A 56,452-nucleotide genomic window follows, 5' to 3' on the forward strand; every position below is an offset into this window, starting at 1 on the left:
CGCGTGGAGAAAACACGCGGCAAGGATACCCGCGCGGCGCCAAAAGCGCGAGACGAGCCGTGCAGCCCGTCTCGTGTTCAATGCGTCGTTTCGGTTTCGGTCCGGGCTTCGGACGCCCGGTTCGCCGGCGGCGCCGGGCGCGGCCCGGCCGGCGGCGCGCCCAGACGGCGGCGCGTGCGCACCAGCTCGGCAAGCTGCCACGAGCCGAGCGCGAGGCAGCCGAACAGCACCTCGCGGCCGCGCTTGACCACCGCGAGCGACAGCGCCGTCTCGCGGTCGACGCCGAACATCTGCGCGAGCAGCACGACGGTCGCCTCCTGCACGCCGAGCCCGCCCGGCACCATGAACGCCGCATGCCGCACCGCCTGCGTCATCGCCTCGATCGCGATCGCGCCGCCGATCGACACCGGGTGGCCGAGCAGCGCGAGCGCCCAGTAGATCTCGAGCGCGCCGAGCACGTAACCGGCCAGTTGCCAGAAGAACGCGCTGAACAGCAGGCCCGTGCGCGACATCAGCGAATCGATGTCGGCGTCGAGCCGGCGGCCGTCGACGCCCTGCAGCAGCCGGTGCGAATCGCCGAGCAGGCGGCCCGCGAAACGCTCGATCGCGTGGAAGATGCCGCCGCGCCGCATCAGCACGACGCCGAGCACCGGCAACGGCAGCGTCAGCAGCAGCGCGAGACCGATCGTGCCGCCGCCCATGTTGTCGGTCGTCGCGAGCAGCAGCACGAGGCCGAGCGCCGCGAACGCATACTGGACGACGATCGTCACGAGCACCTCGACGATCACCGACGCGGTCACACGGCTCGCGTCGGGCACCTGCCAGCGCGCGAGCCGGATGCCGACGATCTCGCCGCCGATCCCGACCACGGGCAGCAGCCGGTTCACGGCCTCGCGCACGGTCGCGATCCACCACAGGAACGGCAGCGACGCGCGCCGGTCGAGCAACTGATGCCATGCGTATGCATCGAGCAGCAGCGGCAGCGCGTGGAACGGCACGAGCCACAGCAGCGCGTAGCCGGCGCGCGCGAGCATCTGCGACACGTCGCCGACGCCTTCGTGCAGCCCCAGCGCGAGCAGGATGCCGATGCCGATCGGCCAGCCGAGCCACTTGATCCACTTGCTCATGACGGCTGCGCTCCCGGTGCGCGCGACGCGTGCGCGCCGCGCCGTGCCGCGGGCCCGCCGAACACGTCGGCAAAGCCGCCAGTCGCGACGCCCGCCGCCTTCAGCGCGGCCGCGACGCGCGGCGACAGCAGCGCATGCAGTTCGTCGACCGGACGGTAGCCGGCCATCGTCGGCGTGATCGGGCCGTCGCCGGCTTCGGCCGGATGGCAGTAGATCTCGCCGACGCCCGGCGGCAGCTTCGCGAGCGCATCGAGCAGCACGGCCTCGTCCATCGCGCCCGTGTGCGCGATGCCGACCACGTAGTCGTTGTGCGCGAGCCCCGCGCGGTCGAGCCGCGCGCGCACCAGCGCGATCCACGGCTTGAGCAGCGCCGGCGCGCTCGTTTCGTACGGCAGCCGCACCGCGCGCAGCCCGTAGTCGCGGCCGATCTCGACGATCATCGACAGCACGGTCGGATGCAGGTGGAAATGCTTGTGCGCGTTCACATGATCGAGCGGCAGGCCGCTCGCCGCGAACGCGTCGAACTGCGCGCGGATTTCGCGGCGCAACTGCGCGCGCACGTGCGGCAGGAAGAAGAAGCGACAGCCATCCTTCGCCATCGCGTCGCCGAAGCGCCCGTCGCGGCCGACGAGCGCGGGAATCTCATGCGCGGGCAGCGTGGCCGGGCCATCCGCGAGCACCAGATGCAGGCCGACCGCGAGCGACGGCAGCCGCCGCGCGCGTTCGATCGCATCCTGCGCGGCGGGTGCGCCGACCATCAGGCTGGCGGCGTTCAGCACGCCGTCGCGGTGCGCGCGCTCGACCGCCGCGTTGACGCGCGGGTGCAGCCCGAAGTCGTCCGCGGTGAAGATCAGCGCCCGCGCCGCCCGCTGCGTCGCCACGGATCAGGCCTCGTGCGCGCGCAGGAAGCGGAAGAACTCGACGCCTTCGCGCAGGCGACGCTTCATCATGTCCCAGCTCGTCAGCATCTCGCGCACGATTTCCCAGATCTTCGACGGACGGAAGTAGAACTGGCGATAGAACTGCTCGAGATGGTGATAGATCTCGTCGCGCGACAGGTGCGCATAGCCGATCGCTGCGAGCTGCACGCCTTCCTTGCTCACCAGGTTGATGGTCTTGTTCTCTTCCATCCAGCCGTTTTCGACGGCCTGCTTGTACAGCGTCGTGCCCGGATACGGCGCGGCGAGCGAGACCTGGATCGTGTGCGGGTTGATTTCCTTCGCGTACTCGATCGTCTTCTTGATCGTCTCCTGCGTCTCGCCCGGCAGGCCGAGGATGAAGGTGCCGTGGATCTTGATGCCGAGCTTCTTGCAGTCCGCGCTGAAGCGGCGCGCGAAATCGGTGCGCACGCCCTTCTTGATGTTCACGAGGATCTGGTCGTCGCCCGATTCGAAGCCGACCAGCAGCAGGCGCAGGCCGTTTTCCTTCATGATCTTCAGCGACTTGTACGGCACGTTGGCCTTCGCGTTGCACGACCACGTGATGCCGAGCTTGCCGAGCCCGACGGCGATGGCTTCGGCGCGCGGCAGGTCGTCGGTGAAGGTATCGTCGTCGAACATCAGTTCCTTCACTTCCGGCATGTTGTCGCGGATCCACTTCGCTTCCGCGAGCACGTTCTCGACCGAGCGCGTGCGGTAGCGATGGCCGCTGACCGTCTGCGGCCACAGGCAGAACGTGCAGCGCGACTTGCAGCCGCGGCCCGTGTAGATCGACACGTACGGATAGTTCAGGTAGCCGATGAAGTAGTTGTCGATCTTCAGGTCGCGCTTGTAGACGGGCGCGACGAACGGCAGTTCGTCCATGTTCTCGAGGATCGGCCGCGCTTCGTTGTGCTCGATCGAGCCGTCCTTCGCGCGCCAGCTCAGGCCCTTGATCTCGGGGAACGGCTTGCCTTCGGCGATTTCCTTGCAGGTGTAGTCGAATTCCTCGCGGCACACGAAGTCGATCGCCTCGCTCGCCGTGAGCGAGTTGTGCGGATCGACCATCACCTTCGCGCCCACCATGCCGACGAGCATCGACGGCTTCATCTTCTTCAGATCCTGCGCGAACATCGCGTCGGTCGGGAACGACGGCGTGCTCGTGTGGATGATCACGAGATCGTAGTCGTTGGCGATCTTCAGCGTCTCCTCGACCGACAGGCCGTCGGCCGGCGCGTCGACGACGCGGCTGCCCGGCACGAGCGCGGCCGGCTGCGCGAGCCAGGTCGGATACCAGAAGGAACGGATTTCGCGCTTCGCCTGATAGCGCGAGCCGGCTCCGCCGTCGAAGCCGTCATACGAAGGGGCCTGCAAGAACAGCGTTTTCATGAATGCTCCGGTAGCCTGCATAGTTCGTTTCGTCACAACGATTCAGTCAAAAAACCGCGGGCCGCCGTGCCGGCGCCCGCCTCTCTGTCATGTCGCGCCGCGCGGCTTCGCCGTGCGACGCGTCTCGGCCCGCGGGCCGGGTTCGATCGACGGCCCTAGCGGCCGTCCACTGCTTCCACGGCCGCCGGCGCGCGTTCGCCGCCGACGACCGTCATCCTGGCGCCGCGCCACACGACGTGCGTGCCGAACGCGGCCGCGAGCCACTCGAGCGCGAGCAGCGTGTCGCGCACCGCGACGAGCGGCAGGTCGCGCCAGAACGCGCGCCAGCCGTCCTCGCCGCGCGCATGCAGCACGAGCCGCCCGAACGCGCCGACCGCGGCCGCCCCGCCCGCCAGCGTGCCGGCGAAGGTGCCGTCGAGGCGCAACGCGAGCGCCGCGCCGATCGCGAGCCACGGCACGGTAAACGTAATGAACAGGAACGCGAAACCGGCCGGATTCAGCGAACGGATCGTGCGCAGCCAGCGCGTCTCGCGGTGCCACAACGGCCCGAACGACGGTTCGATCACGTCGGTCGCGACCTCGACCTCGGACAGCACGGTGCGCCGCCCGAGGCGGCGCGGCAGCTCGGCCAGCCAGAAATCGTCGGCCAGCTCGTCCTTCAGCGCGAAGAGGCCGCCGATCCGGTCGAGCGTGTCGCGCGTGAGCGCGAGCGTCGCGCCGAAGCCGAAGCGGCTCGAGCGGCCGAGGTGCGTGATCCGCACCGACGGCGCGAACCACGCGTCGACGAACTGCGCGCCGATCCGCGTCCAGAAGCCGCCGACGCTGCGCGCATGATACAGGCACGTGACGACCCCGACCGACGCGTCGGCGAGCGGCGCCGTCACGCGCTCCAGATAGTCGGGCTGCACCGCGATGTCGCTGTCCGCGATCACGATGCGGCCGTATTTCGCGCGCGCGGCGAGATTGATCAGGTTGCTGACCTTCAGGTTCTTGCCGTGCACGCGCGCGTCGATCACGAGCGTGATGTCGCATTCCGGATGATCGGCGCGCAGCCGCTCGACGACGGCGATCGCCGGATCGGCCGACGATGCGACGCCGAACAGCACCTCATGGCGCGGGTGGCGCTGCACGCAGAAGGTCGCGAGGTTTTCGTACAGGTGCGGCTCCGCGCCGCACAGCGGCTTGAGCACGCTGACCGGCTCGAAGCCGTCGCGCGCGGCCGTGCGCGGCGTGCGCGGCCGCGGCGCGAAGGCCGCGACGAGCGCATAGCCGGCCGCGGCCAGCGTGAATGCGATCAGGAGCCAGTCGAGCAGCGTGGCGGTGGGCGTCATGCGCGACGTCTCCCGGCGACCTGGGCGCCATGGCCAACGCTTGAGCGTGATTGAGCGTGATGCGGTTTTCCGACAACGACGAACGCGGGCACGACCCGACTCCTTGTTCCAGCAGCGTCTGTAATGGGGGAGGCACGACCCGTCGTTCGGGTTCGGCCATGCCCGGCTTCGCGTGGCGTATCCCCGCGCAGCGCCCGGACGGCATGCGGGAAGACTCGAATGGCTCCATCGGCACAAGATGGGCAGGCGCCGGATTTTAGCAGTCCGCGGCCCCCCGCGCTCGGCGCTTCGAGAAACGGACTAGTGCAATTCCGGCAAAGCTGAGCGGTCGACGGACCCGATCGGCCCGGCCACGTTCACGTTAGCGTAAGTACTTTGCAGGCGTATTGCAGTCTTTAAAATCAAACGTTTCGTGCAAATTTGTACGTCGATGCGGTTTCACTTCCAATCGCCGTAAAGTTTCGTAATTAATCAGCGATTAGCTTGATTTTCGCAACGATCGTCGTAAGCAACCCTGCACCCCTGTAAGGCGCATGGGTATCCGCGCGCCGCCAGCACGTTCCGGAACCCTTTGGCAAAATTCGTGACGTTTGTTGCGTCAGCGCATCACCACGCCACCCCGTTCCGAAGGCCTTCCGATGACACCGTTTTCCGTACTCGATCTCGCCCCCATTCCGGCCGGCGCCGACGCCTCCCAGGCGTTCCGCAACACCGTCGATCTCGCGCAGCACGCGGAGCGCTGGGGCTACCGGCGTTACTGGCTGGCCGAGCATCACAACATGCCGGGGATCGCGAGTGCGGCCACCGCCGTCGTGATCGGCCACGTCGCGGGCGCCACGCAGACGATCCGGGTCGGCTCGGGCGGCATCATGCTGCCGAACCATGCGCCGCTCGTGATTGCCGAGCAGTTCGGCACGCTCGCGTCGCTGTATCCGGGGCGCATCGACTTGGGCCTCGGCCGCGCGCCCGGCACCGACCAGACCACGTCGCGCGCGCTGCGCCGCGACCTGATCGGCAGTGCCGATTCGTTTCCGGACGACGTCGCGGAGCTGCAGCGCTACTTCGCGGAGCCGGTACCGGGCCAGCGCGTGCGGGCGGTGCCCGGCGCCGGGCTCGACGTCCCGGTGTGGCTGCTCGGTTCGAGCCTGTTCAGCGCGCAGCTCGCGGCGATGCTGGGGCTGCCGTTCGCGTTCGCGTCGCACTTCGCGCCGGATTACCTGATGCGCGCGCTCGAGATCTATCGCGCGCAGTACCGGCCGTCGGCCGCGTGGCCGAAGCCGCATGCGATGGTCGGCGTCAACGTGTTCGCGGCCGAGACCGACGACGAGGCGCGGCGCCTGTTCACGTCGCTGCAGCAGCAGTTCATCAACCTGCGGCGCGGCACGCCGGGCAAGCTGCCGCCGCCCGTCGACGTGCTCGAGGCGAACGAGCTCGAACTGGCGACCGTCGCGCATTCGCTGTCGTTCGCGGCGGTCGGCTCGCGCGACACGGTGCGCGACAAGCTGCGCGACCGGATCGCGCAGACGGGCGCCGACGAGCTGATCATCACCGCGCAGATCTACGATCATGCGGCGCGGCTGCGCTCGTTCGAGCTGACCGCGCAGATTCGCGACGAGCTCGCGAACGAGGCAAGCTGACGGCACGACCGCGCGCGGCCGGCCGCCTGCCCAGCCTCACTGCGGGCGCACGGCCTCCAGTCCGTCGAGCAGCGCCTTGTGGAACGCGTCCGGGTCCTGGATCTGCGGCGCGTGTCCGAGCGCCGGGAATTCGACGAGCTGCGCGCCGGGAATCGCGGCCTGCGTGCGCTTCGCGAGCTCCGGATAGCGGCCGAGCTTCGCGTGCACGTCGGGCGGCGCGACGTCCTTGCCGATCGCGGTCGTGTCCTTGTCGCCGATCATCAGCAGCGTCGGCACGCGGATCGCGCCGAATTCGTAGACCACCGGCTGCGTGAGGATCATGTCGTAGATCAGCGCGGAGTTCCACGCGACCGCATCGCGGCCTGCGCCGCGATACATCCCGGCGAGCATCTGCACCCAGCGCTCGTACGACGGCGCCCACTTGCCCGCGTAGTAGGTCGCCTGCTCGTAGCGGCGGATGCCGTCGGCGTTGGTCTTCAGTTCGCGCGCATACCAGTAGTCGACCGACAGCGGCGGCACGCCGAGCGCCTTCCAGTCCTCGAGGCCGATCGGGTTCACGAGCACGAGCTGGTCGGTCGCCTTCGGATACATCAGCGCGTAGCGGACCGCGAGCATCCCGCCCGTCGAGTGGCCGATAATCGTCGCCGATTTCACGCCGACCGATTCGAGCAGCGCGTGCGTGTTGCGCGCGAGTTGCTGGAAGCTGTACTGGTAGCGCTCGGGCTTCGACGACTTGCAGAAGCCGATCTGGTCCGGCGCGATCACGCGATAGCCGGCGCGGCTCAGCACGCCGATCGTGTCCTCCCAGGTCGCCGCGCAGAAGTTCTTGCCGTGCAGCAGCACGACGGTGCGGCCGTTCGGGTGCGCGGGCTGCACGTCGAGGTACGCCATCTCGAGGGTTTCGCGCTGCGACACGAACGCATATTCGTGCACGGGCGCCGGATACGCGAACCCTTCGAGGCGCGGGCCGTACGCGGGCCCGTCGTTGGCCGCGGGCGTCGCGGCGGTGGCCGCAACCGGCATCGCGCACGCGGCGGCGATACCCGCGCCCAGTACGGCGGCACGTGCGACAGACAACATCTTGCAAATCGAAAGCATGGCGATCACGGTGATTGGAGACGCGCGCGGGCAGCCGGGCCGCAACGGGGCTGCATCGCGCCCCGCGATTCTACGCGCTCGCGTGACGACGGCGCGCAACACCCGGAGCCGCGCGACTTCCGCGCGGTTGACGAACTCGGGTATCGTGTGACGTGACCCTGAAACGCGTGCAGGCGAATTCCCATGAAAAACGTCCTCAGCATTCAGTCGCACGTCATCTACGGCCATGCCGGCAACAGTGCGGCCGTGTTCCCGATGCAGCGTCTCGGCATCAACGTCTGGCCGCTCAACACCGTCCAGTTGTCGAATCACATGCAGTACGGCCACTGGGCCGGCAGCGCGATCGATGCCGCGAAGATGGAACAGCTCATCGACGGCATCGCCGCCATCGGCGCGCTCAAGCGTTGCGACGCGGTGCTGTCCGGCTTCCTCGGCTCGCCGCCGCAGGCGCGCGCGGCGGTCGACATCGTGCGCTCGGTGAAAGCGATGAATCCGAACGCGTGGTATTTCTGCGATCCGGCGATGGGCCAGACGGGCGGCGTCCGGCCCGAGCCCGGCGTCGAGGAATTCATCGTCCAGGAGATGCCCGCGCTCGCGGACGGCATGTCGCCGAACCACACCGAACTGCAGAAGCTCGCCGGGCGGCGCATCGAGACCGTCGCGGAAGCCGTCGACGCGTGCCGCGCGCTGATCCGCCGCGGCCCGAAGATCATCCTCGTCAAGCACCTGCACGACCGCAACAGCCCGGCCGACCGCTTCAACATGCTCGCCGTCACCGAAACCGAGGCGTGGATCGGCCAGCGGCCGCTGTATGCGTTTCCGCGCCATCCGGTCGGCGTCGGCGACCTGACCAGCGCGATCTTCGTCGCGTGCCGGCTGCGCGGCGACTCGGTGCGCGCCGCGTTCGAGCACACGCTCGCGGCCGTGCACGCGGTCGTGAAGGCCACCTACGATGCGCGCCGCTACGAGCTCGAGCTCGTCGCCGCGCAGGACGAGATCGCGCGGCCGAGCGAATGGTTCGGCGCGTGGGTGACCGACGCCTGACGCGTGCGCATCGCCATCCTCGCCGCGGCTGCCCGTTGCCGCCACTCTGCTGCCCCGCGCTGTCCCGCAATTCCTTCGTTGCCTCCCGCTTTTCTCGCGCTGCCCCCCGCCGTTCCCGCTATTCCCGCTATTCCCGCCGTTCCCGCTGCCCCCGCCGTTCCCCGCTCCACCGTGCCTCCCGCCCCCCGCCTCACCCATCACCGCTTCCCCCCGGTCCGGGCGACGGCGCACCGCCCGCCGCAACCCGGCCCACGCGTGCAAACGTTTCCGGACTTCACATGAATGACACCGATTCCTCGCTATGCTCGCGGCGGCACGCACCGGCGCAGCCGCATCCTGCGACCCGGTGCGCGCCGTTCCCGCAGGTCCCGCCAATCGGCTCCCTCTTTACCCCACGATAACGACCATGACCCGATCGAACCGTCGTGACTTCCTGCGCGTCGCCGCCGGCACCGCCGGCGCCGCCGCGCTGAACCTGTTTCCGCCCGTGATCCGCGATGCGCTCGCGATTCCCGCGAACCGCCGTACCGGCACGATCCGCGACATCGAACACATCGTGATCCTGATGCAGGAGAACCGCTCGTTCGACCACTACTTCGGCACGATGCGCGGTGTCCGAGGCTTCGGCGACCCGCGCCCGCTGCGCCTCGCGAACGGCAAGTCGGTGTTTCACCAGCCGGTCGGCCCGGCCGAACTGCTGCCGTTCCACCCGGGCGCCGACAAGCTCGGGCTGCAGTTCCTGCAGGACCTGCCGCACGGCTGGCAGGACATGCACGCCGCCTGGAACAAGGGCCGCTACGACCAGTGGGTGCCGAACAAGGGCACCACGACGATGGCGTACCTGAAGCGCGACGACATCCCGTTCCACTACCAGCTCGCCGACGCGTTCACGATCTGCGACGCGTACCACTGCGCGATCCCCAGCTCGACCGACCCGAACCGCTACTACATGTGGACCGGCTACGTCGGCAACGACGGCACGGGCGGCGGCCCGGTGCTCGGCAACGAGGAAAAAGGCTACGCCTGGACGACCTATCCGGAAGTGCTCGAACAGGCCGGCGTGTCGTGGAAGATCTACCAGGACGTCGGCACGGGGCTCGACGCGAACGGCTCGTGGGGCTGGACGCAAAACCCGTACATCGGCAACTACGGCGACAACTCGCTGCTCTACTTCAACCAGTACCGCACCGCGCTGCCCGGCACGCCGCTGTACGACAAGGCGCGCACCGGCACCAACATCAGCGCCGGCGGCACGCTGTTCGACGTGCTGCAGCAGGACGTGAAGAACGGCACGCTGCCGCAGGTATCGTGGATCTGCGCGCCGGAAGCGTATTCCGAGCACCCGAACTGGCCCGCGAACTACGGCGCGTGGTACATCGAGCAGGTGCTGAAGGTGCTCGTGTCGAATCCGGACGTATGGAGCAAGACCGCGCTCTTCATCACGTATGACGAAAACGACGGCTTCTTCGATCATGTGCCGCCGCCGTTCGCGCCGCAGTCGCGCGAGAACGGGCTGTCGACGGTCGCGACGACCAACGAGGTGTTCGCCGGCGACGCATCGCACATGGCCGGCCCGTACGGGCTCGGGCCGCGCGTGCCGATGCTCGTCGTGTCGCCGTGGAGCAAGGGCGGCTGGGTCTGCTCGCAGACCTTCGATCACACGTCGCTGCTGCAGTTCATCGAGGCGCGCTTCGGCGCGCAGTATCCGGTCACGGCCGCCAACGTGTCGCCGTGGCGGCGCGCGGTGTGCGGCGACCTGACGTCGGCGTTCGAGTTCGCGACCGCGGACGCCGCGTGGCCGACGCTCCCCGACACGAGCGGCTACGCGCCGCCCGACCGCGTGCGCCATCCCGACTACATCCCGGTGCCGCCGGTGCTGCAGAAGCTGCCGAAACAGGAAGCCGGGCTGCGTCCGGCGCGCGCGCTGCCGTACGAGCTGTTCGTGCACGGCCGCGTCGAAGCCGCGAACGGCCAGTTCCGGCTGACCTTCGCGAACACGGGCCGGGCGGGCGCCGCGTTCCAGGTCCAGTCGCGCAACCGCGTCGACGGCCCGTGGGCGTACACGGTCGAAGCCGGCAAGCGCGTCGCCGATACGTGGAGCGCCGCCGCGTCGCTCGGCCTGTACGACCTCGACGTGTACGGCCCGAACGGCTTCTACTGCCATTTCCGCGGCCCGTTCGCGACCGGCGTCGGCAGTGCGAACGTGAACCCCGAGGTGATCTACGGCTACGACGTCGCGAACGGCAACATCACGCTGCGCCTGATGAACCGCGGCCACAAGGCCGTGCGGCTCAAGGTCACGAACGCGTACGGCCACGGTCACGCGCGCACGTTCGACCTCGCGCCGGGCGCGCACGTCGACGATTACTGGGACTTGCGCGGCAGCCACGGCTGGTATGACCTGACCGTCAGCGACGGCCGCCTGCTCGGCTTCCTGCGCCGCTTCGCGGGCCACGTCGAAACGGGCCGCCCGAGCACCAGCGACCCGCTGATCCGCACGACCGCGTCACACGACGACGCCGAAGCCGCGTCGGACGCCCTGTCCGACTGACGTCGCCCCACGCGCGGCGCGGCCCCGGCGGGCCGCGCCGCGTTTTTGCCCGCACCGCTCCCCTTTCTCTGCGCCCGTTCCGTTCGCGACGGGAAACTCCCGATACCGGCCGCCCGCGCTCGCGCGGAAGCTATGCGCAAATCCGCATCGAATGCGCGACAAATTTCCAAGACCCGCGCATATCGGCGACCTATATATCGAAGCAATCGGGGCTCTTCGCGGAGCCTGACGGGAGATGTTTCCGAGGATCACGATGCCGACCTCCCCGCCCGATTCCGAGAAGCGGTCGAACCGCCCGCCCGTCGCACGCGCCCGGCCCGCCCAGGCGCGCGCGCTACCCACTCGCCGGTGTCGAACAAGAGGAACAACATGAAATTCCGTCATTCCCTGCTGTCGGTGTCCATTGCATCCGCGCTTGCCCTCCTCTCGCAACAGGCCGCCCAGGCCGCCGACGCAACCGACGTGAAGGTCGGCTTCGCCGCGCCGCTCACGGGCGTGAACGCCGGCTACGGCAAGGATCTGCAAAACGGCGTCCAGCTCGCGCTCGACGACGCGGCCGCGCAGAAGGTGCAGATCGCCGGCAAGCCCGCCCACTTCAATCTCGTCGTGCAGGACGACCAGGCCGACCCGCGCATCGGCGTGCAGGCCGCGCAGGCGCTGGTCGACCAGAACGTGTCGGTCGTGGTCGGCCACTTCAACTCGGGGACGACGATCCCGGCGTCGGTGGTCTACGACAAGGCCGGCATTCCGGTGATCGACCCGGCCGCGACCAACTCGACGCTCACGTCGCGCGGGCTCGCGAACATGTTCATGGTGATCGCGACCGACGGCCAGAACGCCGGCAACGCGGGCAAGTACGCGGTCGACGTGACGAAGGCGAAGCGCATCGCGATCATCGACGACCGCACCGCGTTCGGCCAGGGCGAGGCCGACGAATTCGAGAAGGCCGTGAAGGCCGCGGGCGGCACGATCATCGGGCGCGAGTTCACCAACAACCAGGCGGTCGACTTCCGCGCGCAGATCACGAGCCTGAAGGGCAAGAACCCGGACCTGATCTTCTTCGGCGGCCTCGATTCGCTCGCCGCGAACTTCATCAAGCAGATGCGTCAGCTCGGGCTGAATGCGCAGTTCGTCGGCGGCGGCGGCGTGAAGGACAACGAGTTCATCAAGATCGCGGGCCCGGCCGCCGAAGGCGCGATGGCGTGGGAATACGGCCAGCCGCTCGACGAGTTGCCGCAGGGGAAGGATTTCGAGGCGCGCTTCAAGAAGCGCTTCGGCGTCGACGTGCTGTCGTATGCGCAGTTCGGCTATGACGCGGCGTGGGCGGCGATCAAGGCGATGCAGGCGGCCGGTTCGACCGACCCGAAGGCCTATCGCCCGGCGCTCAAGAAAATCGACTTCCAGGGCGTGACCGGCCGCATCTCGTTCGCGAACGACGGCTCGCTGAAGAGCGGGATGTCGACGCTGTACCAGGTGAAGAACGGCGCGTGGAAGACGATCGTGACGAAGGGAGGCTGATCGGCGGTGCAGACGGCCAGCGGCGGGAACGCCGCCTGGCCGCGGAAATCGACGCGCTTACGTCGATCTCGTATGACGACTGATGTTGAAGCGATTCGAGGGGGCCCGCCGCCGCGCGGGCGCCGCGACGCGGCGGTCAGCTGGCCTCGGCCTCGGCCGCCTCGTGCGCGCGGCGCAGCCGTTCGCGGCTGTTCGTGAGGTGCGTGCGCATCGCGGCGCGGGCCGCTTCCGGGTCGTGGCGCGCGATCGCCTCGTAGATGTCCTCGTGCTCGTGATTCAGCCGGCCGACGTAGCGCTCGAGGTCGTCGCCGGCAAAGCGCGCCGAATTCACGCGCGTGCGCGGGATGATCGACGTGCCGAGCTGCGTCATGATGTCGACGAAATAGCGGTTGCCGGTGGATTGCGCGATCTGCAGGTGGAACTGGAAGTCGAGCTGCGCGGTGTCGCGGCCGCCGCCCGCGCCCGTCGCGATCGCGTCGAGCGCGCGCCGCAGCGCGGCGAGGTCGGTGTCGTTCGCGCGCTGCGCGGCCAGGCTCGCGCACTCGCTTTCGAGGCTGATGCGCAGCTCCAGCACCGCGAGCACGTCGCGCAGCGTCGTGATCGTCGCGGGATCGATGCCGAGCGTCTGACGGCGCGACGGCTCCAGCACGAAGCTGCCGATGCCATGGCGCGTCTCGACGAGGCCGCTCGCCTGCATCCGCGAGATCGCCTCGCGCACGACCGTGCGGCTCACGCCCTGCGCCGCCATGACTTCGGTTTCGGTCGGCAGCTTGTCGCCGGGACGCAGCGTGCCGTTTTCGATCTGCGCGGTCAGCGCGTCGACGACATCTTGTGCGAGGCTGCGTGCGCGACGGCGCGGCGCTGCGGGAAGCGTAGGCACGGACATGTGGCCGGTTCCTTTTTGAATGATCGTAATGTGAGCCGAGGGTTTACGCGGGGTTTGAGCGAAAGCCGACGATTCATTATACTGCGTCACAAGTCATCCGACGACTGATGATCGGCGCACGGATCTCCTGTGACTCAGTCGGCTGTTCAGCACCGCCCGGTCCCGTGCGTGACGATCGACCCGCGTTCGCGTTCTGCGCTCCGCCGGCCCGGTTGTCGCTTTCACCCCATTCGGGTTGCGTCGACATGCGGGGCTTGCGCGCCGCGCACGTCGGTTGTCGAATGATCGCACCTCCCGCCGCGCGCGGCAAAGCTTTTGCCGCACGGCATCGCCCACTCTTTCGCCATCGCCGCCCATGAACGCCGTCACTGCCTCGCCCTCCCACGACACGCCGCGCATCGTCGACCTGCAAGCGATTCCGGTCGCCGGCCACGACAGCATGCTGCTCAACCTGAGCGGCGCGCACGGCCCGTTCTTCACCCGCAACCTCGTGATCCTGAAGGACAGCGCGGGCCGCACGGGCGTCGGCGAAGTGCCCGGCGGCGAAAGCATCCGCCGCACGCTCGACGACGCGCGCGCGCTCGTCGTCGGCCAGCCGGTCGGCAACTATCATGCGGTGCTCAACGACGTGCGGCGCACCTTCGCCGACCGCGACGCGAGCGGCCGCGGGCTGCAGACCTTCGACCTGCGCACGACGATCCACGCGGTCACCGCGCTCGAAGCCGCGCTGCTCGACCTGCTCGGCCAGCACCTCGGCGTGCCGGTCGCCGCGCTGCTCGGCGAAGGCCAGCAGCGCGAGCGCGTCGAGATGCTCGGCTACCTGTTCTACGTCGGCGATCGCACGAAGACCGCGCTCCCCTATCGCGACGGCCGCGGCGCGACCGACGACTGGACCCGCGTGCGCGACGAAGCCGCGCTGACGCCCGAAGCCGTCGTGCGGCTCGCCGAAGCCGCGCATGCGCGCTACGGCTTCAACGACTTCAAGCTGAAGGGCGGCGTGTTCGACGGGGCCAGCGAGATCGAAGCCGTGACGGCGCTCGCCGAGCGCTTCCCCGACGCGCGCGTGACGCTCGATCCGAACGGCGCATGGTCGCTCGACGAAGCCGTGCGGCTGTGCCGCGATCAGCATCACGTGCTCGCGTATGCGGAAGATCCGTGCGGCGCGGAGAACGGTTATTCGGGCCGCGAGGTGATGGCCGAATTCCGCCGCGCGACGGGGCTGCCGACGGCGACCAACATGATCGCGACCGACTGGCGGCAGATGGGCCACGCCGTGCAGTTGCACGCCGTCGACATCCCGCTCGCCGATCCGCACTTCTGGACGATGCAGGGATCGGTGCGGGTCGCGCAGATGTGCCGCGACTGGGGCCTCACGTGGGGTTCGCATTCGAACAACCACTTCGACGTGTCGCTCGCGATGTTCACGCACGTCGCGGCCGCGGCGCCCGGTCAGGTCACCGCGATCGACACGCACTGGATCTGGCAGGACGGCGAACGGCTGACGCGCGAGCCGCTGAAGATCGAGAACGGGCTGGTGGAAGTGCCGAAGCGGCCGGGGCTCGGTATCGACATCGACATGGATGCGGTCGCGCTCGCGCACGAGTTGTACAAGCAGCACGGCCTCGGCGCGCGCGACGACGCGGCGGCGATGCAGTATCTGATTCCGGGCTGGACGTTCAACAACAAGCGCCCGTGCCTCGTGCGCTGAGGTCGGGACGAACCGGGCGGCGGGTCCGCCCGGCCGGAAGGGAATGATGCGGTTCGCCCGTGTCTCGGCGATCGCCTGCCGGGAAAGACCGGCGCAGCAAAAGCGGGATTCGCGAGCGCGCGGCTGGCCGGTCGCCCGCGCCCCGTGCGCGAGCCTCGTCAGACGATCTGCTTGAGCGCCGCGTCGAGCGCGAGCACCGCGACGCGGTCGCCTTCGGTCGCGAGCGGCGCACGCATCACGATCTGCCGGTTGTGGCCGACCGCCGCCGGCGAATCCCACAGCAGCTCCACCTTCGGCCGATTGAACAGGCTGCCGCGCCGCGGCGGCACGCCCCCCGGCTGCGCGCCCTGCTCGCCCGCGGCGGGCGCGGCGGGTGCGACCCGGCCGGGCCAGCGCACCGACAGTTCGCGCGCGTCGTACTGGCCGACCTTGCGGCTTTCCATCCAGACGATCCCGGTGCGCGTCAGCACGTCGAGCGAGATCGCATACCGGCCGACCGCGAAGCGGCGCGCGGCCACGTTGGTCCGCCACAGCGGCCGCGGCCGGCAGATCCAGACGATCGCCGCGTACAGCGTCGGCGCGGCGACGAGCCAGCCGTTGGTCGCCGTCACCGCGTGCAGCGCGCGGCGCCAGCCGGCCGCCCACGTGAACGCGCCGATCGACCACACGGCGAACAGGAAACCGATCAGCGCGAACGCGCGCAGCGCCTGACGCAGCCACTGCGGCAGCGGATGGAACGGCCGCTCGGCCCGGGCGGCAGCGCCCGGCAGCGCGAGCAACAGGAAGATCAGGATCAGGTAGAGAAAGGCCCACGGCGACGACACCATCGCCGACAGCGACGAGCGATAGCCCATCTGGGACATCGAGAACAGCCAGCGCGCGAGCAGCACGAGACCGATCGCGCGCAACGCGAAGATCACACCGGCGCCGGGGGCCGGCGCTGCGCGCGTGGTTTTCGTTCTCGCCAAGACTGCTCTCCTCTGGATATTCATGCCGGGCCGGATTTCACGGCACGGCCATTATAGGGACATTACCGTCTGGACAGACGGCCGGATGGCGTGCGGGCCGCTTCGAAGGCCGTTCGCAGCGCCGGGCGCGGCGAGAATACAACACATCCGCGCCGCGGATGTGACAACGCCCCGCCGGAAGACCCGGACGGGGCGTCGTGACGGCCGCGCGCCGCTATGCGGCAGCGGCCCGCAATCAGCTTGCGTTGACTTCGCGGAGCACCGTGCGGCGCTTCTGGCGCAGCAGTTCCTCGTAGCCCTTCACGTAGTTCTGCGCCATCACCTTCGACGAGAACCGGGCCTCGAACGCAGCGCGGACCTTCTCGCGCGGCAGCGTATCGAGGCGCTTGAGCGCGGCGACGGCCGACAGTTCGTCTTCGACGACGAAGCCCGACACGCCGTTGTCGATCACTTCCGGCACCGAGCCGCGCTTGAACGCGATCACCGGCGTGCCGCAGGCCATCGCCTCGATCATCACCAGGCCGAACGGCTCCGGCCAGTCGATCGGGAACAGCAGCGCGTGCGCGTTGCCGAGGAATTCGGTCTTCTCCGACTCGCTGATTTCGCCGATGTACTCGACGTGCGGCAGCGCGAACAGCGGCTTGATCTTCTCTTCGTAGTACGCGCGGTCGGCCTTGTCGAGCTTCGCGGCGATCTTGATCGGCAGGCCGGCCTGCTCGGCGATGCGGATCGCGGTGTCGACGCGCTTCTCCGGCGAGATGCGGCCGAGGAACGCGAGGTAGCTCGGCTTCACGTTCGGGATCGGCGTCAGCAGGTTTTCCGGCAGGCCGTGGTAGACGGTCGACAGCCAGTTCGCCTGCGGTAGCGGGATGCGCTGGTTGTCGGAGATCGACACGACCGGCACGTCGCTGAATGCATTGAAGATCGGCTGCAGTTCCGGCAGGTCGAGACGGCCGTGCATCGTCGTCAGATGCGGGACCGGCTGGCGCGAGAACAGCGAGAACGGGTAGTAGTCGATGTGGCAGTGCAGGACATCGAACTCTTCCGCGCGGCGGCGCACCTGCTCGAGGAGCAGCATGTGCGGGGCCATCACGTCGCGGATCGTCGGGTCGAGGCGCAGCGCCTGCGGCCAGCACGCTTCGAGCTTCGCGGAGGTCTGCGAATCGCCGCTCGCGAAGAGCGTGACGTCATGCCCCATCTCGACGAGTGCTTCGGTGAGGTAGGACACCACTCGCTCGGTACCGCCGTACAGTTTCGGGGGTACCGCTTCATGCAACGGAGCGATTTGGGCGATTCGCATGCGTAACTCCTAAAAAATCGGCAAAAAACCAGGTATGGGTCGGCAACCTGCCGGTGGTCCGGGCTGGATACAGGTCGTCCGGACATCGGACGAATCAGCCTGCCGGGGGCGTCGAACCCGCGCTGCTCAAGGAGCGTCGGCGACGCGACAGGCATAGAACGTTTGAAACGAAGACCCGTTGACAGGGGTTCGTAAAAAAACCTGGAATCGAACCCGGAGCCGATTATCTAGGGTTAATCCTGATACGGCGCACGACATTTCAAACACTTTACTTTGTTACAAAGGCGCAACACTTTGCAACCCGCGGACTCGGGCGTCCGTTCTAGAGTGGAAGGCCGTTTTGGCGATCCTTGTTAACCCGCAGCTGCCGGCAGCGTGATTCCGGCACACGAGGCAGGACGGGATGCCGGATTTTATCTCAAAATCGAGCGCGAGCCCCCTGGCCAAGGCAAGATTCGCGCAGCGCGACGCGCGGCGTTGTTTACAATGCCGGATTATTCAGTCCGGGCGAACGCCGGCCTGCGACCCAGCCGCCACGCTCAATCACCGAATCACCGCACCCATATTTTGGAATCTCTCACCCCCGCCCAGCGCAACGCCCACAACGCGAAGCTGTCGAGCTACGCGCATCGGCCGATCGCGTTCCTGTTCCGCTACATCCGCCTCCACCCCGTCGCGCACCTGATCGTGCTCTGCAGCGTGCTGGCCGCCGTCGGCTGCGCGCTCGGCTCGCAATATGCGATCAAGCACCTGATCGACGTGCTGGCGACCGGACGCCATCACCCGGGCCCGCTGTGGAGCGCGTTCGCGCTGCTCGTCGGGCTGATCGCGGCCGACAACCTGCTGTGGCGCGTCGGCGGCTGGGTCGCCGCGCACACGTTCGTGGCGGTCACCGGCGACCTGCGGCGCGACCTGTTCCAGTACCTGATCGGCCATTCGCCGACGTATTACTCGGAGAAGCAGCCGGGCACGCTCGCCAGCCGCATCACGGCCACGTCGAATGCGGTCTACACGTCGGAGAACACGATGGCGTGGAACGTGCTGCCGCCGTGCATCGCGGTGATGGGCGCGATCCTGATGATCATCGTCGTCAACCCGCTGATGGCGGCCGGCCTGCTCGGCTGTTCGGCCGTGCTGTCCGTCATCCTGTTCAAGCTCGCCGGCCGCGGCTCCGCGCGTCACCACGCGTTCGCGGCGAAGGCCGCGGCGGTCGACGGCGAGCTCGTCGACGTGATCGGCAACATGGGCCTCGTGCGCGCGTTCGGGATGACGCTGCGCGAACAGAAGCGCTTCAGCGCGACGGTCAAGGCCGAGATGGATGCGCGCCAGCAGAGCCTGCTCTATCTCGAAAAGCTGCGCCTGCTGCATGCGGTGATCACCGCGATGCTGTCCGCCGGCCTGCTCGGCTGGGCGCTGTGGCTGTGGGATCAGGGTCGCGCGACGTCGGGCGACATCGTGCTCGTCAGCTCGCTCGGCTTCACGATCCTGCACGGCACGCGCGATCTCGCGGTCGCGCTCGTCGACGTCACGCAGCACGTCGCGCGCCTGTCCGAAGCGGTGAAGACGCTGCTCGAACCGCACGGCATGCCGGACCGCTCGGACGCGCAGCCGCTGTCGGCCAAGGGCGGGCGCGTCGACTTCGAGCGCGTGACGTTCGCGTACCCGCACCGCCGCGCGATCCTCGACCACTTCGACCTGCATATCGAGCCGGGCCAGCGCGTCGGCCTGATCGGCAAGTCGGGCGCCGGCAAGTCGACCGTGCTCGCGCTGCTGCAGCGCTTCTACGATACGCAGGACGGCGTCGTGAAGGTCGACGGCCAGGACGTGAAGGGCATCACGCAGGACAGCCTGCGCCACGCGATCGCGCTGGTGCCGCAGGACATCTCGCTGCTGCATCGGACGATCTACGACAACATCGCCTACGGCCGCCCCGACGCGACCCGCGACGAAGTGCTCGCCGCCGCGCGCGACGCGCGCTGCGCGGAATTCATCGAGGCGATGCCGGAAGGCTATGACACGATCGTCGGCGACCGCGGCGTCAAGCTGTCGGGCGGCCAGCGCCAGCGCATCGCGATCGCGCGCGCGATCCTGAAGAATGCGCCGATCCTGCTGCTCGACGAAGCGACGTCGGCGCTCGACAGCGCATCCGAGGAAGCGATCCAGAGCGCGCTCGACCGCCTGATGGTCGGCCGCACGGTGATCGCGATCGCGCACCGCCTGTCGACGCTGCGCAACTTCGACCGCATCATCGTGATGAGCAACGGCAAGGTGATCGACGACGGCTCGCCCGAGGTGCTGCGCAACCGCCCCGGCCTGTATCGCGACCTGCTCGCGAAGCAGCACGGCCGCCATCATGCGGCCCCCGACGGCAACACGCCGACCGGCGAACGCGTGGCCTGACGCGCCCGCGTCGCGCCGACAAAAAAGCCGCCGTGCGCTGAGCACGGCGGCTTTTTCAATTGCAGCGGCAGCAATGGATCGGATCAGACCTGCTGCAGATCGCGCAGGAAATTGTCCCGCCACACCGACACGTTGTTCTCGCGCAGTTGCGCGATCATGTCCGCGTAGCGCGCGCGCCGTTCGGCGAGCGGCATCGTCAGCGCCTGCGACAGCGCATCGGCCATCCCGTCGATGTCGATCGGATTGACGATCAGCGCGCCCGTCAGCTCACGCGCGGCGCCCGCGAAGCGCGACAGCACGAGCACGCCCGGATCGTCCGGGTTCTGCGCGGACACGTACTCCTTCGCGACGAGGTTCATCCCGTCGCGCAGCGGCGTGACGAAGCCCACGCGCGCGAGCCGGTACAGCGCGGCCAGCACCTGACGGTCGTACTGGCGGTGAATGTAGAGGATCGGCGCCCAGTCGAGCTCCGCGTAGCGCCCGTTGATGCGCCCCGACTCCGCTTCGAGCTGCAGGCGGATGTCCTGGTATGCGCGCAGGTCCGCGCGCGTCGACGGCGCGATCTGCAGGAACGACACGCGGTTGCGGATCGACGCCTGATGTTCGAGCAGCTTCTCGAACGCCCGGAAGCGCTCGACGAGCCCCTTCGAATAATCGAGCCGGTCGACGCTCATGATCAGTTGCCGCCCGCGCAGCGACGTCGCGAGCGTACGCACCGCCTTGCCGTGCTCGCCGGCCTGCGCGAGCGACGCGATCTCGTCCGGATACACGCCGATCGGATAGGCGGCCGCGCGCAGCGTCTGGCCGAACGCCCGTACGCGCGCCGTGTGCCCGTCGTGCTCGACCTCGCCGTCCGCCTCGAACGCGACGTAGTCGCAGAACGCGCGCAGATCGGGCTCGGTCTGGAAGCCGAGCAGATCGAACGCGCACAGCGACTCGACGAGTTCGCGGTGCGGCGGCACGTTGACGAGCACCTGCGCGGCCGGAAACGGAATGTGCAGGAAGAAGCCGATGCGGTTCTTCACGCCCGCGTCGCGCAGTGCGCGCGCGAACGGAATCAGGTGATAGTCGTGCACCCAGATCACGTCGTCGTCCTGCAGCAGCGGCACGAGCTGCTGCGCGAGCCAGACGTTGACGCGGCGATAGCCGTCGAATTCGTGGCGGTCGTACTGGATCAGGTCCGCGCGGTAATGGAACGCGGGCCATAGCGTCGCGTTCGAGAACCCGCGGTAATACTGGTCGTAATCGCGGCGCGACAGCCCGACGGTCGCGAACGTCACGGGCCCGCGCTCCTCGATGCGGATCTGCGGCTGCGGCGCGCCGGACGCGACCACCTCGCCGCTCCAGCCGAACCACATGCCGCCGGTTTCCTTCAGTGCGTCGTAGACGCCGATCGCGAGGCCGCCCGCCGCCGGTTCGCCTTCCGAAATCGGCGCGACGCGGTTTGAAACGATGATGAGCCGGCTCATGCGTGAGGCTGCCCCGCGCCGAGCCAGCATGCGATCTGCTCATGCAGTGCGTCGACCGAATCGAGCCGCATGCGCGCGGACGTCTCGCCCGCGCCGACCTTGATCGACAGGCCCCCGCGCGCGTTGACCACCGCGAAGCCCTTCTCGTCGGTCAGGTCGTCGCCCGCGAACAGCGGCACGCGGCCCGCAAACGGCGGCTCGTCGAGGAACGCGGCCAACGCGCGGCCCTTGTCGACGCCCTTCGGCTTGATCTCGAACACCATCTTGCCGGGTTGCAGCACGTACGCATCCGCATAGTCGGCGACGAGGCGCTCGGCCGCTTCGCGCGCCACCGCCTCGCGCTCGGGCGCATTGCGAAAGTGCAGCGCGACGGCCGCGCCCTTGATTTCGAGCAGCATGCCGGGATGGCGATCGACCACGTCCGCGAGCTCGCGCTCGATGCGCAGCAGGCGTGCGTCGTTGAAGCCGATGCGCTGCGTGTCGCCGTTCGCGTCGCGGCGCTCCGCGCCGTGCAGGCCGGCGATCGGCAGGCCGGGCATCTTCAGGAACGTGTCGAGGTTGTCGATCCCGCGCCCGGACACGATCGCGACCGCGCCGTGCGAGCGGCGCGACAATTCGTCGAGCAGCGTCAGCAGCGACGGCGGAACGTGAATGGCGTCTGGGGTCGGCGCCAGTTCGACGAGCGTGCCGTCGAAGTCGAAGAAGAACGCTGTATCGGTCAGGGACAGGGAAGCCGGAACGGATTGCATCGATTCGATAGTCTGAGGGCCGGCCGGCAAACGCAGGCCGCCACTGCGCGAATGGAGTTGTGCGCATCTTACCGCGCCTGCGCGCCCAGATGGGCGAAACCGGGGCAGCGCGGACAGCGCGCCGGCCGCCGCGTCAACTGCGACATATTGCCCCGCTCGCCCGCCGCGTACCGGTTTCAAAAGGACGCAGGTGCGCGAATTGCGCTACAGTCGCAACCGCCTGCCGCGCGACGCATGGCATCGCGCCGGCCGGCTATCCATATAGTCCGATCGAGCTTAGGGACTGTTTCCATATGGAACGCGCATGCGAATGTCCGAAATTGCTCGTAGGGCAAGGAGTAAGGAGCGCCGTTTGGCCGAGCCAAACAAGCGACGCGCGACGCCGCCATACGGGCAATTTCGGACATTCCCGTAGAATGTTTTTTAATTTGGGGTTGCCACGAGAACGGCCGCTCGCCGCGTTGCGCTCCTTGCGAATACGCCAGTATTCGCAGCGTCACGCGCCTCGCGAGCGGCCGTTCTCGTGGCAACGCATGCGCGTTCCATATGGAAACAGTCCCTAAGATGCCGTCTCGCCCCTCCCGCCTCATCCGCACGGCCGCGGCCCTCGCCGCCGCCGTGGCGCTCGCCGCGTGCACGCGCGACGAGCCGCGCTGGAACCTGACCAACGTCACCGGCCACCTGCCCGACCTGTCGTTCAAGCTGACGGGCGGCGATGGCCATCCTGTCGACGCCGATGCGTTCCGCGGCCGCGTCGCGCTCGTCTACTTCGGCTACACGCACTGCCCCGACGTCTGCCCCGAAACGCTGGCGCGGCTGATGGAAGTGCTCGCGAAGCTCGGCCCGCGGGCGGACGACGTGCGCATCCTGTTCGTCTCGGTCGACCCGGCGCGCGATACGCCGCAGGCGATGCAGTCCTACGTCGCCGCATTCGACGCCGCGCATGCGCGCGGCCTGACCGGCACCGACGGCCAGATCGAGTCGCTCGCGAAGCGCTATCGCGTCGCGTACCAGATGGAAAAACGCGATCCGTCCGGCGGCTACGAAGTGACGCACAGCTCGGCCGTCTACATCTTCGACGCGACCGGCCGCGCGCGGCTGCTCGCGACCGATCACGATTCGCCCGACGCCATCGCCGCCGATGTGCGCCGGATCATCGACACTGCCTCCACGACCTGAATTCCGCCATGAACAAGAAAACGACCCTCAAGACGTTCGCCCTCGTCGCCGCGCTGTGCGCCGGCGCCCACGCGTATGCCGCCGGCGCGATCAGCGTGCAGAACGCGTGGGTGCGCTGGCTGCCGAACAAGCTGCCCGCAGGCGGCTACGTGACGCTCGTGAACACCGGCGACAAGCCGATCGACCTCGTCGACGTCGACAGCCCCGACTACGGGATGGCGATGCTGCACCAGACGGTCTCCAACGGCTCGACGCAGAAGATGGAAATGGTCGACAAGCTGACGATCCCCGCGCGCGGCAAGGTCGACATCGCGCCGGGCGGCTATCACTTCATGCTCGAGGAGCCGAAGCACGCGATCAAGCCGGGCGACACCGTGCACCTGCGCCTGAAGTTCTCCGACGGCGAAACGGTCGATGCGCCGTTCGCCGTGAAATCGCCGGCCAAGACGAAGTGATGCGCGCGCGATGAACGTCCTGTACTGGCTCGATCCGTGGGAACCGTCGCCGACCGTGGTCATCGCGGTGCTGACGGCCGCCGTGCTGTTCGCGCGCGGCGTGAAGAAGGCGAAGGTGTCGCCGCTGCGGCAGTTCTCGTTCTGGTTCGGGCTGACGGCGCTCTACATCGCGCTGCACACGCGGCTCGACTACTTCTTCGAGCACGAATTCTTCCTGCACCGCGCGCAGCACCTCGTGCTGCACCATCTCGGGCCGTTCTTCATCGCGCTGTCCTATCCGGGCGCGGCGATCCGCGCGGGCATTCCGTTCGGCTGGCGGCAGCGCGTCGTGCGCCCCGCGCTCGCGTGGGCGCCGGTGCGCGCGACGCTCGACGTGGTGTTCCATCCGGTCGTCGCGGTCGTGCTGTTCGTCGGGCTGATCTACTTCTGGCTGCTGTCGCCGATCCACTTCATCGCGATGCTCGACTGGCGTCTGTATCGCGTGATGAACTGGAGCATGGTGATCGACGGGCTGCTGTTCTGGTGGCTCGTCGTCGATCCGCGTCCCGCGCCGCCCGCGCGGCTGTCGCCGGGCCGCCGGATCCTGATCGTCGTCGCGGCGATCCCGCCGCAGATCGCGCTCGGCGCGCTGATCTTCTTCACGCCGCACGAGCTGTATCCGATCTACTCGATCTGCGGCCGCGCGTTCACGTGGCTGAGCCCGCTGCGCGACCAGCAGATCGGCGGCCTGCTGCTGTGGATTCCCGGCTCGATGATGAGCGTGATCGGCGCGCTGATCGCGCTGCGGCACTGGCTGCGGCTGTCGGCACGCGGGCGCCTGATCGGCGAACGGGTCGCGCAGCGCGCGGACAAACCGCCGGTCGCACGCGCCGCGCACTGACCGCCGCGCGGCGCGGCGCGCGTCACGCGCGCGCGCTGCTCATCCACACGTGCGGGATGCCGTCCTCGTCGTGCACGTCCGAACTCGGCGTAAAGCCGAATGCCCCGTAGAAACGCTGCAAGTGAGCCTGCGCATGCAGGCTCACCGGCGTATCCGGCCATTGCGCGCGGATATGCTCGAGCGCGCGCGACAGCAGCCCGTTGCCGAGGCCCGCGCCGCGAAACGCGGCGGTCGTCAGCACGCGGCCGATGCGCACGTCGGTGTGCTGCGCGTCGGGCAGCAGCACGCGCAGATAGCCGGCCAGGCGGCCGGCCGGATCGAAGGCCGCCAGGTGCCACGCGGCCTGGTCCGCATCGTCGATGTCGCGATACACGCAGTTCTGCTCGACGACGAATACGGCGCTGCGCGCTTCGAGGATCGAATAGATTTCGCGCGCCGTCAGCGCGTCAAAGGATTTCCAGCGCCAGTCGAGATCGGCGGTGCTCGGGGATGCGGCGGGTGCGGAGGCGTTCATGTGCGGTCCTGATTCGGGCGCGCCGGCCGGCGCGCGGCAACCGTCGATTATGCCTCGAAGCGCACATCGCGCGCGACCGCCTGCCCGCGCGCGAAAAAAAGGCCCCGCATCGCGCGGGGCCTGCTCATCATGCCGTCATGCCGGCATCTGGCCGAAGCGGCCGCCGTTGAAGTCCTCGATCGCGGTACGGATTTCCGCTTGCGAGTTCATCACGAACGGGCCGTAACCGACGACCGGCTCGTCGATCGGCTCGCCACTCAGGATCAGCAGCTTCGCGTCGCCGTTCGCTTCGATCTCGACGTCGCTGCCATCGCGGCCGAGTTGCACGAACTGCGCTTCGCGGGCCACCGTCTCGCCGTTCACCAGCACGGTGCCGCTCAGCACGACCACCGCGAGCGTCCGCCCTTCGGCGACCGGGAACCGCGCATGGCCGCCTGCCACGAGCCGCACGTCCCACACGTCGATCGGCGTGTGCGTGCGGGCCGGGCCGCGCCGCCCGTCGAGCTCACCGGCGATGATCCGTGCCCGCCCCGCGCCGTCCGGCAGCTCGACCACCGGGATATCGGCGTTCAGCAGCGTCTGGTAGCCGGGCGCGCCCATCTTGTCCGCGGCGGGCAGGTTCACCCACAGCTGCACCATCTCGAGCGCGCCGCCCTGCTTCGTGAACGCCTCCGAGTGGAATTCCTCGTGCAGGATCCCGCTCGCGGCCGTCATCCACTGCACGTCGCCCGGGCCGATCGTGCCGCCCGCGCCGGTCGAGTCGCGGTGCGCGACTTCGCCGTCGTAGACGATCGTCACCGTTTCGAACCCGCGGTGCGGGTGCTGGCCGACACCGCGCGGCGCGCTCGTCGGTTCGAACGTCGCCGGGCCGGCGTAATCGAGCAACAGGAACGGGCTCAGGTGCGTGCCATGAGACTGGTAGCTGAACATCGAACGCACCGGGAAACCGTCGCCGACCCAATGGCCGCGCGGCGCACTGTACACACCCTGGATCTTCTTCATTTGCCTTCTCCGAATTGCGGCGAAACACCTGTTTCGCATCCTGAGTAGGAATATAGAGGCGGAACGATCGATCCGGTAGACTGCCGAAATCGCACTCAGCGTTCTATTTGATGAACGATAACGACCGGGATCTGAACGATCTCTATTACTTCGTGCAGGTCGTCGAACACGGCGGCTTCGCGCCCGCCGGACGCGCGCTGAACATGCCGAAATCGAAGCTGAGCCGCCGCATCGCGCTGCTCGAGGCGCGGCTCGGGATGCGGCTGATCCAGCGTTCGACGCGCCGCTTCACGGTCACCGACGTCGGCCAGACCTATTACGCGCATTGCCGCGCGATGCTCGTCGAGGCCGACGCCGCCGACGAGGCGATCGCGCTGCTGCACGAGGAGCCGCGCGGCATCGTGCGCGTCAGTTGCCCGATCGTGCTGCTCGATTCGCTGGTCGGCACGATGATCGCCGCGTTCATGGCCGCGTGCCCGCGCGTCGAGATCCACCTGGAAGCGACGAACCGGCGCGTCGACGTGGTCGGCGAAGGGATCGACGTCGCGATCCGCGTGCGTCCGCCGCCGCTCGAGGACAGCGATCTCGCGCTGCGCGTGCTCGCCGAGCGCGGCCAGTGCCTCGTCGCGAGCCCCGCGCTGCTGCGCGAGCAAGGCGTACCGGCCGTTCCAGCCGATCTGACACGCCTGCCGAGCCTCGATCACGGCGTGCCGCAATCCACGCACGTGTGGCGGCTGCGCGGGCCCGACGGCGCGCATGCTGAAATCCATCACCAGCCTCGCTACGTGACGGGCGGCATGCTCGCGCTGCGTGCGGCGGCCGTCGCGGGCGTCGGCGTCGTGCAGTTGCCGACGATGATGGTGCGCGACGAGGTGTCGCGCGGTGAACTGGTCACGGTGCTGCCCGACTGGGCGCCCCGACGCGAAATCGTGCACGCGGTGTTCGCGTCGCGCCGCGGGCTGCTGCCCGCGGTGCGGGCGCTGCTCGACTTTCTGGCCGAGCGGTTCGCCGAACTCGAACCCGACTGAACGCGCCGCATCACGCACCACCCTGCGCTGCAGACCGCGCGCGCGTGCCGTAGACTGCGGTACGCGCAGTGCGCCTTTTGACAACCCCTATCGCTTTCCCGCCATGTTCACGCTGTCCAACGACCCCACCGCCTCCAAGGCCGATCAATACGCGACGCTCGTCGAGCAGGCACGCGCGCTCGTCGAATCCGAACGCGACCTGACCGCGAACGCCGCGAATTTCTCCGCGCTCGTCTATCACTCGCTCGATCGCCTGAACTGGGCGGGCTTCTACTTCTTCGACGGCACCGAGCTCGTGGTCGGGCCGTTCCAGGGCAAGCCCGCGTGCGTGCGGATCGCGCTCGGCAAGGGCGTGTGCGGCACGGCCGCGCAGACGCGCGAGACGCAGGTCGTGCGCGACGTGCACGACTTCCCCGGCCATATCGCGTGCGATGCGGCGTCCGAATCGGAAATCGTCGTGCCGCTGGTGGCCGGCGACGGCACGCTGATCGGCGTGTGGGACGTCGACAGCCCGGTCGCCGCGCGCTTCGACGACGAAGACCGCAAAGGGATGGAAGCGCTGTGCCGCGTGTTCGTCGAACACGCGTGGCAGAAGGCGCGCGCTTAAGCGCCGCTGCGTCGCTGCGCCGGCCGCCGCGAACGACACGGGCCCCGCGAAGGGGCCCGTTTCATTGCAACGCCGCGCCGCCGTCTGCGGCGCACGGCCGGCGTCAGACCGCGTGCGTGCCCGAAAGCGCCGCGAACGCCTGCGGCTTCGCGTCCTCGGTCAGCACCTCGAAGCCCGTTTCCGTCACCACGACCATGTGCTCCCATTGCGCGGACAGCGAATGGTCCGCCGTGACGACCGTCCAGCCGTCGGCCAGCACGCGCGTATCGCGCTTGCCCGCGTTCAGCATCGGCTCGATCGTGAAGATCATCCCCGGCCGCAGCGGCAGGCCGGTGCCCGGCCGACCGTAATGCAGCACCTGCGGCTCGTCGTGATAGACGTCGCCGATGCCGTGCCCGCAATACTCGCGCACCACGCTGAACCCTTCGCGATGGGCGACCTGCTGGATCGCATAGCCGACGTCGCCGAGCGTCGCGCCGGGGCGCACCGCGCGGATCCCGGCGTGCATCGCCTCATAGGTCGCGGCGACGAGCCGCCGCGCGAGCTCGTTCGGTTCGCCGACGAAATACATGCGGCTCGTGTCGCCGAACCAGCCGTCCTTGATCACCGCGATGTCGAGGTTCACGATGTCGCCGTCGCGCATCGGCCGCGACGTCGGAATGCCGTGACAGACCACGTGGTTGACCGACGTGCACAGCGTCTTCGGATAGCCGTGGTAGCCGATGTTCGCGGGAATCGCGCCCAACTCGTCGACGATGTATTCGCGGCAGCGCGCGTCCAGCTCGTCGGTGGTGACGCCCGGCTTCACGTGCTCGGTGATCATCGTCAGCACCTGCGACGCAAGCTTCGCGGCTTCGCGCGACTTGGCGATTTCCGCGGCACCGCGGATCGGGATTTCGCGTTTCGCCATTACGCCACCTGCTCGATGCTTTGCGCGACCGTCTCGGCCGGCCCCACGTCGCCGCCCCGCGCCTCGGCCTCGATCAACATCTTGCAGATGTCGCCGTAGGACAGCGCCGGATTGAGTTCCGCCAGCATCCCGACGCGCAGCCAGTGTTCGGCCTGCGCGTTGATCGAACGGCTCAGCGCCGTGCTCGTCGAGCGCAGCCGCTCATGCATGTGCTCGGAAATCTTGATGATACCCATATATCCCCAATTAAACGAAACGTAGCTGTTTCGTATATTACGCCGCGCATGGCGACCGGGCAAGCCGTTCGCACCCACCCCCTCGTCGCCGTTGCGGCCGGAAATGCCGTTGACATCGAATTCCAGTTTGCTGGAAAATAAATCCATCATGAAAGAATCAGCGATTCCCGCGGCCGACGACACCGGCATCAACGAGCGCATTGCCCGCCGCGTGCGCGACCTGCGCACCGTCCGAGGCTACACGCTCGACGCACTGGCCGCGCGTTCCGGCGTCAGCCGCTCGATGATCTCGCTCATCGAACGCGCGTCGGCCAGCCCGACAGCCGTCGTCCTCGACAAGCTCGCGGCCGGCCTCGGCGTGTCGCTGGCCGGGCTGTTCGGCGCCGACCGGGACGACGCGCCCGCCCAGCCGCTCGTGCGGCGCGCGCAGCAGGCCGAATGGCGCGATCCGGCGTCCGGCTATGTGCGACGCAATCTGTCGCCGGCCGGCTGGCCGTCGCCGATCCAGCTCGTCGAGGTCGATTTCCCGCCCGGCGCGCGCGTCGCCTACGACAGCGGCGGGCGTGAAAGCGCGCTGCATCAGCAGGTGTGGATCATCAGCGGCCGCGTCGACGTCACGTTCGGCGATACGCTTCACGAACTTCGCGAAGGCGACTGCCTGGCGATGCGGCTCGACCAGCCGCTGATCTTCAGCAATCCGTCGTCGCATGCCGCCCGCTATGTCGTCGCGATCTGCGATGCATCCGCCGCTGGCGTGCGCAGCGCGTGATGCACGCGTCGCGTGCGCAACCGGTTTAGAACCAACAGGAAAGAACCCCTATGAATTCCCCGACCCAGCGCGACGACGTGCGCCTGATCGATTGCAGCGAGGCCGAGCATGCAGCGGCCATCCTCGAGATCCTGAACGACGCGATCGTGAATTCGACCGCGCTGTACGACTACCGGCCGCGCCCGCCGGAAGCGATGGTCGCGTGGTTCGCGACGAAGCGCGCGGGCGGCTTTCCGGTCTTCGGCGCGGTCGACGCAACGGGCACGCTGCTCGGCTTCGCGAGCTGGGGCACGTTCCGCGCGTTCCCGGCGTTCAAGTACACGGTCGAGCACAGCGTCTACGTCCGCAACGATCAGCGCGGGCGCGGGCTCGGCGAGCTGCTGCTGCGCGAAGTGGTGCGGCGTGCGCGCGACGCGCAGGTGCACGTGCTGGTCGGCTGCATCGACGCGACCAACGCCGGCAGCATCGCACTGCATACGAAACTGGGATTCGAGCACTCGGGCACGATCGCGGAGGCGGGATTCAAGTTCGGCCGCTGGCTCGATGCGGCGTTCTATCAATTGAAGCTCGAGACGCCGGTGCAGCCGGTGGATGGGTGATTGCTCTCCCCGGTCGGCACATCAGTTATTTGGGTACCCCGGGTTGCCGCCTTATTTTGCGTGGAAATATAACCGACGCAAGATGCGACGGTCGGCATTTACTGCAGTAACCATCTTTAAATGCGCAACGGGCGCCGGCCGCGCAAACACGCTGATGCAGATATCGTGACCGGCGCCCGGATTCGAAGCCGAAACTACAACCCTCAATGCTGACAAAAATATCCTCTATTTCAAAGAGAGAAACGTTTAATTTAATTGGGCATAAAAGTCAGAAAATTGGTGACTAGGGGTAAACGATAGAGAGTTTGCCATACCTTGTTCAAGGAAGTTTCCTAATATGATCTGACGGGGAGGCACAGTCTGATTATTGCCTGCCACATGAAAATCATTACGTCACCATTTTTAAAAAATTATCGAGAAATTTCACCAGAACCCCAGGCGGCCGCAAACAGGGGTGGAAAGACCTATTGCTGACGAAAAACATTTTCCGCGCACGAACGCCGGACACTCGCTAAAAGCATACAGCCCGAATCTAGGATGCCGTGCATTTTGCCTGCCAACCAGTATCGGACCGTCAATCTCAGATTGCGGAGGCGTTTATGTAAAAAATCAAGCCATCCATGACCCGAGCATGGCAAACACAAATATGGCCAGCAAGTGGCTGTCGAAAATAGTGTGGCGGACAGAATCATTGCTGCGCAACCGACGCGATCCGGGATTTTGCTCGAATACGGCAACTAAACGGCTACGCGCCCTTGTCATGCGAGAGACAGGCGCCGTTACGGCGTCTGCCTTGCTACTCAAAATTTCCGATCCGGACAATTGATATGCGAACCATTGCCAAGATTCTCTTTCCGACCTTGATGGCCTGCCTTGTGTTCAACGGAGAAGCCGGCGCCGCCGAAAAATCCTTTTGCTATTACCATCACAATTGCCCTGCCGACGGAAAGCTGCCGAAAGGTCAGTTGCCCGAGCAATATACCAAGCGCCAGTGCACGAACGGTGGAGGCAAGAGCTGGGGCGAAGGCCCGAAGAGCTGTGAGAACGTGAACGATTGACGGGCCGCGGTATCGAGGGGCGGCTTCAGACGTGATCGCACGAACTTCGACGATGCCGGCATTTTTCCGGACTGAACCGGTCGGCAGGGGAATCTTCCTGTGAATCGCCGTGGTTTTCCGGAGATTTTCTGTCGATACCGCCTACGTCGATTGACACGCAGCGATCCATCGCGACGAGGTCGATGATCAATCGCCCCTCAAGATCAGACTGCCTGCCCGGACGACGCAATAGCAGGAAGAATGGCGTAATTATTTAGCATCCCGGCGACTGCTTTTATATTTGTGGCGCACCTTTATCTCGTGCTAAACGGTGCGTTCGCAGCCCCCTGCCACTTCCCTCGTTGTGGCAGGGGTTTTTTAGTGTCTTCCGAGATTACGGTCGCACGGTCGGATCATGCCATCGAAAGACCTTCCAAACAGGTTGGCCGAGTTCCGCCAACGCTCGGCATGGGACGAGTTGCGCGGCGACTGGAGCGCCGTCACCTTCAAGACGCATCGCGGTCGTCCACGACGTCGGCTCCGGTAACGCGACGACTGGCGTCGCTACGTCCTTCCAGTAACGCTGAAACCCGATGCGTTGAGGAACGGTGCCCGTTCCTGACCATGCCCGAGCCAATGCTTCGCCTGCAGGCGTGGTTAGGCGATACGGATCTCGTCGATCGACGCCGCGCGGTAATCGAGCCGGACCTTGTCGACGAACCGCGAAACGGCCGACTGATCAAGGTCGAGATGGTCAGCGATCTGCTGAGTCGGCATGAATATGCCCTCCCTATGGGAACTCGCCAGTAGAGAAAAACACGGGTGCGAGCCCCCGCGTGTTGGCACCCTCGGTGGGTTCCCGCACCCAGAGGCCCGCGCGTGATGCACGCTATTTATCAGACGTAACGCCAATGCGACGAGAATGCAGTTCGGAACTTGAAAAACAGCAGATCATTGGCTATCAATCTCAGTAATAAACATCACACCACGGGGGACTTATGGGCCGCAAGACTGTGTACTTGCTTGGTTTCGCTTGTTTAACGGCTATCGGCCTTGTCGGTTGTAAGAGGCAAGACGTTGTATCAACCGCAAATAATCAAGCCGAGGTAATTGCTGTCGCGAACTATGACGTTCTGAATAGCATCTTGGCAAAACGCGCTCGAGAACAGCTCGGTGTTGCCGCCGCTAATTCAACGACACAGGTGTTGGTGACCAACGGCGGGGCGGCTATTGGCGCAGTCTATCGGACGGGCGGGCGTTGGATACCATACAACGATTCGTCCTGTACGTTCCCCGACCCACAGAGAACCGCTTTACCGAGCGCCTTCCCCTCGTATCAAATCAGCAAGACCTTGGCGTTGAGCATGGGTCTCGACAATGAGCTGATTCAAGCTCTGTCGAAGTTCGACATCAAACTCTCGGATGCGTCTTCCTTTTCTTTTTCCGTCGAAAAGCCGATGATGCAAGTTGTCTCCGATACTGCTCTTACAGACGGCCTCGAAAAATCGACTTGCAAATCCACTCTGCAGGCTGCAAACGGTGACCTCTACATCGTCCGCGGATACATCTCGGGAAAGCGTACGTTTCGGACGTCCGTCGATGCAACCCGTCTCGTCGAAGCCGGCATAAAGAAGGTTGCTAGCTTCGACATAAATGCCGGCGGAGGAAAGACGTTGCTCGAAATCGCAGATTCCGAGCCGTCCGCGTTCTTGCAAATTCTCGAACTTGAGAAGTATGCGGCACCCGTCCCCGTGGCCTATCCCCCTGCTCCTGCGGTCGTAGATTCCGCTTTGCCCGTCGCGGATACCGCGCATAGCGTTGACTTGCCGAGCATCGTTTACATTCAACAAAACTCGGCTGACCCGAAGAGTGTCGGTAGCACTGCACAATCACTGCTTGGCGCACGAGGTATTCGCGTGGCCAGTGATGTCGAGTCACTCGAAAATACGCCAAGTACATCGCAGGTCAGATACTTCCGCGATGCCGACCGTGGCGCAGCAGAGCAAGTTGCGTCTCAACTCAGTTCAAGGTTTAGAAACATCGAACCGATAAGAAGCAAAGTGCCAGGTGCAAAAGCCGGACAGCTGGAAGTATGGTTGTCGAAACAACCTTAATCTCTTCCATCGTCGTGCACGACACGAATTCCAGGGCCTTGGCGATCTTGTCTTCGTACACGTCGCCCTCGTAACGCTCCGCTTGCTCGATCTCGAACAGCGGGCGTTCATGCTCTTCGACGTGCCACGCGACGCCCGAGCGATACCGGAGTTTGGCGCGACGCAAATGCCTGCATCGATGTAACACAGCCACCGGCAGGCGCGCAGTTAGCAGGCCTGCCGCATCTACCCGGCTATCTTCGACGACCGAAGCCGACCGCACGATATCCGATTGTGTAGCCATTGATTGGCGATGCGGACATTGAATCCCAACCCAGAAAGGTTGTAGGCCAGTTGCGGGGGTCGCCCTCTTCGATAACGATAGGCAAGATCCGGAAGCCGCTGTTATCGTCCATCCCAAACTGGATGTGTCCTCCCACATCCTCGACAGCCTGACTTCGGAGCATCTCCTTCAAGACAGAGATCGGGTTTGCGACGCCGCTTGCGTTGGCAGCTCTAACGTAAAGTCGACCAAACTCCTCTCGACCACTCCCGATGGCATGGACGGTTCCGATATCAAGCGGCAACTCCGTCGCCTCGATTTGCACCATACCGTCCACCACCGAGGGACCAATTCTGAATGCCTTGTATCCCGCAGCCACCGGACAGTAACCGAACACAAGTCCATCGAAGAAATATTGCTGCGGCGAATCACGCATGCCAAGGCGGGACGCCATATCAACGATGTAGTGAGCAGCCACATCCCTAAACAGCCCTGCAATTGCCTCGACCGATACCGAACGCGGTGAATCTTGGGTCCCGCATAGGTTCTGAGTACAAGCTGCTGCGAGTGAGTATGTGGGACACCGTTCGCCGACCAACATCAAACTGGTCGACCTCCAGCGTGTACATTTCTCGCATCCGCATGGCGGATTCGATGCCGCGCTCGAAGAGGAACACCAGCGCCGGCCGGTACGGGAGATCGAACGCCCGCTCGCGGCCGTTCGGCTTCCCGCCGGCCATCAGTCGTCGAATCTCAGCCTGCTCCGCCTCGCTCGGCCGTCGGTCGCGGTGTACGTCCTCTTTCGCGTCGACATCCTGCGCCTCGACGGCCACCCGATCTTCATCGGTATAGGTTGCATATCACTTCGGGAGTAGGCGGAGGGGGTTGGTCGCCATCATCGGCGTGCCCGATCTCACCACTCAATCGAAGCAGCGAGCCAATGCACCGACGTAGTGCCGGATCGTTGACGGCGAAAGGTGGTCATGGCGCTTCATGGTGGTCACCCACTGCTCGACCCACTGGTAGTCGAGTGTCACAAGCGACTTTGCCTTGATGGTCGCTCGTCCAAGTAGCGCATTGAGCACCTGGACGTCGGAATCAGGGGACCGATACGCGGCGCAGGTACGCTCGAATGGTGTCGCCCGTTGTAGCGATCGCTTCGCGCTGCTCGACCAACTCGTCCGGCACAATGCGGGCGTCCAGCAACTGCTCCAATCGGGCAACGTATGCGTCGCCCTCTTCCTCGGTGTCAAAGGTCAGGGAAGTGGCTTTGGTAGCAGCTTCGCCCGTTTGATCGTGTATTCCCACGTGCCGGACGGCCGCAGTCGTTTGTTCGCCATGCCTAGATGAATTCGCCTCGACTGCCAATTAGCCGATTGACGAGTGGTTGGCGTCGGTTTTTAGTTGGTTACAGGCGACTTCTTACCACTCCAGGCAACTCTATTACAAGAACGAAAGCGCCGCAGAAAAAAGAAAAGCCCTGACGAATCAGGGCTTTATCTCGTTCTACTTGGAGGCGCGAGCCGGAGTCGAACCGGCCTAAACGGCTTTGCAGGCCGCTGCATAACCGCTTTGCTATCGCGCCAAAAGCGGACTGTCCGGATGCCGTGAGGCAAGCGACAGATTTTTATTCGAGGACCGGCGGTCCATCAAATAAAAAGGGAAGCGTGGCTTCCCCAATTACCTGGAGCGGGAGACGAGTCTCGAACTCGCGACCTCAACCTTGGCAAGGTTGCGCTCTACCAACTGAGCTACTCCCGCATTGTCCTGCACCTGCAGCGCTTCGCCGACCAACACGCTGCCAGAAAAATCTGGAGCGGGAGACGAGTCTCGAACTCGCGACCTCAACCTTGGCAAGGTTGCGCTCTACCAACTGAGCTACTCCCGCATGTGTCCTGCATCTGCAGCGCTTTGCCGACCAACACGCTGCCAGAAAAAATCTGGAGCGGGAGACGAGTCTCGAACTCGCGACCTCAACCTTGGCAAGGTTGCGCTCTACCAACTGAGCTACTCCCGCGTATTGCTGCGCTACTGCTTCCCCGTCACACACTTAATTCGTCGTGCAGCGGAGAAGCGAGATTATGTCGAAGGCACATTCGTGTGTCAAGGGCTTTTCCAGCCCTTTTTACAAAAACCGCCGCCGAACAGGCGCCGCGGGTCACGCGCCGCCGCGCTCGCGAATCTGCGGCCACGCGAGCTTCATGTAGTACAGCATCGACCAGATGGTCAGCACCGCGGCCAGATACATCAGCCACTCGCCCCACACCCGCGTATCGATCGTCACGATGCCGAGCGGCAGCGGCCCGTAGAACAGCAGCATCGGGATCGCGACCATCTGGCACGCGGTCTTGAACTTGCCGAGCTGGTTCACCGCGACGCTCTTCGACGCGCCGATCTGCGCCATCCATTCGCGCAGCGCCGAAATCGCGATCTCGCGACCGACGATCACGAGCGCGATCGCCGCGTCGACTCGCGAAATCTGCACGAGGATCAGCAGCGCGGCCGTCACCATCAGCTTGTCCGCCACCGGGTCGAGAAACGCGCCGAACGACGACGTCTGGTTCCACTTGCGCGCGAGAAAGCCGTCGAACCAGTCGGTCAGCGCGGCGAGGATGAAGATCGCCGCCGCCGCGAGATTGCGGTGCGCGCCGCCCATCACCGTGTCCGGCAGATAGAACACGCCGACGACGAGCGGAATCAGCACGATCCGTACCCACGTCAGGAAAATCGGGAAATTGAACGGCATGGCATGCGGGACAGTAAAGGATTCGCAATTGTGCCGTGTCGACCGGCCTGCCACAAGAACGCTGGCGAGGCAGCCGGCCGCACGGCCGCGTCAGTGAAGCTGCTTGTAGATCTGCTCGGCGAGCGCGTGCGAAATGCCTTCGACGCTCGCCAGTTCCTCGACACTCGCGGCCACCACGCCGCGCAACCCGCCGAAGCGCGCGAGCAGCCGCTGCCGGCGCTTCGCGCCGACGCCCTCGAGTTCCTCGAGCCGCGACGTCTGGCGCGCCTTCGCCCGCTTCGCCCGCATGCCGGTGATCGCGAAGCGGTGCGCCTCGTCGCGGATCTGCGCGACGAGCATCAGCGCGGCGCTCTCCTTGCCGAGTTCGAGCGGCGCGCGGCCGTCCGCGAACACCAGCGTCTCGAGGCCGACCTTGCGCCCCTCGCCTTTCGCGACGCCGACCAGCATCGACGTGTCGAGGCCAAGTTCGGTGAATACCTGGCGCGCGATCTCGACCTGACCCTTGCCGCCGTCGATCAGCACGATGTTCGGCAGCAGGCTCGACGCCTCGGCCTCGCGCGTCGATTCGCCGTCGATGCCGGCCGCTTCGTCGGCGGCCGCCGCCTGCGCGGCCTGCTCGACCATCTTCTCGTAGCGGCGCGTCAGCACCTGCCGCATCGCCGCGTAATCGTCGCCCGGCGTGATGCCCGTGATGTTGTAGCGGCGGTATTCGCTCGACTGCATCTTGTGATGGTGATAGACGACGCACGACGCCTGCGTCGCCTCGCCCATCGTATGGCTGATGTCGAAGCATTCGATCCGCAGCGTCGCGAGATCGTCGCTGTCGTAGCTGAGCGTGTCGGCCAGCGCGCGCGTGCGCGCCTGCTGCGAACCCTGCTCGGACAGCAGCCGCGCGAGCGCGAGCCGCGCGTTCTGCTCGGCCATCGACAGCCACGCGCGCCGCTGCCCCTGCGGCTGCCGCACCAGCGACACCTTGTGGCCGGCCTGCTCGGACAGCAGCGCCAGCAGGTCGCGGCTCGCGGGCGCATGGCTGACGACGAGCACCGGCGGCACGCGGTTGCCGAGATAGTGCTGCGCGATGAACGCATCGAGCACCTCGGCCTCGACCGATGCCGCCGCCGTGCCGCGCGCGCCGCCGGCCTCTTCCGCCGGCTGATCGGGCACCGCGTCGACCGGCGTGTCGAGCGTCGCATCGACCGCCTCCGCCGGCTCAGCTTCTTCGCCGAGACCGCCTTCCGCGAGCGTCAGCGCACTTTCGACGTGCGTCGGGAAATACGCCTTGTCGCCGAGGTGCCGGCCGCCGCGCACCATCGCGAGGTTCACGCACACGCGTCCGCCCAGCGCGACGACGGCCAGGATGTCGACGTCGCTGTCGCCGCCGACCTCGATCGCCTGCTGGTGCAGCACCGTCGCGAGCGAGCTCATCTGGTTGCGCACGGCCGCCGCCTGCTCGAATTTCAGCTCGGCCGCGAACGCGTGCATCTTCTGCTCGAGTTCCTTCATCACTTCGGACTGCCGGCCGAGCAGGAATCGCGCGGCGTTCGACACGTCGACCGCGTAATCCTCGGCGGAGATCGCGCCGACGCACGGCGCGGTGCAGCGCCCGATCTGATGCAGCAGGCATGGCCGCGTGCGGTTGTTGAAGACCGAATCCTCGCAGGTGCGCAACTGGAACACGCGCTGCAGGATCTGGATGCTCTCGCGCACGGCCCATGCACTGGGGAACGGCCCGAAGTACTGGTTCTGCTTGTCGACCGAGCCGCGGTAGTAGGCCATCCGCGGAAAGCGGTGCGCGGTGAGTTTCAGGTACGGATACGACTTGTCGTCGCGAAACAGGATGTTGTAACGCGGCGCGAGCGCCTTGATCAGGTTGTTCTCGAGCAGCAGCGCTTCGGCTTCCGAGCGCGTGACGGTCGTTTCGATGCGCGCGATGCGCGTGACCATCATCGCGATGCGCGGCGACAGTTGCGTCTTCGTGAAATAGCTCGACACGCGCTTTTTCAGGTCGCGCGCCTTGCCGACGTAGAGCACGGCGCCCGTCGTGTCGTAATAGCGATAGACACCCGGCATGTGCGGCAACTGCGCAAGGATCTTCTTCGGTTCGAACGGAGTAGCGGAGGCTTCTGGGGATGTCATGCGTGATCCGGGCGCCTTGTAACGCGGAACGGGTCTATTAGAATCGCCAGTTTAGAGCATTCACCCGTCCGCTTCGATGCCACGCCCCCCCGCTGCCCCCCTCTCCGCCGTGCCGCTCGCGCCGGGCGAACCGATCGCCTGCGACCTCTTCTGCACGGTGATCGACAATTTCGGCGACATCGGCGTGTGCTGGCGCGTCGCCCGGCAGCTCGCGCACGAGCACGGCTGGCAGGTCCGGCTGTTCGTCGACGACCTGCACACGTTCGCGCGCCTGCGGCCGGAAGTCGATCCCGACGCGGGGCGGCAGACGGTCGACGCGATCGTGATCGAGCACTGGCATGCGGAAGTCGGCGACGCGCTGGACATCGCCGATGTCGTGATCGAGGCGTTCGCATGCGAGCTGCCCGGCGCGTATCTCGCGGCGATGGCGCGGCGCGCGCGGCGCCCCGTGTGGATCAACCTCGAATACCTGAGCGCCGAGGACTGGGTCGCCGATTTCCATTTGCGGCCGTCGCCGCATCCGCGCTACCCGCTGCTGAAGACGTTCTTCTTCCCGGGTCTGTCGGCCGGCACCGGCGGCGTGCCGAAGGAGCGCGACCTCGACGCGCGCCGCGCGGCCTTCGACGCCGATCCGGCAGCCCGCGCCGCGTGGTGGCGACGCGCGACCGGCGGCGCGCCGCCCGCGCCCGGCACGACGGTCGTCAGCCTGTTCGCCTACGAGAATCCGGCCGTCGACGCGCTGCTCGCGCAGTGGCGCGACGGCCCGTCGCCGATCGTCGCGCTCGTGCCGACCGGCCGCCTGTCGCCCGCCGTCGCGCGTTTCTTCGGGGTCGAATCGTTCACGGCCGGCGCACAGGCGCATAGCGGCAACCTGACCGCCCATGGCCTCGCATTCGTTCCGCAGGCCGACTACGACCCGCTGCTGTGGGTCGCCGATCTCAATTTCGTGCGCGGCGAGGATTCGTTCGTCCGTGCGCAGTGGGCGCGCAAGCCGTTCGTGTGGCACATCTACCCGCAGGCCGACGACGTGCACCTGCCCAAGCTCGACGCCGCGCTCGCGCACCTGTCGGCCGGCCTCGCCGATGCGCCGCGCGCGGCGCTCGAGCGGTTCTGGCATGCGTGGAACGGCGCCGGCACGCCCGACTGGGCCGATTTCTGGCAGCACCGCGCCGCGCTGGACGCCAATGCGCTCCGCTGGGCCGACGCGCTGGCGGCCGTCGGCGATCTCGCCGGAAAGCTGGCGGAATACGCAAAATCTCAGTTAAAATAAGCGGTTATCCGACGGCTGACCACGCAAGCGCTCGCGTTTGGGCACTTGGCGCCCACCGGAACGCCCCGCCGCTTGCGCCGTCAGCCGTTGCGCAACGCTCAGGCACCTATTTATTTGATTGGATCAGGACAGTTTTTATGAAGACCGCACAGGAACTCCGCGTAGGCAACGTCGTGCAGATCGGCAGCGAAGCATGGGTCATCGCAAAGGCGGAATACAACAAGTCGGGTCGTAACTCGGCCGTCGTCAAGATGAAGATGAAGAACCTGCTGTCGAACGCAGGCCAGGAATCGGTCTACAAGGCTGACGACAAGTTCGAAGTCGTCGTGCTCGACCGCAAGGAAGTGACGTACTCGTACTTCGCCGACCCGATGTACGTGTTCATGGACGCCGACTACAACCAGTACGAAGTCGAAGCCGAAATGATGGGCGAAGCGCTGAACTACCTCGAAGACGGCATGGCTTGCGAAGTCGTGTTCTACAACGAGAAGGCGATCTCGGTCGAACTGCCGACGGTCCTCGTTCGCGAAATCACCTACACGGAACCGGCCGTCAAGGGCGACACGTCGTCGGGCAAGGTGCTGAAGAACGCGAAGCTGGCGACCGGCTTCGAGCTGCAAGTGCCGCTGTTCTGCAACACCGGCGACAAGATCGAAATCGATACGCGCACGAACGAATACCGCAGCCGCGCGTAATCGTCAGCAGCAGCCGCATCGAACAAAGCGCCCTTCGGGGCGCTTTTTGTTTGCCTGGCGCCAACAGCTGCCACAAGTCGGCGCGATAAGCAGCACAAAAGCCACCGGTAAAGATATTCAATTTGTATCATCGGTAACTGTTTTATAGCGCCGGAGAAATAATGCGCGTGACGCGTTCGGCGGGGCATAAAATCAGTCTTTAATCCGACATGCGGCTGCGGTCCGCTGGCCGACAGCCCGCCTCTCTTGACTCGACTCGCGTCCACCATGCCACACGCCCTGATTGTCGAAGACGATCCCAACAGCCTGTCAGGCCTCACCGCGCTGCTCGCCGCAGACGGCTTCTCGGTCGACACGGCCACGTCGCTCGCCGAAGCGCGCACGGCGCTCGGCCGCTCGATCCCCGACGTCGTGCTCGTCGACCTGAACCTGCCGGACGGCAGCGGCTTCGACCTGCTCCAGCACCTGCCGCAGCAACAGCCGAACGGCTCGCTGCCCGTGATCGTGCTGACGGGCAACGCGACGGTCGAGAGCGCCATCGAGGGCCTGCGTCACGGCATCTGGGACTACCTGCTGAAGCCGATCAACATCCCGCGCCTGCGCAGCCTGCTCGCGCGGATCCCCCGCCCGTACGAACTGATCGACGAAGTGCAGTCGCTGCGTGCGTCGCTGCGCCATCTCGGCCGCTTCGGCGCGCTCGTCGGCCGCAGCGATGCGATGCAGCACGTGTACGACATGATCGAACACAACGCCCGCACCGAAACGGCCGTGCTGTTCTCGGGCGAAGCCGGCACCGGCAAGAAGCTCGCCGCGCGCACGCTGCACGAACTGAGCCGGCGCCGCAAGGGGCCGTTCGTCTCGTTCGACTGCCGCATGCTCGCGCAGGCCGGCCGGCACGGCGCGTCGCTCGACAGCGTGCTGTTCGGCCATGAACGCGGTGCGTTCGACGGCGCCGAGCGCCGCGAATCGGGCCTGTTCGAGCAGGCCGGCGGCGGCACGCTGTTCCTCGACGAAATCACCGCGCTGCCGCTGGTGCTGCAGGAAGCGCTGTTGAACGCGCTCGATTCGCAGAACTTCATGCGGATCGGCGGCACGAGCTCGATCACCAGCGATTTCCGGCTGATCGCGGCCACGCGCCGCCCGGCCCGCGAAGCGGTGGCGAACGGCACGCTGCGCGAGGATCTGTGGCTGCGCCTCGACGCGGCGTCGATCACGATGCCGCCGCTGCGCGAGCGCGACGGCGATGCGCTCGCGATCGCCGATGCGCAGATCGACGAACTGAACCGCGAAGCGCGCGCGACCGGCCGCAGCACGACCGACAAACGGGCGGCGCCGGGCTTCGTGCGCGAATGCCTGTCGTACGAATGGCCGGGCAACGTGCGCGAGCTGCAGGAACGCGTGCGTTTCGCGTACGACGCGTCGGGCGACTTCATCGAGACGCTGCGTGCGGGCGAGGCCAGCTTCTCCGCCGGCGCCGCGCTGAACGGCAGCAGCGTGCAGATCAAGGTCGGCACGCCGCTGTCGGACGTCGAGGATCTGCTGATCCGCGCGACGCTCGACGCGGTCGGCGGGACGCGCCACCGCGCGGCGACGCTGCTCGGCATCAGCCCGAAGACGCTGTACAACAAGCTGCAGCGGATGAAGGTGAACTGAGCGGGCGGCGCCCGAATACGGTGCTGGTCGGATCCGACCGTTAGTTGCGTCTTAACTCGTTCCGGCGACGGCACGAATCGGGCTGTCGCAACCCACAAAAAAGCCGCGCTCCTGCGCGGCTTTTTCGTTTGGGGCGACCGGAACGGCGCGACCCGCGCCATCCCTGCCCGCTTACGCCAGCGCGCTCTTCAACAGCGCCTGCGCCTGCAGATACTCGGGCTGCGCGATCAGCTTGTCCCACTTGAGCGCCTTGCCGCGCGCGCGCATCCGCTTGATGCGCCGCGCCGACTCGGCCGAGGCCCGCGCCTTCAGTCCGTTCAGCACGACTTCGGCCGCGTCCGGCTGATTACAGACGAGCACCATGTCGCAACCGGCGGCGAGCGCGGCGTCGGCTGCCTGCGTAAGCGTGCCGCCTTCGCGGGCAGCCTCCATCGACAGGTCGTCGCTGAAGATCGCGCCCGTGAAGCCGAGCTTGCCGCGCAGGATGTCCTGCAGCCACACGCGCGAGAACCCGGCCGGCCGCTTGTCGACCTGCGTGTAGATCACGTGCGCGGGAATCACCGCGGACAGCGACAGGCCGAGCCAGTCGTACGGCGCGACGTCCTGCTTGAGGATCGCATCGAGCGTGCGGTCGTCGGTCGGCAGCGCGACGTGCGAATCGGCCTCTGCGAAGCCGTGCCCGGGAAAATGCTTGCCGCAGTTCGCCATGCCGGCGAGCGACAGCCCGTGGTTCAGGCTCTTCGCGAGCAGCGTGACGACGCGCGGGTCGCGATGGAACGCGCGATCGCCGATCACCTTCGAGTGCCCGTAGTCGAGATCGAGCACCGGCGTGAAGCTCATGTCGATTCCGCACGCGCGCAACTCGGCGGCCAGGATGTAGCCGACGGCGGTCGCGACCTCCGTCGCGAGCAGCACGTCGCGATCCCACAGTTCGCCGAGGCGGCGCATCGCGGGCAGCACCGTGAAGCCGTCGGTGCGGAACCGCTGCACGCGCCCGCCTTCGTGATCGACGGCGATCAGGATGTCTTCGCGCACCGCGCGGATCGCGTCGGTCAGCGCGGTCAGTTGCGCACGATTCTGGAAGTGCCGCGCGAACAGGATCACGCCGCCGGTATTCGGATGCGCGAGGCGCCGCGCATCGTCGCGCGACAGGGTCGTGCCGACGACGTCGAGCATGACCGGGCCGGGAGTCGTTTTCATCGAATCGGGAATTCCGTCAGGAGGAGGTTCGGGAAACAGGTGCAGGTGCAGGTGCAGGGGCCGGCGCGGCGTCGGTTTCGGCGACCACGAACGACACCGCGTAGTCGCGTTCGTCGCTGACCGTCACGCGCGCCGTGATGCCGCGCGCGGCCAGCCAGTCGGCCAGCTCGCCCGACGCGACCACGTACGGCTCGCCGCTTGGATGGTTGAGCGTCTGCAGCGCGCGCCACGTCATCGGCCAGTGCATGCCGAGCCCGATCGCCTTCGAGAACGCTTCCTTCGCGGAGAAGCGCGTCGCGAGAAACGCGATGCCGCGCGCCTCGGAGCGTGCACGCCGCGCGTGGAACACGCGCAGTTCGTCAGGGCCGAGCACCTTCTCGGCAAACCGCCCGCCCGTGCGTTCGAGCACGGCCGCGACGCGGCTCACCTGCGCGATGTCGGTGCCGATGCCGTAAATCGCCATGTCAGTCTCCGCCGGGGTAGCCCGGCGAGGCCGGGTCAGGCGCGTCGCACACGCCGTGCGGGGCGCGGCGGCCTCGCATCGTCAGCGCGCGCCGCCGTGCAGCGCGGCGACGCGTGCGGCGACCATGATCGCCTTCATCTCGCGCACCGCGTTGTCCCAGCCCGCGAAGATCGCGTGCGCGACGATCGCGTGGCCGATGTTCAGCTCGACGATGCCGTCGATCGCGGCGATTTGCTGCACGTTCGTGTAGTGCAGCCCGTGGCCCGCATTGACCTTCAGGCCAAGCCGCGCGCCGGCCTGCACGCCCGCGACGATACGCTCGTATTCGCGCTGCTGCTCCGCTTCGTCGTGCGCTTCGGCGTAGCGGCCCGTATGCAGTTCGATCACCGGCGCGCCGGCTTCGTGCGCGGCGCGGATCTGCGTGTCGTCCGGGTCGATGAACAGCGACACGCGCACGCCCACGTCGGCAAGCTGCTTGCACGCCGCGCGGACGGCCTCGAAATGGCCGGCCACGTCGAGACCGCCTTCGGTCGTCAGTTCCTCGCGCTTCTCCGGCACGAGGCACGCATCGTGCGGACGCACTTCGCACGCGATGTCGAGCATCTCGGCCGTCACCGCGCATTCGAGGTTCATGCGCGTCTTCAGCAGCGGGCGCAGCTCGCGCACGTCGGCGTCGACGATGTGACGACGATCCTCGCGCAAATGCAGCGTGATCGCATCCGCACCGGCCTCTTCGGCGGCGAGCGCCGCGCGGATCGGATCGGGATAGCGCGTGCCGCGCGCATTGCGCAGCGTCGCGACGTGGTCGATGTTCACGCCGAGGTCGATGGCGGTGGGCGTTGTCAGGAAGAAGCTCATAGGTTTTGCAGGTCGATCAGGATCTGACGCGTGGCGAGCGGCGTGCCGCCGAGATAGGTGTTCAGCAGGAAGCGCATCAGCGTCTTGCTCTGCGCGACCGTCTGGGCTCGATGGTAATCGTCCTGCTCCATGTCGAGCAACGTCTGCCCGGTGATGACCGGCCAGTGCGACGGCACGTCGTCGTCCGCGTTGCGCACGCCGCGCTCGGGATCGAACACGTAGCGGCGCTCGGGTTCGACCGCGCGACGCGCGACCGTGCGGTTCAGCGCCATCGCATAGCCGGTCTCGCGCAGCAGCACGCGCTCGAACGAGCGCAGCACCTGCACGGCGGGTTCGCCGTGCGCGAGGCGCGTGAGGGTCAGCACGTAATGATTGAACAGCGGCGGCTGCGGATCCTCGCGCGCGCAGAATTTCACGAGCAGCTCGTTCGCGTAGAAACCGCACAACAGCCCGTCGCCGCCGAGCGGCAGCATCCCGCCGACCCACTCGGCGCCCGTCAGCGTGCGCACCTCGGATTTGCCGGACCACGACAGCAGCAGCGGCTGGAACGTCTGCAAGACGCCGCGCAACGCGGAGTGCGGGCGCTTCGCACCCTTCGCGACGAGCGCGAGCCGGCCGTGGTCGCGCGTCAGCACGTCGACGATCAGGCTCGTTTCCCGATACGGATAGCTGTGCAGCACGAACGCCGGCTGCTCGGCGACGCGGAAATCGGACGTGCGAGACGTCGCGCGCCGCGCCTTGCGCGGCGGTTCGGGCGGCGCCGGCAGCGGCGCGTCGTTCGCGCCGGCCGTCACCGCGTCCTCGGTCGACGTCAGCGCGTCATTCGTACCCATAGGCACGCAGCCCCGCCTCGTTGTCGGCCCAGCCGCTCTTCACCTTCACGAAGGTCTCGAGGTACACGGGGCCGTCGAACAGCTTTTCCATGTCCATCCGCGCCTCGGTGCTGATCTGCTTGAGCTTCTCGCCCTTCTTGCCGATCACCATCGCCTTGTGCGAATCGCGCTCGACGAGGATCGTCGCGAAGATGCGCTTCAGGCGGCCCTCCTCCTCGAACTTGTCGATCAGCACGGTGCTCGTGTACGGCAGTTCGTCGCCGGTCCAGCGGAATACCTTCTCGCGCAGGATTTCGGCCGCGAGGAAGCGCGAACTGCGGTCGGTCAGCTCGTCCTCGCCGTAGATCGGCTCGCCTTCCGGCAGGTACGGCTTGATCGTGTCCAGCAGGCGCTTGATGTCTTCGGGCTTCTGCGCCGACAGCGGCACGAGCTCGGTGAATTCGCGCAGTTCGCTCACCTTCTGCATGAACGGGAACAGCGTGGCCTTGTCGTTCACGCGGTCGATCTTGTTCGCGATCAGCAGCGTCGGCATGCCGGGCGGAATCAGGTCGAGCACCTTCTGGTCGTCGGGGCCGAAGCGGCCGGCCTCGATCACGAACAGGATCACGTCGACCGACGTCAGCGTCGACGTGACCGCGCGGTTCAGCGAACGGTTCAGCGCGGTGCTGTGACGGGTCTGGAAGCCGGGCGTGTCGACGAACACGAATTGCGCGTCGTCGAACGTGTTGATGCCGGTGATGCGGTGGCGGGTCGTCTGCGCCTTGCGCGACGTGATGCTGATCTTCTGGCCGACGAGTGCGTTCATCAACGTCGACTTGCCGACGTTCGGGCGGCCCACGATCGCGATCATGCCGCAACGGAAACCGGTAGGAGCGGGAGTGTTCATATCGTTTGGGAGACAGGTTCGGAAACGGCCGCGCGGCGCGCGGCACGATCGATGGGCAATTCAGTGGTCGGCATCGGCCACGCGCGCCTGCGCGGCAGCCAGGCTCGCGCCGCCGGGCGGCGTGTCGGCGTCGGGCGCCGCGGCATCGCGTGCACGCGGCGGCGTGCGTGCGGCGGAATCGGTGCCCGCGGCAGGCTTGTCGGCCGACGACGATACCGAATCGGCCGTGTGACCGGCCGGCTTGTCGGCGGCGCGCGGTGCGGCCTCGGCGGGCTTTTCCGCCGGCTTTTCCGCGGCCTTGTCGGGCCGCTCGGCCGGTTTGTCGGCAACCTTGTCGGTCGCCGGCTTCGCCGCCCGTTCGCCCTTGTCCGTCGCCGGCTCGACATGCGCCGCGCGAATCGCGGCCATCGGCGCGACGGCCGGCTCGGCGCCCGCAGCAGCAGCAGCGGTTGCCGCCGGCACCGCGCCGGCCGCCCTGGCCTCGCGCGCCGCCGCCCGTTCCTTCCGCTCGGGCGAGCGCAGGTCGAGCGCTTCCTGCACGCCCTTCACGCCCGGCACGATCTCGGGTTCGACATGCTTGGACCCGCGCGCGTTTTTCGAGCGCTTCGGCTTCGCGGCCAGCATCGGCGCGGCCGCCATCACTTCGTCGAGCGCCTTCTTCGCGGCGGCCTGCTCGGCCGCGCGCCGGCTCGCGCCGGAGCCCGATACCTTCACGTCGAGCTTCGGCACCGTGCACTCGACCTCGAACTGCTGATTGTGCGCCGCACCATGCGTCGCGACGACCGTATACGTCGGCAGCGCGATCTTGTGCCCCTGCAGGTATTCCTGCAGCAGCGTCTTCGCGTCCTTGCCGAGCGTGCGCGGATCGATGTGGTCGAGAATCGGGATATAGAGGCGCTTGATGACCCCTTGGGCGGCTTCGAAGCCGCCATCGAGGAACACGGCCCCGATGATGGCTTCGAACGCGTCCGCGAGGATCGACGGGCGGCGGAACCCGCCGCTGCGCAGTTCGCCCTCGCCCAGCCGCAGGCCGTCCGAGATATTCAGGGCCTGAGCAATTTCATACAACGACTGCTGCTTGACGAGATTGGCGCGCACGCGCGACAGGTCACCTTCGTCCAGCTTGCCGAAACGCTGGAACAAAAGGGCGGCCACCGCGCAATTCAGAACGGAATCGCCGAGAAACTCGAGCCGTTCATTGTGCGTGGCACTGTGACTGCGATGGGTCAAAGCCTGGCGCAACAATTCCGCATTGCGAAATTCGTAGCGCAGCCGGCTTTCCAACTGGGATGAGGGCATGTGCAGGAGTATAACGCGGGCGCCCGATCGGGCCGAAACGGCACGGCCGGACACGAAAAGGCGTGACGAGGCGGTGTTACCGCCGGTTCTTAAAGTAGTTCGGCAATACGCGACGCGGCCCGTGCGTCGCGTATTGCGTGTGAATCGAATGCGGTCAGTTGAAGGAGCCGATGCGCTTCAGGTCGCTGAAGTTCATCCAGATGAAGAACGCGCGGCCGACGATGTTCTGGTCGGGCACGAAACCCCAGTAGCGGCTGTCCGCGCTGTTGTCGCGGTTGTCGCCCATCATGAAGTAATGACCGGGCGGCACCTTGCAGATCACGCCTCGGCTGTTGTACGTGCAGTTGTCGCGATACGGATAGTCGTATGCGCCCATCACGAACGGCGGCACGGCCGGGTTGTTGAGGATCGCGTTCTTCCTGTTGCCGATCGTTTCCTCGAACTGCTTCGCGTAATTCTGGCGCTCGTCGTCGAAGAAATCGGGCAGCGGCGTTTCGGGCACCGGCTGGCCGTTGATCGTGAGCTGCTTGTCCTGGTACGCGACGGTATCGCCCGGCAGGCCGATCACGCGCTTGATGTAGTCGACCGACTCGTCCTTCGGATAGCGGAACACGACGACATCGCCGCGCGACAGCGGGCTGCCCTGCGTGATCTTCGTGTTGGTGACCGGCAGGCGCAGCCCGTACTCGAACTTGTTGACGAGGATGAAGTCGCCGACCAGCAGCGTCGGCACCATCGAGCCCGACGGAATCTTGAACGGCTCGACGACGAACGAACGCACGACGAACACGGCCAGGATCACCGGGAAGAAGCTCGCCGTGTACTCGAGCCACCACGGCTGGCGCAGCTTTTCGTCACGCAGCTTCGAACGCGTCTGCGTTGCGTTTTCGTCCGCGAAACGCTTGTCGATGCGCGACTGCTGGCGATCGAACTCCTCGATCGCCGAGTCGGCCGCCTTGCGACGCCGCGGCAGGAACACCAGTTTGTCCAACACCCACGCTACGCCCGTCACGACGACGAGCACAAAAAGAATCAGCGCAAAATTCATAAAAGGATCAGTCCTGTTATTTGTCTTCGACGCGCAAGATCGCGAGGAACGCCTCCTGCGGGATCTCGACCGAACCCACCTGCTTCATGCGTTTCTTACCTTCTTTCTGCTTCTCGAGCAGTTTCTTCTTCCGCGTGATGTCGCCGCCGTAGCACTTCGCGAGCACGTTCTTGCGCAGCGCCTTGATGTTCTCGCGCGCGACGATGTGCGCGCCGATCGCGGCCTGGATCGCCACGTCGTACATCTGGCGCGGAATGATCTCGCGCATCTTCGCGGCGACCTCGCGGCCGCGGTATTGCGACTGCGACCGGTGCACGATGATCGACAGCGCGTCGACCTTGTCGCCGTTGATCAGCATGTCGACCTTCACGACGTCCGACGAACGGTATTCCTTGAACTCGTAGTCCATCGACGCATAGCCGCGCGACACCGACTTCAGGCGATCGAAGAAGTCGAGCACGATTTCCGCCATCGGGATCTCGTACGTGAGCTGCACCTGGCGGCCGTGATACTGCATGTTGATCTGCGAGCCGCGCTTCTGCTCGCACAGCGTGATCACCGAGCCGACGTAATCCTGCGGCATGTAGAGATTCACGGTGACGATCGGCTCGCGCACTTCGCCGATGCGGCCGGGCTCCGGCATCTTCGCCGGGTTCTCGACCATGATCGTCGAGCCGTCGCTCTGCACGACCTCGTAGACGACCGTCGGCGCGGTCGTGATGAGATCCATGTCGAATTCGCGCTCGAGCCGCTCCTGCACGATTTCCATGTGCAGCAGCCCGAGGAAGCCGCAGCGGAAACCGAAGCCGAGCGCCTGCGACACTTCCGGCTCGTACTGCAGCGACGCGTCGTTCAGCTTCAGCTTCTCGAGCGATTCGCGCAGCGCGTCGTACTGGTTCGCCTCGACCGGATAGAGGCCCGCGAACACCTGCGGCTTCACTTCCTTGAAGCCCGGCAGCGGCTCGGCGGCGGCCTTGGTCGCGTGCGTGACGGTATCGCCGACCTTCGCGGCCGTCAGTTCCTTGATGCCGGCGATGATGAAGCCCACCTGCCCGGCCGACAGCGAATCGAGATTGCGCGACTTCGGCGTGAACACGCCGACGTGCTCGACCGGATACTGCGCGCCGGTCGCCATCATCTTGATCTTGTCCTTCGGGCGCAGCGTGCCGTTGACGATGCGCACGAGCATCACGACGCCGACGTAGTTGTCGAACCACGAATCGATGATCAGCGCCTGCAGCGGCGCGGCCGGATCGCCCTTCGGCGGCGGCACCTTCGCGATCAGCGACTCGAGCACGTCTTCGACGCCGAGGCCCGTCTTCGCGCTGCAGCGCGTCGCGTCGGTCGCGTCGATGCCGATCACGTCCTCGATCTCCTCGATCGCGTTCTCGGGGTTCGCGGCCGGCAGGTCGATCTTGTTCAGCACCGGCACGACCTCGACGCCGAGCTCGATCGCCGTGTAGCAGTTCGCGACCGTCTGCGCCTCGACGCCCTGGCTCGCGTCGACCACCAGCAGCGCGCCTTCGCACGCGGACAGCGAACGGCTGACCTCGTACGAGAAGTCGACGTGCCCCGGCGTGTCGATCAGGTTCAGGTTGTAGACCTTGCCGTCGCGTGCGCGATAGGACAACGCGGCAGTCTGCGCCTTGATCGTGATGCCGCGCTCGCGCTCGATATCCATCGAGTCGAGCACCTGCGCTTCCATTTCACGGTCGGCGAGGCCGCCGCATACCTGGATGATGCGATCCGCGAGTGTCGACTTGCCATGGTCGATGTGCGCGATGATCGAGAAATTGCGAATATGATCCATTCAGTGCCGATCAAGCGAAAAAGGCGCGCTCGACGACTGCGGAGCACGCCTTGTGTAAGTCGGTGAAAAAACGGCTTATTTTAGCCGAAAAGGCTTACGCCGGGCGGGATTTCGGACGCCCGCCCCGCGGGAGCCCGGCGGGCCGCCCGCCGGATCGAGCCCCGTGCGAAGCGGCGTCGGCCGGATGCGGGCCAGGTTCAGCGCCGGGCCGCCAGCGCGTCGCGCACCCGCGCGTCGTCGAACCGGTGGCGGCACACTTCCGCGCCGTCCAGCAGCAGCACCGGCACGTCCTCGTCGTAACGCGCGACGAGCGCCGCATCGGTGTCGATGTCGACGTAGTCGACCGCGACGCCGAATTCGGCCGCCACCGGCGCCAGTGCGTCGCGCATGTCGTCGCACAGGTGGCACCAGCCGCGGCCGTAGAGGGTGAACATCGGCGCGTTACTTCTGGGTCGCGCGCGGCCGCACCGGCACGAACTGCGTGTTGTCGCCGCGCCGCACGAGCACCGCGACCGCCTTCTGCGGATCGAGCTGCGCGGTCACGTCGGCGAACTGCTTCGCGTTCGTGATGTCGGTGTCGCCGACGCGCAGCACGATGTCGCCGCGCTGCAGGCCCGCACGGGCGGCCGGGCCGTCGACGCCGTCGATCTGCACGCCGTTCTTCAGCTTCAGCGTCTTCAACTGCTCCGCCGTCAGGTCGCTGACCGTCAGGCCGAGCGAATTGGTCTGGCGCGGCTTCTGCGGCGCGTTCTTGCGCTGCTCGGCCTTCGCGGTCGACTCGGCCGGCGTCTCCGCGATCGTGATCGGCAGATCGCGTGCCTGACCCTTGCGCCACACGCTGACCGTCGCCTTCGTGCCGGGCTTCGTGTCGCCGACCATGCGCGGCAGGTCCGACGCCGCCTCGACCGGACGGCCGTTGAACTTCAGGATAATGTCGCCCGGCTGGATGCCGGCCTTGTCGGCCGGGCCGCCCGGCTCGACGCTGCTGACGAGCGCGCCTTCGGCCTTCGGCAGCCCGATCGAGTCGGCCACGTCCTTCGTCACCTCGCCGATCGCCACCGCGATCCGGCCGCGCGTGACCTTGCCCGTCGCCTTCAGCTGGTCGGCCACGCGCATCGCTTCATCGATCGGAATCGCGAACGAAATGCCCATGAAGCCGCCGGTGCGGCTGTAGATCTGCGAGTTGATGCCGATCACCTCGCCCTGCATGTTGATCAGCGGGCCGCCCGAGTTGCCGGGGTTCACGGCGACGTCGGTCTGGATGAACGGCAGGTAGTCGCCCGTGTTGCGGCTCTTCGAGCTGACGATGCCGGCCGTGACCGTGTTGTCGAGGCCGAACGGCGAACCGATCGCGACGACCCACTCGCCGACGCGCACCTTGTTCGAATCGCCGATCGCGACGACCGGCAGGTTCGACGCCTGGATCTTGACGACCGCGACGTCCGTCCGGTCGTCGACGCCGATCAGCTTCGCCTTGAATTCGCGCTTGTCGGTCAGCGTCACGTAGATGGTGTCCGCATCGTCGACGACGTGCGCATTGGTCATCACGTAACCGTCGGCCGACACGATGAAGCCGGAGCCGACGCCGCGGTTCTGCTCGGTGTCGGGCCCGTTGTCCGGCGCCGGCGCGTTCTTCGGGTTGCTGCCGTTGCCGCCGCCGTTGCCGGGCGCCTGCGGCAGCGGGATGCCGAAGAAGCGCCGGAAGAATTCCGACATGTCGCCGTTGTCGAAGCCAGGCGGGAGCATTCCGCGCGGGCCGCTCGTCGGCACGTTGGCGGTGGTCCGGATGTTCACGACGGCCGGGCCGACCTTTTCGACCAGATCGGCGAAGTCGGGCAGACTGGCAGCAGGAGGCGTGACAGCGACCGCGGTTTGCGGGACGAGCGGCAGGCAGGCACACAGCGCCGCCGCCGCGAGCACTTTGCGCAGCGTGAGTTTCGTCATGTCGGAAGCCGTAGCGTTACTTGGAAGCCTTGTATTCTATGGCAGACGCGAACTGCTGCAACGTCGCCGGCGGCACTTCGCCGAGCACGGTGATCCAGTAGTCGCCGCGGCGCTTCACGAGAACGTGCGTCGCACCGGTGCTGCCCGCGCCTTCCTTGCGCGTATTCTTTTCGGCCGGTTCGATGAAAACCGAGATCGTCGCGAGGCCGTCGGTGAACACGGCCTGATCGACCGGGATCGGCGGATCGCCCGCATCGCGCGCGGCCATCGGCCGGCGCACTTCACGAATCTTCTGGAAGCCGGCGACGCTCGGCGCGAGCTGCCAGCCCTGCGCTTCCATGTCGACCGACGCGACCGGCGGGCGCACGACCGTCCAGCCGCTCAGGTTGCGCATGCCGGCTGCGATCGCGGCCTTGTCGCCGTTTGCGCCGCCCGTCTGCACTTGCGAGAACGCGATCTGCTCGAGCACGTGATCGTTCGCGTCGAGCGTCTGCGAACGCAGCAGCAGCCCGGTGCGCGCGTCGGCCCACAGCTTGTACGTGAACCGGTACGCATCCTTCGGCACGAGCTCGACGACCTGCGCGTCGATCCCGGCCACGCGGTCCTTGCCGAGCGACTTCGCATCGTAGACGGACATCACGTGCTCGCCGCTCGCGCCGAGCAGCGCGGGGAACGAGTCGCGCGTCTGACGGCGCTCGACCACGCACAGCTTGCGCTCGGGCACGAACGTGTACAGCTCGTCGTTGTGCCGCAGCAGCTTGCGCGGCTTGCCGTCGAGCGTCTCGATCCGCTCGAACTCGCCGTCGCGGGACGCGACGTGCGCGATGCGCGACGACTGCACATACCCGCCGCGCTGGTAGACGAACGTACCTTCGTAGCTCTGCTGCTGCGCGGCCTGCTGGACGCGGTCGAGCCAGTCCGCGGCACCCTTGCGGGTCGCGACGGGATCGTCCGGTTGCTGCTGGGCGCTGGCGGGAAGGGATTGAACGGACAACAGGGCGGCTGCGCAAAGCAGGAGGGCCGGCAGCCGCTTCCATCCGGAGATGGCTTGATTCAACTGCAATGTCCGCATCGGGTTTATTGGCCTGGCGTGGTGGTCACGGCGGCGCGGATCAGCGGCATCGAACCCGTGACGACGGGCTGCTGCGCGAATTGCTGGTGCGCTTCAAGGTATTGGTCGAGGCTCGCGTCGCGAATGATGTTGACGTCCTGCAGGCCCGGCTGGGCCGATGCCTGCGCAACCGTCACGCGCTGCAGGTTGCCGTTCTGCGGCGCGCCTGCCGATGCGACCTGGACGGCGCCCGGCGCACCGGCCGTCTGCATCTGCGGAACGACGATCCACGTCAGCGTGGCGGCCGCGGCGGCCACCGCGAACGCGGGCACGACCCGGCGGCGCAGCGACAGCAGCTTGCGCGCGACCGGCGCGGCGGCCGGTGCGAGCAGGTGCGGCTCGCTTTCGAGCGCGGCCGACAGGCGCGCGGTGAACGCGACGCTCAGCGCGGGCGACAGCGCGAGCTCGTCCGAGCGCAGCGCATCGCCGATCAGGTGGTAATGGGCCCACACGGCGCGATCCGCGCGGTCGAGCTCAGCCAGAAACTGCCCGTGATCCGGGCCATCGAACATTTCGCCGTCGACCAGCGCGGAAAGGCGCTCGCCGCGCGAGCACGCTTGCGATTGCGTATTGACCGACCCCATGATGCTCCCCATCTTGCACACCCCGTCGTGACTTCACGACTCTATCCGTAACTAGACCCCGACCCGCGTCGTTCCGCCCGTCGCGCTTACCAGCGCTTGCCTTCGGGCGTATCGAGCAGCGGACGCAATTTGGCAGCGATTGCCTCGCGTGCGCGGAAGATCCGCGACCGGACCGTCCCGATCGGACAGCCCATCATTTCCGCGATCTCTTCGTAGCTCAGGCCCTCGATCTCGCGCAGCGTGATTGCCTGGCGCAGTTCTTCGGGCAGCAGAGCCATTGCAGCGTTGACCGTCTCGGCAATCTGCTTGCTCATCAACATCGACTCAGGCGTGTTGATATCCCTTAGTTGGTCTGCGTCGGAGAAAGTTTCCGCTTCCTCCGCATCGGCCTCGGTCGAGGTCGGCGCCCGGCGGCCTTGCGTCGCAAGGTAGTTCTTCGCCGTGTTGACGGCAATTCGGTACAACCACGTATAGAACGCCGATTCGCCGCGAAATTGCGGCAGCGCACGATACGCCTTGATGAACGCGTCCTGGGCCACATCCTCGACCTCGGCGGGATCCCGCACGAGGCGCGAGATCAGCCGAATGATCTTGCGGTGGTATTTGGAGACCAGGAGTTCGAACGCCGCCTTGTCGCCCTTCTGTACGCGCTCGACCAGAGCCTGATCGATTTCTTTTTCACTCACCTGACAAATCCGTTAACTAGGGATGCAACGCGGAGCGTTATTGTAGCGTTCCGGCGCCGGCCGCTGGTTACGGTCGGTAACCGGGCCGCCGTCATGCCCGCCCCGTCGCTCCGGCCGTTCTCGCCAGCACCGACAGCGCGCTGAACGACGCGGCATCGAGCGCGTCGGCCGGAATCAGCAGCGGCCGGGCCCGCCGGGCGCCCTGCCCGACCGACAGCACCAGCAGCAGGCTGCTCCAGTGCGCGTGGCCCGTCACGCGGCCGCGGGCCAGCAAGCGCCCGGTGCGGCCAAACGCCGCAATCTCCCCGAACGCATCGATCCGCAGCTCGGCCGGCAGCCGGCGGGCGCAAGCGCGCGCCGCCCATACGGCCAGCAGTGCCGCCGTCATGGCCGACACGCCTGCGCCGGCGGCAGCGCCCGCGCGCGGCGCCCAGAACAGGTACGCCGCCGCGGCCGCCGACGCGACGAACGCGGCCAGCACGAGATACGACACGGCCGAGGCCCGCAACGCAAAGCGCTGCGGACGCCCGGCCGGAGCATCGAATGGACTCGTCAAGCGATTCGACGTCAGACGCGCTTGAACACCAGCGTGCCGTTGGTCCCGCCGAAGCCGAAGTTGTTCTTCACGGCCACGTCGATCTTCATGTCACGCGCGGTGTTCGCGCAGTAATCGAGATCGCACTCGGGGTCCTGGTTGAAGATGTTGATGGTCGGCGGCGACACGTTGTTGTGCAGCGCCAGCACCGTGAACACCGATTCGAGGCCGCCCGCGCCACCCAGCAGGTGGCCCGTCATCGACTTCGTCGAGTTGACCACCATCTTGTACGCGTGCTCGCCGAAGGCCGCCTTCACCGCGTCGGACTCGTTCTTGTCGCCCAGCGGCGTCGACGTGCCATGCGCGTTCAGGTACTGCACCTCGTCGGCATTCAGGCCGGCGTCGCGCAGCGCCGCGACCATGCAGCGGCGCGGGCCGTCCATGTTCGGCGCGGTCATGTGGTACGCGTCGCCCGTCATGCCGAAGCCCACGACTTCCGCGTAGATCTTCGCGCCGCGCGCCTTCGCCGCCTCGTACTCCTCGAGCACCATCACGCCCGAGCCCTCGCCCAGCACGAAGCCGTCGCGGTCCTTGTCCCACGGACGCGACGCAGTAGCCGGATCGTCGTTGCGGGTCGACAGCGCGCGCGCGGCGGCGAACCCGCCGATGCCGAGCGGCGACACCGTCGATTCGGCGCCGCCCGCGACCATCACGTCGGCGTCGCCGGCCTGGATCAGGCGCGCGGCGAGGCCGATGCTGTGCAGGCCGGTCGTGCAGGCCGTGACGGCCGCGAGGTTCGGGCCCTTCAGGCCGAACATGATGCTCAGGTGGCCCGAGATCATGTTGATGATCGAACCCGGCACGAAGAACGGCGAGATCCGGCGCGCGCCGCGATCGACGTAGGTCTGGTGCGTATCTTCGATCATCGGCAGACCCCCGATGCCGGAACCGACCAGCACGCCGATGCGTTCGGCGTTGGCTTCGGTCACTTCCAGCCCGCTGTCCCGCATG

The 56,452-nt window shown here is 66.7% G+C and carries 51 protein-coding genes, 4 tRNA genes and 1 pseudogene (1 of these 56 cut by a window edge); 19 read left to right on the top strand and 37 right to left on the bottom strand.

The genetic code is table 11. The features are described 5' to 3' along the window. Positions 1-77: 77 nt before the first annotated feature. The 4 genes from HWX14_RS05520 to hpnI form a co-directional block, all read right to left on the bottom strand. A complete protein-coding gene (locus HWX14_RS05520) occupies positions 78-1,127 on the bottom strand; it encodes a lysylphosphatidylglycerol synthase domain-containing protein (protein ID WP_175881870.1) in 1,050 nt (349 codons plus the stop codon). Beyond that, the gene (gene hpnK / locus HWX14_RS05525) at positions 1,124-2,008 is read right to left on the bottom strand and encodes a hopanoid biosynthesis-associated protein HpnK (RefSeq protein WP_175881871.1); all 885 of its coding nucleotides are present in this window, start codon (positions 2,006-2,008) and stop codon (positions 1,124-1,126) included. The genes HWX14_RS05520 and hpnK overlap by 4 nt, the downstream gene beginning before the upstream one ends. Positions 2,009-2,011: 3 nt before the next feature. Beyond that, entirely contained in the window at positions 2,012-3,433 is a 1,422-nt protein-coding gene (hpnJ, locus tag HWX14_RS05530) for a hopanoid biosynthesis associated radical SAM protein HpnJ (protein WP_175881872.1), read from the bottom strand. 155 nt (positions 3,434-3,588) lie between these two features. Further along, complete coding sequence (gene hpnI, locus HWX14_RS05535) at positions 3,589-4,764, bottom strand: bacteriohopanetetrol glucosamine biosynthesis glycosyltransferase HpnI (protein ID WP_175881873.1); 1,176 nt, start codon at positions 4,762-4,764, stop codon at positions 3,589-3,591. Between the two features lie 638 nt (positions 4,765-5,402). Between hpnI and HWX14_RS05540 the strand changes: the two genes are divergently transcribed. Then, positions 5,403-6,401 (top strand): LLM class flavin-dependent oxidoreductase, encoded by a 999-nt coding sequence (locus tag HWX14_RS05540; protein WP_175881874.1) that lies wholly within the window; start codon positions 5,403-5,405, stop codon positions 6,399-6,401. Positions 6,402-6,437: 36 nt separating this feature from the next. On the opposite strand, the gene HWX14_RS05545 is transcribed toward HWX14_RS05540, so the two are convergent. Further along, complete coding sequence (locus tag HWX14_RS05545; protein WP_175881875.1) at positions 6,438-7,499, bottom strand: alpha/beta hydrolase; 1,062 nt, start codon at positions 7,497-7,499, stop codon at positions 6,438-6,440. A gap of 183 nt (positions 7,500-7,682) precedes the next feature. On the opposite strand from HWX14_RS05545, the gene pdxY reads away from it, so the two are divergent. The 3 genes from pdxY to HWX14_RS05560 all read left to right on the top strand — a co-directional run bounded on the left by pdxY (position 7,683) and on the right by HWX14_RS05560 (position 12,612). After that, entirely contained in the window at positions 7,683-8,543 is an 861-nt protein-coding gene (gene pdxY, locus HWX14_RS05550; RefSeq protein WP_175881876.1) for a pyridoxal kinase PdxY, read from the top strand. 406 nt (positions 8,544-8,949) lie between these two features. Then, on the top strand, positions 8,950-11,094 hold the full coding sequence (locus HWX14_RS05555; RefSeq protein WP_175881877.1) for a phospholipase C, phosphocholine-specific: 2,145 nt from the start codon (positions 8,950-8,952) through the stop codon (positions 11,092-11,094). Between the two features lie 369 nt (positions 11,095-11,463). Then, a complete protein-coding gene (locus tag HWX14_RS05560) occupies positions 11,464-12,612 on the top strand; it encodes a branched-chain amino acid ABC transporter substrate-binding protein (RefSeq protein ID WP_175881878.1) in 1,149 nt (382 codons plus the stop codon). Between the two features lie 136 nt (positions 12,613-12,748). Here the strand turns inward: HWX14_RS05560 and HWX14_RS05565 are convergent, their stop codons facing one another. Beyond that, the gene (locus tag HWX14_RS05565; RefSeq protein ID WP_126360463.1) at positions 12,749-13,498 is read right to left on the bottom strand and encodes a FadR/GntR family transcriptional regulator; all 750 of its coding nucleotides are present in this window, start codon (positions 13,496-13,498) and stop codon (positions 12,749-12,751) included. A 355-nt stretch (positions 13,499-13,853) separates the two neighbouring features. Here HWX14_RS05565 and gudD point away from each other — a divergent pair, with 355 nt between their 5' ends. Further along, positions 13,854-15,206, top strand: coding sequence for a glucarate dehydratase (gene gudD / locus HWX14_RS05570; protein WP_124629908.1), 1,353 nt, complete (start codon positions 13,854-13,856; stop codon positions 15,204-15,206). Between the two features lie 158 nt (positions 15,207-15,364). On the opposite strand, the gene HWX14_RS05575 is transcribed toward gudD, so the two are convergent. After that, complete coding sequence (locus tag HWX14_RS05575; protein ID WP_175881879.1) at positions 15,365-16,174, bottom strand: hypothetical protein; 810 nt, start codon at positions 16,172-16,174, stop codon at positions 15,365-15,367. A gap of 235 nt (positions 16,175-16,409) precedes the next feature. Continuing rightward, the gene (locus HWX14_RS05580) at positions 16,410-17,474 is read right to left on the bottom strand and encodes a glycosyltransferase family 4 protein (protein ID WP_006476459.1); all 1,065 of its coding nucleotides are present in this window, start codon (positions 17,472-17,474) and stop codon (positions 16,410-16,412) included. Between the two features lie 567 nt (positions 17,475-18,041). On the opposite strand from HWX14_RS05580, the gene HWX14_RS05585 reads away from it, so the two are divergent. After that, entirely contained in the window at positions 18,042-19,874 is a 1,833-nt protein-coding gene (locus HWX14_RS05585) for an ABC transporter ATP-binding protein (RefSeq protein ID WP_175881880.1), read from the top strand. Between the two features lie 83 nt (positions 19,875-19,957). Here the strand turns inward: HWX14_RS05585 and otsA are convergent, their stop codons facing one another. Continuing rightward, positions 19,958-21,343, bottom strand: coding sequence for an alpha,alpha-trehalose-phosphate synthase (UDP-forming) (otsA, locus tag HWX14_RS05590; RefSeq protein WP_175881881.1), 1,386 nt, complete (start codon positions 21,341-21,343; stop codon positions 19,958-19,960). Further along, positions 21,340-22,092 carry a trehalose-phosphatase gene (gene otsB / locus HWX14_RS05595; RefSeq protein ID WP_175881882.1) on the bottom strand — a complete coding sequence of 251 codons (753 nt, stop codon included), beginning with the start codon at positions 22,090-22,092 and terminating at the stop codon, positions 21,340-21,342. Before otsB ends, otsA begins: the two co-directional genes overlap by 4 nt. 546 nt (positions 22,093-22,638) lie before the next feature. Between otsB and HWX14_RS05600 the strand changes: the two genes are divergently transcribed. The 3 genes from HWX14_RS05600 to HWX14_RS05610 are packed head-to-tail and all read left to right on the top strand — an operon-like array spanning position 22,639 to position 24,606. Beyond that, the gene (locus HWX14_RS05600; protein ID WP_175881883.1) at positions 22,639-23,271 is read left to right on the top strand and encodes an SCO family protein; all 633 of its coding nucleotides are present in this window, start codon (positions 22,639-22,641) and stop codon (positions 23,269-23,271) included. 8 nt (positions 23,272-23,279) lie between these two features. Further along, on the top strand, positions 23,280-23,726 hold the full coding sequence (locus tag HWX14_RS05605) for a copper chaperone PCu(A)C (protein ID WP_175881884.1): 447 nt from the start codon (positions 23,280-23,282) through the stop codon (positions 23,724-23,726). Positions 23,727-23,736: 10 nt separating this feature from the next. Then, on the top strand, positions 23,737-24,606 hold the full coding sequence (locus HWX14_RS05610) for a cytochrome c oxidase assembly protein (RefSeq protein ID WP_175881885.1): 870 nt from the start codon (positions 23,737-23,739) through the stop codon (positions 24,604-24,606). 22 nt (positions 24,607-24,628) lie between these two features. Here HWX14_RS05610 and HWX14_RS05615 read toward each other — a convergent pair whose 3' ends face one another. Further along, positions 24,629-25,120 (bottom strand): GNAT family N-acetyltransferase, encoded by a 492-nt coding sequence (locus HWX14_RS05615; RefSeq protein ID WP_034206801.1) that lies wholly within the window; start codon positions 25,118-25,120, stop codon positions 24,629-24,631. A 135-nt stretch (positions 25,121-25,255) separates the two neighbouring features. Next, positions 25,256-26,122, bottom strand: a complete 867-nt coding sequence (locus HWX14_RS05620) for a pirin family protein (RefSeq protein WP_175881886.1) — start codon at positions 26,120-26,122, stop codon at positions 25,256-25,258. 110 nt (positions 26,123-26,232) lie between these two features. Here HWX14_RS05620 and HWX14_RS05625 point away from each other — a divergent pair, with 110 nt between their 5' ends. Further along, positions 26,233-27,150: a LysR family transcriptional regulator gene (locus HWX14_RS05625; RefSeq protein WP_175881887.1), complete on the top strand. Its 918-nt coding sequence runs from the start codon at positions 26,233-26,235 to the stop codon at positions 27,148-27,150. A gap of 103 nt (positions 27,151-27,253) precedes the next feature. After that, positions 27,254-27,757, top strand: coding sequence for a GAF domain-containing protein (locus HWX14_RS05630; protein WP_175881888.1), 504 nt, complete (start codon positions 27,254-27,256; stop codon positions 27,755-27,757). Between the two features lie 103 nt (positions 27,758-27,860). Here HWX14_RS05630 and map read toward each other — a convergent pair whose 3' ends face one another. After that, positions 27,861-28,667, bottom strand: coding sequence for a type I methionyl aminopeptidase (map, locus tag HWX14_RS05635; RefSeq protein WP_175881889.1), 807 nt, complete (start codon positions 28,665-28,667; stop codon positions 27,861-27,863). After that, the gene (locus HWX14_RS05640) at positions 28,667-28,903 is read right to left on the bottom strand and encodes a ParD-like family protein (protein WP_050011449.1); all 237 of its coding nucleotides are present in this window, start codon (positions 28,901-28,903) and stop codon (positions 28,667-28,669) included. The genes map and HWX14_RS05640 overlap by 1 nt, the downstream gene beginning before the upstream one ends. Positions 28,904-29,051: 148 nt before the next feature. On the opposite strand from HWX14_RS05640, the gene HWX14_RS05645 reads away from it, so the two are divergent. The 3 genes from HWX14_RS05645 to HWX14_RS05655 all read left to right on the top strand — a co-directional run bounded on the left by HWX14_RS05645 (position 29,052) and on the right by HWX14_RS05655 (position 31,329). Then, a complete protein-coding gene (locus HWX14_RS05645) occupies positions 29,052-29,672 on the top strand; it encodes a helix-turn-helix domain-containing protein (RefSeq protein WP_175881890.1) in 621 nt (206 codons plus the stop codon). A 50-nt stretch (positions 29,673-29,722) separates the two neighbouring features. Further along, positions 29,723-30,271, top strand: a complete 549-nt coding sequence (locus HWX14_RS05650) for a GNAT family N-acetyltransferase (protein WP_175881891.1) — start codon at positions 29,723-29,725, stop codon at positions 30,269-30,271. Positions 30,272-31,098: 827 nt separating this feature from the next. Beyond that, a complete protein-coding gene (locus HWX14_RS05655) occupies positions 31,099-31,329 on the top strand; it encodes a hypothetical protein (protein WP_175881892.1) in 231 nt (76 codons plus the stop codon). Between the two features lie 639 nt (positions 31,330-31,968). Here the strand turns inward: HWX14_RS05655 and HWX14_RS05660 are convergent. Further along, positions 31,969-32,085: pseudogene (locus tag HWX14_RS05660) on the bottom strand (MarR family transcriptional regulator); the annotation flags it as partial. 221 nt (positions 32,086-32,306) lie between these two features. Between HWX14_RS05660 and HWX14_RS05665 the strand changes: the two are divergent. Further along, positions 32,307-33,422 carry a hypothetical protein gene (locus tag HWX14_RS05665; RefSeq protein WP_175881893.1) on the top strand — a complete coding sequence of 372 codons (1,116 nt, stop codon included), beginning with the start codon at positions 32,307-32,309 and terminating at the stop codon, positions 33,420-33,422. Between the two features lie 233 nt (positions 33,423-33,655). Here the strand turns inward: HWX14_RS05665 and HWX14_RS05670 are convergent, their stop codons facing one another. After that, entirely contained in the window at positions 33,656-34,162 is a 507-nt protein-coding gene (locus tag HWX14_RS05670) for a hypothetical protein (RefSeq protein ID WP_175881894.1), read from the bottom strand. A 97-nt stretch (positions 34,163-34,259) separates the two neighbouring features. On the opposite strand from HWX14_RS05670, the gene HWX14_RS05675 reads away from it, so the two are divergent. Further along, positions 34,260-34,559: a hypothetical protein gene (locus tag HWX14_RS05675; RefSeq protein ID WP_175881895.1), complete on the top strand. Its 300-nt coding sequence runs from the start codon at positions 34,260-34,262 to the stop codon at positions 34,557-34,559. A 636-nt stretch (positions 34,560-35,195) separates the two neighbouring features. Here the strand turns inward: HWX14_RS05675 and HWX14_RS05680 are convergent. The 6 genes from HWX14_RS05680 to uvrC all read right to left on the bottom strand — a co-directional run bounded on the left by HWX14_RS05680 (position 35,196) and on the right by uvrC (position 38,566). Next, positions 35,196-35,269, bottom strand: a tRNA-Cys gene (locus tag HWX14_RS05680). Between the two features lie 100 nt (positions 35,270-35,369). Continuing rightward, positions 35,370-35,445: transfer RNA gene (locus tag HWX14_RS05685), tRNA-Gly, on the bottom strand. 51 nt (positions 35,446-35,496) lie between these two features. Beyond that, positions 35,497-35,572 (bottom strand) — tRNA-Gly (locus tag HWX14_RS05690). 53 nt (positions 35,573-35,625) lie between these two features. Next, positions 35,626-35,701: transfer RNA gene (locus tag HWX14_RS05695), tRNA-Gly, on the bottom strand. 141 nt (positions 35,702-35,842) lie between these two features. Continuing rightward, complete coding sequence (gene pgsA / locus HWX14_RS05700; protein ID WP_006482193.1) at positions 35,843-36,430, bottom strand: CDP-diacylglycerol--glycerol-3-phosphate 3-phosphatidyltransferase; 588 nt, start codon at positions 36,428-36,430, stop codon at positions 35,843-35,845. Positions 36,431-36,520: 90 nt separating this feature from the next. Continuing rightward, positions 36,521-38,566 carry an excinuclease ABC subunit UvrC gene (uvrC, locus tag HWX14_RS05705; protein ID WP_175881896.1) on the bottom strand — a complete coding sequence of 682 codons (2,046 nt, stop codon included), beginning with the start codon at positions 38,564-38,566 and terminating at the stop codon, positions 36,521-36,523. Between the two features lie 76 nt (positions 38,567-38,642). Here uvrC and earP point away from each other — a divergent pair, with 76 nt between their 5' ends. The 3 genes from earP (at position 38,643) to HWX14_RS05720 (ending at position 42,184) form a co-directional block, all read left to right on the top strand. Next, positions 38,643-39,836, top strand: coding sequence for an elongation factor P maturation arginine rhamnosyltransferase EarP (earP, locus tag HWX14_RS05710; protein ID WP_175881897.1), 1,194 nt, complete (start codon positions 38,643-38,645; stop codon positions 39,834-39,836). Between the two features lie 137 nt (positions 39,837-39,973). Continuing rightward, on the top strand, positions 39,974-40,531 hold the full coding sequence (efp, locus tag HWX14_RS05715) for an elongation factor P (RefSeq protein WP_006476487.1): 558 nt from the start codon (positions 39,974-39,976) through the stop codon (positions 40,529-40,531). A 267-nt stretch (positions 40,532-40,798) separates the two neighbouring features. Continuing rightward, positions 40,799-42,184, top strand: a complete 1,386-nt coding sequence (locus tag HWX14_RS05720; protein WP_175881898.1) for a sigma-54 dependent transcriptional regulator — start codon at positions 40,799-40,801, stop codon at positions 42,182-42,184. A gap of 171 nt (positions 42,185-42,355) precedes the next feature. Here HWX14_RS05720 and nagZ read toward each other — a convergent pair whose 3' ends face one another. The 15 genes from nagZ to fabF form a co-directional block, all read right to left on the bottom strand. Beyond that, positions 42,356-43,384 (bottom strand): beta-N-acetylhexosaminidase, encoded by a 1,029-nt coding sequence (gene nagZ / locus HWX14_RS05725; RefSeq protein WP_175881899.1) that lies wholly within the window; start codon positions 43,382-43,384, stop codon positions 42,356-42,358. A gap of 16 nt (positions 43,385-43,400) precedes the next feature. Continuing rightward, positions 43,401-43,847: a holo-ACP synthase gene (gene acpS / locus HWX14_RS05730; RefSeq protein ID WP_175881900.1), complete on the bottom strand. Its 447-nt coding sequence runs from the start codon at positions 43,845-43,847 to the stop codon at positions 43,401-43,403. An 81-nt stretch (positions 43,848-43,928) separates the two neighbouring features. Continuing rightward, positions 43,929-44,705 carry a pyridoxine 5'-phosphate synthase gene (gene pdxJ / locus HWX14_RS05735; RefSeq protein ID WP_011544945.1) on the bottom strand — a complete coding sequence of 259 codons (777 nt, stop codon included), beginning with the start codon at positions 44,703-44,705 and terminating at the stop codon, positions 43,929-43,931. Next, positions 44,702-45,538 carry a DNA repair protein RecO gene (recO, locus tag HWX14_RS05740; protein WP_006476492.1) on the bottom strand — a complete coding sequence of 279 codons (837 nt, stop codon included), beginning with the start codon at positions 45,536-45,538 and terminating at the stop codon, positions 44,702-44,704. Before recO ends, pdxJ begins: the two co-directional genes overlap by 4 nt. Then, positions 45,525-46,424, bottom strand: a complete 900-nt coding sequence (gene era / locus HWX14_RS05745) for a GTPase Era (RefSeq protein ID WP_006476493.1) — start codon at positions 46,422-46,424, stop codon at positions 45,525-45,527. Before era ends, recO begins: the two co-directional genes overlap by 14 nt. 60 nt (positions 46,425-46,484) lie before the next feature. After that, positions 46,485-47,723 carry a ribonuclease III gene (gene rnc / locus HWX14_RS05750; protein ID WP_175882352.1) on the bottom strand — a complete coding sequence of 413 codons (1,239 nt, stop codon included), beginning with the start codon at positions 47,721-47,723 and terminating at the stop codon, positions 46,485-46,487. Between the two features lie 154 nt (positions 47,724-47,877). Next, positions 47,878-48,771, bottom strand: a complete 894-nt coding sequence (gene lepB / locus HWX14_RS05755; RefSeq protein WP_175881901.1) for a signal peptidase I — start codon at positions 48,769-48,771, stop codon at positions 47,878-47,880. Between the two features lie 16 nt (positions 48,772-48,787). Next, a complete protein-coding gene (lepA, locus tag HWX14_RS05760; RefSeq protein ID WP_175881902.1) occupies positions 48,788-50,581 on the bottom strand; it encodes a translation elongation factor 4 in 1,794 nt (597 codons plus the stop codon). Between the two features lie 197 nt (positions 50,582-50,778). After that, positions 50,779-51,015, bottom strand: a complete 237-nt coding sequence (locus tag HWX14_RS05765; protein WP_152855350.1) for a glutaredoxin family protein — start codon at positions 51,013-51,015, stop codon at positions 50,779-50,781. Between the two features lie 7 nt (positions 51,016-51,022). Then, positions 51,023-52,525 carry a DegQ family serine endoprotease gene (locus HWX14_RS05770; protein ID WP_175881903.1) on the bottom strand — a complete coding sequence of 501 codons (1,503 nt, stop codon included), beginning with the start codon at positions 52,523-52,525 and terminating at the stop codon, positions 51,023-51,025. Positions 52,526-52,541: 16 nt separating this feature from the next. Then, positions 52,542-53,597 (bottom strand): MucB/RseB C-terminal domain-containing protein, encoded by a 1,056-nt coding sequence (locus tag HWX14_RS05775; RefSeq protein ID WP_175881904.1) that lies wholly within the window; start codon positions 53,595-53,597, stop codon positions 52,542-52,544. A 5-nt stretch (positions 53,598-53,602) separates the two neighbouring features. Continuing rightward, on the bottom strand, positions 53,603-54,220 hold the full coding sequence (locus tag HWX14_RS05780; RefSeq protein WP_175882353.1) for a sigma-E factor negative regulatory protein: 618 nt from the start codon (positions 54,218-54,220) through the stop codon (positions 53,603-53,605). Between the two features lie 86 nt (positions 54,221-54,306). Next, on the bottom strand, positions 54,307-54,906 hold the full coding sequence (gene rpoE, locus HWX14_RS05785; RefSeq protein ID WP_006490873.1) for an RNA polymerase sigma factor RpoE: 600 nt from the start codon (positions 54,904-54,906) through the stop codon (positions 54,307-54,309). 91 nt (positions 54,907-54,997) lie between these two features. After that, positions 54,998-55,462, bottom strand: a complete 465-nt coding sequence (locus tag HWX14_RS05790; RefSeq protein WP_175881905.1) for a hypothetical protein — start codon at positions 55,460-55,462, stop codon at positions 54,998-55,000. Positions 55,463-55,473: 11 nt separating this feature from the next. Next, on the bottom strand, positions 55,474-56,452 hold the 3' portion of the coding sequence (gene fabF, locus HWX14_RS05795; RefSeq protein ID WP_124502379.1) for a beta-ketoacyl-ACP synthase II. Its footprint extends 254 nt past the window's final position; only the last 979 of its 1,233 coding nucleotides appear in the window; the start codon falls outside the window, past its right edge; the stop codon is at positions 55,474-55,476.

The organism is Burkholderia sp. BCC0044, from assembly GCF_902832955.1.
In the GTDB taxonomy this organism is placed as follows: Bacteria; Pseudomonadota; Gammaproteobacteria; order Burkholderiales; family Burkholderiaceae; genus Burkholderia.

Bases quoted from the DNA above. Each gene is read 5' to 3' on its own strand.
- HWX14_RS05520 (WP_175881870.1), bottom strand. From the start codon at position 1,127: ATGAGCAAGTGGATCAAGTGGCTCGGCTGGCCGATCGGCATCGGCATC.
- hpnJ (WP_175881872.1), bottom strand. From the start codon at position 3,433: ATGAAAACGCTGTTCTTGCAGGCCCCTTCGTATGACGGCTTCGACGGC.
- hpnI (WP_175881873.1), bottom strand. From the start codon at position 4,764: ATGACGCCCACCGCCACGCTGCTCGACTGGCTCCTGATCGCATTCACG.
- HWX14_RS05540 (WP_175881874.1), top strand. From the start codon at position 5,403: ATGACACCGTTTTCCGTACTCGATCTCGCCCCCATTCCGGCCGGCGCC.
- HWX14_RS05545 (WP_175881875.1), bottom strand. From the start codon at position 7,499: ATGCTTTCGATTTGCAAGATGTTGTCTGTCGCACGTGCCGCCGTACTG.
- pdxY (WP_175881876.1), top strand. From the start codon at position 7,683: ATGAAAAACGTCCTCAGCATTCAGTCGCACGTCATCTACGGCCATGCC.
- HWX14_RS05555 (WP_175881877.1), top strand. From the start codon at position 8,950: ATGACCCGATCGAACCGTCGTGACTTCCTGCGCGTCGCCGCCGGCACC.
- HWX14_RS05560 (WP_175881878.1), top strand. From the start codon at position 11,464: ATGAAATTCCGTCATTCCCTGCTGTCGGTGTCCATTGCATCCGCGCTT.
- HWX14_RS05565 (WP_126360463.1), bottom strand. From the start codon at position 13,498: ATGTCCGTGCCTACGCTTCCCGCAGCGCCGCGCCGTCGCGCACGCAGC.
- gudD (WP_124629908.1), top strand. From the start codon at position 13,854: ATGAACGCCGTCACTGCCTCGCCCTCCCACGACACGCCGCGCATCGTC.
- HWX14_RS05580 (WP_006476459.1), bottom strand. From the start codon at position 17,474: ATGCGAATCGCCCAAATCGCTCCGTTGCATGAAGCGGTACCCCCGAAA.
- otsA (WP_175881881.1), bottom strand. From the start codon at position 21,343: ATGAGCCGGCTCATCATCGTTTCAAACCGCGTCGCGCCGATTTCGGAA.
- otsB (WP_175881882.1), bottom strand. From the start codon at position 22,092: ATGCAATCCGTTCCGGCTTCCCTGTCCCTGACCGATACAGCGTTCTTC.
- HWX14_RS05600 (WP_175881883.1), top strand. From the start codon at position 22,639: ATGGAAACAGTCCCTAAGATGCCGTCTCGCCCCTCCCGCCTCATCCGC.
- HWX14_RS05605 (WP_175881884.1), top strand. From the start codon at position 23,280: ATGAACAAGAAAACGACCCTCAAGACGTTCGCCCTCGTCGCCGCGCTG.
- HWX14_RS05610 (WP_175881885.1), top strand. From the start codon at position 23,737: ATGAACGTCCTGTACTGGCTCGATCCGTGGGAACCGTCGCCGACCGTG.
- HWX14_RS05615 (WP_034206801.1), bottom strand. From the start codon at position 25,120: ATGAACGCCTCCGCACCCGCCGCATCCCCGAGCACCGCCGATCTCGAC.
- HWX14_RS05620 (WP_175881886.1), bottom strand. From the start codon at position 26,122: ATGAAGAAGATCCAGGGTGTGTACAGTGCGCCGCGCGGCCATTGGGTC.
- HWX14_RS05625 (WP_175881887.1), top strand. From the start codon at position 26,233: ATGAACGATAACGACCGGGATCTGAACGATCTCTATTACTTCGTGCAG.
- HWX14_RS05630 (WP_175881888.1), top strand. From the start codon at position 27,254: ATGTTCACGCTGTCCAACGACCCCACCGCCTCCAAGGCCGATCAATAC.
- map (WP_175881889.1), bottom strand. From the start codon at position 28,667: ATGGCGAAACGCGAAATCCCGATCCGCGGTGCCGCGGAAATCGCCAAG.
- HWX14_RS05640 (WP_050011449.1), bottom strand. From the start codon at position 28,903: ATGGGTATCATCAAGATTTCCGAGCACATGCATGAGCGGCTGCGCTCG.
- HWX14_RS05645 (WP_175881890.1), top strand. From the start codon at position 29,052: ATGAAAGAATCAGCGATTCCCGCGGCCGACGACACCGGCATCAACGAG.
- HWX14_RS05650 (WP_175881891.1), top strand. From the start codon at position 29,723: ATGAATTCCCCGACCCAGCGCGACGACGTGCGCCTGATCGATTGCAGC.
- HWX14_RS05655 (WP_175881892.1), top strand. From the start codon at position 31,099: ATGCGAACCATTGCCAAGATTCTCTTTCCGACCTTGATGGCCTGCCTT.
- HWX14_RS05665 (WP_175881893.1), top strand. From the start codon at position 32,307: ATGGGCCGCAAGACTGTGTACTTGCTTGGTTTCGCTTGTTTAACGGCT.
- pgsA (WP_006482193.1), bottom strand. From the start codon at position 36,430: ATGCCGTTCAATTTCCCGATTTTCCTGACGTGGGTACGGATCGTGCTG.
- uvrC (WP_175881896.1), bottom strand. From the start codon at position 38,566: ATGACATCCCCAGAAGCCTCCGCTACTCCGTTCGAACCGAAGAAGATC.
- earP (WP_175881897.1), top strand. From the start codon at position 38,643: ATGCCACGCCCCCCCGCTGCCCCCCTCTCCGCCGTGCCGCTCGCGCCG.
- efp (WP_006476487.1), top strand. From the start codon at position 39,974: ATGAAGACCGCACAGGAACTCCGCGTAGGCAACGTCGTGCAGATCGGC.
- HWX14_RS05720 (WP_175881898.1), top strand. From the start codon at position 40,799: ATGCCACACGCCCTGATTGTCGAAGACGATCCCAACAGCCTGTCAGGC.
- nagZ (WP_175881899.1), bottom strand. From the start codon at position 43,384: ATGAAAACGACTCCCGGCCCGGTCATGCTCGACGTCGTCGGCACGACC.
- acpS (WP_175881900.1), bottom strand. From the start codon at position 43,847: ATGGCGATTTACGGCATCGGCACCGACATCGCGCAGGTGAGCCGCGTC.
- pdxJ (WP_011544945.1), bottom strand. From the start codon at position 44,705: ATGAGCTTCTTCCTGACAACGCCCACCGCCATCGACCTCGGCGTGAAC.
- recO (WP_006476492.1), bottom strand. From the start codon at position 45,538: ATGGGTACGAATGACGCGCTGACGTCGACCGAGGACGCGGTGACGGCC.
- era (WP_006476493.1), bottom strand. From the start codon at position 46,424: ATGAACACTCCCGCTCCTACCGGTTTCCGTTGCGGCATGATCGCGATC.
- rnc (WP_175882352.1), bottom strand. From the start codon at position 47,723: ATGCCCTCATCCCAGTTGGAAAGCCGGCTGCGCTACGAATTTCGCAAT.
- lepB (WP_175881901.1), bottom strand. From the start codon at position 48,771: ATGAATTTTGCGCTGATTCTTTTTGTGCTCGTCGTCGTGACGGGCGTA.
- lepA (WP_175881902.1), bottom strand. From the start codon at position 50,581: ATGGATCATATTCGCAATTTCTCGATCATCGCGCACATCGACCATGGC.
- HWX14_RS05765 (WP_152855350.1), bottom strand. From the start codon at position 51,015: ATGTTCACCCTCTACGGCCGCGGCTGGTGCCACCTGTGCGACGACATG.
- HWX14_RS05770 (WP_175881903.1), bottom strand. From the start codon at position 52,525: ATGACGAAACTCACGCTGCGCAAAGTGCTCGCGGCGGCGGCGCTGTGT.
- HWX14_RS05775 (WP_175881904.1), bottom strand. From the start codon at position 53,597: ATGCGGACATTGCAGTTGAATCAAGCCATCTCCGGATGGAAGCGGCTG.
- HWX14_RS05780 (WP_175882353.1), bottom strand. From the start codon at position 54,220: ATGGGGTCGGTCAATACGCAATCGCAAGCGTGCTCGCGCGGCGAGCGC.